Annotated in this window: 41 protein-coding genes, 6 tRNA genes and 1 other RNA gene; 28 read left to right on the top strand and 20 right to left on the bottom strand. The window is 65.1% G+C overall.

What is annotated here, in order from left to right; translation table 11 throughout:
* Window positions 1-36 precede the first annotated feature (36 nt).
* The 4 genes from P2G62_RS16685 (at window position 37) to P2G62_RS16670 (ending at window position 3,058) form a co-directional block, all read left to right on the top strand.
* The gene (locus P2G62_RS16685) at window positions 37-513 is read left to right on the top strand and encodes a DUF2924 domain-containing protein (RefSeq protein ID WP_275736017.1); all 477 of its coding nucleotides are present in this window, start codon (window positions 37-39) and stop codon (window positions 511-513) included.
* 2 nt (window positions 514-515) lie between these two features.
* Window positions 516-1,847: a recombinase family protein gene (locus P2G62_RS16680; RefSeq protein ID WP_275736015.1), complete on the top strand. Its 1,332-nt coding sequence runs from the start codon at window positions 516-518 to the stop codon at window positions 1,845-1,847.
* Window positions 1,844-2,224: a hypothetical protein gene (locus P2G62_RS16675; RefSeq protein ID WP_275736014.1), complete on the top strand. Its 381-nt coding sequence runs from the start codon at window positions 1,844-1,846 to the stop codon at window positions 2,222-2,224. Before P2G62_RS16680 ends, P2G62_RS16675 begins: the two co-directional genes overlap by 4 nt.
* Before the next feature lie 171 nt (window positions 2,225-2,395).
* Window positions 2,396-3,058 carry a hypothetical protein gene (locus P2G62_RS16670; protein WP_275736013.1) on the top strand — a complete coding sequence of 221 codons (663 nt, stop codon included), beginning with the start codon at window positions 2,396-2,398 and terminating at the stop codon, window positions 3,056-3,058.
* A 54-nt stretch (window positions 3,059-3,112) separates the two neighbouring features.
* Here P2G62_RS16670 and P2G62_RS16665 read toward each other — a convergent pair whose 3' ends face one another.
* Complete coding sequence (locus P2G62_RS16665) at window positions 3,113-3,949, bottom strand: DUF3883 domain-containing protein (protein WP_275736012.1); 837 nt, start codon at window positions 3,947-3,949, stop codon at window positions 3,113-3,115.
* 509 nt (window positions 3,950-4,458) lie between these two features.
* Here P2G62_RS16665 and P2G62_RS16660 point away from each other — a divergent pair.
* The 7 genes from P2G62_RS16660 to P2G62_RS16630 all read left to right on the top strand — a co-directional run bounded on the left by P2G62_RS16660 (window position 4,459) and on the right by P2G62_RS16630 (window position 10,172).
* Window positions 4,459-5,790, top strand: coding sequence for a site-specific integrase (locus tag P2G62_RS16660; protein WP_275736011.1), 1,332 nt, complete (start codon window positions 4,459-4,461; stop codon window positions 5,788-5,790).
* Window positions 5,791-6,118: 328 nt separating this feature from the next.
* The gene (locus P2G62_RS16655; RefSeq protein ID WP_275736010.1) at window positions 6,119-6,310 is read left to right on the top strand and encodes an AlpA family transcriptional regulator; all 192 of its coding nucleotides are present in this window, start codon (window positions 6,119-6,121) and stop codon (window positions 6,308-6,310) included.
* A 30-nt stretch (window positions 6,311-6,340) separates the two neighbouring features.
* Complete coding sequence (locus tag P2G62_RS16650; protein WP_275736009.1) at window positions 6,341-6,721, top strand: hypothetical protein; 381 nt, start codon at window positions 6,341-6,343, stop codon at window positions 6,719-6,721.
* A 91-nt stretch (window positions 6,722-6,812) separates the two neighbouring features.
* Entirely contained in the window at window positions 6,813-7,691 is an 879-nt protein-coding gene (locus tag P2G62_RS16645; protein WP_275736008.1) for a toprim domain-containing protein, read from the top strand.
* Window positions 7,688-9,187, top strand: coding sequence for a YfjI family protein (locus P2G62_RS16640; RefSeq protein WP_275736007.1), 1,500 nt, complete (start codon window positions 7,688-7,690; stop codon window positions 9,185-9,187). Before P2G62_RS16645 ends, P2G62_RS16640 begins: the two co-directional genes overlap by 4 nt.
* Entirely contained in the window at window positions 9,177-9,548 is a 372-nt protein-coding gene (locus P2G62_RS16635) for a hypothetical protein (RefSeq protein ID WP_275736006.1), read from the top strand. The genes P2G62_RS16640 and P2G62_RS16635 overlap by 11 nt, the downstream gene beginning before the upstream one ends.
* Before the next feature lie 318 nt (window positions 9,549-9,866).
* A complete protein-coding gene (locus tag P2G62_RS16630) occupies window positions 9,867-10,172 on the top strand; it encodes a hypothetical protein (protein ID WP_275736005.1) in 306 nt (101 codons plus the stop codon).
* Between the two features lie 824 nt (window positions 10,173-10,996).
* Here the strand turns inward: P2G62_RS16630 and P2G62_RS16625 are convergent.
* Window positions 10,997-11,086: transfer RNA gene (locus P2G62_RS16625), tRNA-Ser, on the bottom strand.
* A gap of 181 nt (window positions 11,087-11,267) precedes the next feature.
* Between P2G62_RS16625 and P2G62_RS16620 the strand changes: the two genes are divergently transcribed.
* Window positions 11,268-12,368: an AI-2E family transporter gene (locus P2G62_RS16620; protein ID WP_275736004.1), complete on the top strand. Its 1,101-nt coding sequence runs from the start codon at window positions 11,268-11,270 to the stop codon at window positions 12,366-12,368.
* A 159-nt stretch (window positions 12,369-12,527) separates the two neighbouring features.
* Here P2G62_RS16620 and P2G62_RS16615 read toward each other — a convergent pair whose 3' ends face one another.
* The 6 genes from P2G62_RS16615 to P2G62_RS16590 all read right to left on the bottom strand — a co-directional run bounded on the left by P2G62_RS16615 (window position 12,528) and on the right by P2G62_RS16590 (window position 20,089).
* On the bottom strand, window positions 12,528-13,247 hold the full coding sequence (locus tag P2G62_RS16615; RefSeq protein ID WP_275736003.1) for an alanyl-tRNA editing protein: 720 nt from the start codon (window positions 13,245-13,247) through the stop codon (window positions 12,528-12,530).
* Window positions 13,244-15,748: a DUF3772 domain-containing protein gene (locus P2G62_RS16610; protein ID WP_275736002.1), complete on the bottom strand. Its 2,505-nt coding sequence runs from the start codon at window positions 15,746-15,748 to the stop codon at window positions 13,244-13,246. The genes P2G62_RS16615 and P2G62_RS16610 overlap by 4 nt, the downstream gene beginning before the upstream one ends.
* Window positions 15,745-16,776, bottom strand: a complete 1,032-nt coding sequence (locus tag P2G62_RS16605) for a cysteine synthase A (protein ID WP_275736000.1) — start codon at window positions 16,774-16,776, stop codon at window positions 15,745-15,747. The genes P2G62_RS16610 and P2G62_RS16605 overlap by 4 nt, the downstream gene beginning before the upstream one ends.
* Before the next feature lie 93 nt (window positions 16,777-16,869).
* Window positions 16,870-18,027: an NUDIX domain-containing protein gene (locus P2G62_RS16600; protein WP_275735999.1), complete on the bottom strand. Its 1,158-nt coding sequence runs from the start codon at window positions 18,025-18,027 to the stop codon at window positions 16,870-16,872.
* Window positions 18,028-18,107: 80 nt separating this feature from the next.
* Window positions 18,108-18,593, bottom strand: a complete 486-nt coding sequence (locus tag P2G62_RS16595) for a TrgA family protein (RefSeq protein WP_275735998.1) — start codon at window positions 18,591-18,593, stop codon at window positions 18,108-18,110.
* A gap of 77 nt (window positions 18,594-18,670) precedes the next feature.
* Window positions 18,671-20,089: a deoxyribodipyrimidine photo-lyase gene (locus P2G62_RS16590; RefSeq protein WP_275735997.1), complete on the bottom strand. Its 1,419-nt coding sequence runs from the start codon at window positions 20,087-20,089 to the stop codon at window positions 18,671-18,673.
* 185 nt (window positions 20,090-20,274) lie between these two features.
* Here P2G62_RS16590 and P2G62_RS16585 point away from each other — a divergent pair, with 185 nt between their 5' ends.
* The 11 genes from P2G62_RS16585 to P2G62_RS16535 all read left to right on the top strand — a co-directional run bounded on the left by P2G62_RS16585 (window position 20,275) and on the right by P2G62_RS16535 (window position 29,936).
* Window positions 20,275-21,324 (top strand): extracellular solute-binding protein, encoded by a 1,050-nt coding sequence (locus tag P2G62_RS16585; protein ID WP_275735996.1) that lies wholly within the window; start codon window positions 20,275-20,277, stop codon window positions 21,322-21,324.
* Window positions 21,325-21,676: 352 nt separating this feature from the next.
* A complete protein-coding gene (locus P2G62_RS16580) occupies window positions 21,677-23,614 on the top strand; it encodes a M10 family metallopeptidase C-terminal domain-containing protein (RefSeq protein WP_275735995.1) in 1,938 nt (645 codons plus the stop codon).
* A gap of 48 nt (window positions 23,615-23,662) precedes the next feature.
* Window positions 23,663-24,019: a transfer-messenger RNA gene (ssrA, locus tag P2G62_RS16575) on the top strand.
* A 75-nt stretch (window positions 24,020-24,094) separates the two neighbouring features.
* Window positions 24,095-24,862 (top strand): phytochelatin synthase family protein, encoded by a 768-nt coding sequence (locus P2G62_RS16570; protein ID WP_275735994.1) that lies wholly within the window; start codon window positions 24,095-24,097, stop codon window positions 24,860-24,862.
* Between the two features lie 102 nt (window positions 24,863-24,964).
* Window positions 24,965-25,390, top strand: a complete 426-nt coding sequence (locus tag P2G62_RS16565) for a nuclear transport factor 2 family protein (RefSeq protein ID WP_275735993.1) — start codon at window positions 24,965-24,967, stop codon at window positions 25,388-25,390.
* A gap of 61 nt (window positions 25,391-25,451) precedes the next feature.
* Window positions 25,452-26,738, top strand: coding sequence for a chromate efflux transporter (chrA, locus tag P2G62_RS16560; RefSeq protein WP_275735992.1), 1,287 nt, complete (start codon window positions 25,452-25,454; stop codon window positions 26,736-26,738).
* Window positions 26,739-26,806: 68 nt separating this feature from the next.
* On the top strand, window positions 26,807-27,265 hold the full coding sequence (locus tag P2G62_RS16555) for a ClpXP protease specificity-enhancing factor SspB (RefSeq protein WP_275735991.1): 459 nt from the start codon (window positions 26,807-26,809) through the stop codon (window positions 27,263-27,265).
* Between the two features lie 55 nt (window positions 27,266-27,320).
* Window positions 27,321-27,872 (top strand): methyltransferase type 12, encoded by a 552-nt coding sequence (locus P2G62_RS16550; RefSeq protein ID WP_275735990.1) that lies wholly within the window; start codon window positions 27,321-27,323, stop codon window positions 27,870-27,872.
* Window positions 27,873-27,960: 88 nt separating this feature from the next.
* Window positions 27,961-29,355, top strand: coding sequence for a class II fumarate hydratase (gene fumC / locus P2G62_RS16545; protein ID WP_275735989.1), 1,395 nt, complete (start codon window positions 27,961-27,963; stop codon window positions 29,353-29,355).
* Window positions 29,356-29,535: 180 nt separating this feature from the next.
* Window positions 29,536-29,724, top strand: coding sequence for a DUF4169 family protein (locus tag P2G62_RS16540; protein WP_275735988.1), 189 nt, complete (start codon window positions 29,536-29,538; stop codon window positions 29,722-29,724).
* Window positions 29,721-29,936 (top strand): ribbon-helix-helix domain-containing protein, encoded by a 216-nt coding sequence (locus P2G62_RS16535; RefSeq protein ID WP_275735987.1) that lies wholly within the window; start codon window positions 29,721-29,723, stop codon window positions 29,934-29,936. Before P2G62_RS16540 ends, P2G62_RS16535 begins: the two co-directional genes overlap by 4 nt.
* On the opposite strand, the gene P2G62_RS16530 is transcribed toward P2G62_RS16535, so the two are convergent.
* From P2G62_RS16530 to P2G62_RS16520, 3 genes are all read right to left on the bottom strand, one after another.
* Complete coding sequence (locus P2G62_RS16530; RefSeq protein WP_275736016.1) at window positions 29,921-30,703, bottom strand: lysophospholipid acyltransferase family protein; 783 nt, start codon at window positions 30,701-30,703, stop codon at window positions 29,921-29,923. The genes P2G62_RS16535 and P2G62_RS16530 overlap by 16 nt on opposite strands.
* A gap of 47 nt (window positions 30,704-30,750) precedes the next feature.
* The gene (locus P2G62_RS16525) at window positions 30,751-31,536 is read right to left on the bottom strand and encodes a GNAT family N-acyltransferase (RefSeq protein ID WP_275735986.1); all 786 of its coding nucleotides are present in this window, start codon (window positions 31,534-31,536) and stop codon (window positions 30,751-30,753) included.
* 128 nt (window positions 31,537-31,664) lie between these two features.
* Window positions 31,665-31,838 (bottom strand): DUF3553 domain-containing protein, encoded by a 174-nt coding sequence (locus tag P2G62_RS16520; RefSeq protein ID WP_275735985.1) that lies wholly within the window; start codon window positions 31,836-31,838, stop codon window positions 31,665-31,667.
* Between the two features lie 26 nt (window positions 31,839-31,864).
* On the opposite strand from P2G62_RS16520, the gene P2G62_RS16515 reads away from it, so the two are divergent.
* The gene (locus tag P2G62_RS16515; protein ID WP_275735984.1) at window positions 31,865-32,470 is read left to right on the top strand and encodes a histidine phosphotransferase family protein; all 606 of its coding nucleotides are present in this window, start codon (window positions 31,865-31,867) and stop codon (window positions 32,468-32,470) included.
* 50 nt (window positions 32,471-32,520) lie between these two features.
* Here P2G62_RS16515 and P2G62_RS16510 read toward each other — a convergent pair whose 3' ends face one another.
* The 4 genes from P2G62_RS16510 to P2G62_RS16495 form a co-directional block, all read right to left on the bottom strand.
* Window positions 32,521-33,786, bottom strand: coding sequence for a glutamate-5-semialdehyde dehydrogenase (locus P2G62_RS16510; protein ID WP_275735983.1), 1,266 nt, complete (start codon window positions 33,784-33,786; stop codon window positions 32,521-32,523).
* Between the two features lie 82 nt (window positions 33,787-33,868).
* On the bottom strand, window positions 33,869-34,096 hold the full coding sequence (locus P2G62_RS16505) for an RND transporter (RefSeq protein WP_275735982.1): 228 nt from the start codon (window positions 34,094-34,096) through the stop codon (window positions 33,869-33,871).
* A gap of 30 nt (window positions 34,097-34,126) precedes the next feature.
* Window positions 34,127-34,203 (bottom strand) — tRNA-Asp (locus tag P2G62_RS16500).
* Between the two features lie 29 nt (window positions 34,204-34,232).
* A tRNA-Asp gene (locus P2G62_RS16495) sits at window positions 34,233-34,309 on the bottom strand.
* A gap of 302 nt (window positions 34,310-34,611) precedes the next feature.
* Between P2G62_RS16495 and P2G62_RS16490 the strand changes: the two genes are divergently transcribed.
* Window positions 34,612-35,853, top strand: a complete 1,242-nt coding sequence (locus P2G62_RS16490; RefSeq protein WP_275735981.1) for an Hsp70 family protein — start codon at window positions 34,612-34,614, stop codon at window positions 35,851-35,853.
* A gap of 146 nt (window positions 35,854-35,999) precedes the next feature.
* Here P2G62_RS16490 and P2G62_RS16485 read toward each other — a convergent pair.
* The 4 genes from P2G62_RS16485 to lon all read right to left on the bottom strand — a co-directional run bounded on the left by P2G62_RS16485 (window position 36,000) and on the right by lon (window position 39,353).
* A tRNA-Val gene (locus P2G62_RS16485) sits at window positions 36,000-36,075 on the bottom strand.
* A gap of 168 nt (window positions 36,076-36,243) precedes the next feature.
* Window positions 36,244-36,318: transfer RNA gene (locus tag P2G62_RS16480), tRNA-Val, on the bottom strand.
* A 19-nt stretch (window positions 36,319-36,337) separates the two neighbouring features.
* Window positions 36,338-36,799 (bottom strand): HU family DNA-binding protein, encoded by a 462-nt coding sequence (locus P2G62_RS16475; protein ID WP_275735980.1) that lies wholly within the window; start codon window positions 36,797-36,799, stop codon window positions 36,338-36,340.
* A gap of 139 nt (window positions 36,800-36,938) precedes the next feature.
* The gene (lon, locus tag P2G62_RS16470; RefSeq protein WP_275735979.1) at window positions 36,939-39,353 is read right to left on the bottom strand and encodes an endopeptidase La; all 2,415 of its coding nucleotides are present in this window, start codon (window positions 39,351-39,353) and stop codon (window positions 36,939-36,941) included.
* A gap of 271 nt (window positions 39,354-39,624) precedes the next feature.
* Here lon and P2G62_RS16465 point away from each other — a divergent pair, with 271 nt between their 5' ends.
* Window positions 39,625-39,822, top strand: coding sequence for a hypothetical protein (locus P2G62_RS16465; RefSeq protein WP_275735978.1), 198 nt, complete (start codon window positions 39,625-39,627; stop codon window positions 39,820-39,822).
* 10 nt (window positions 39,823-39,832) lie between these two features.
* Here the strand turns inward: P2G62_RS16465 and P2G62_RS16460 are convergent, their stop codons facing one another.
* Window positions 39,833-41,182, bottom strand: a complete 1,350-nt coding sequence (locus P2G62_RS16460) for an ATP-binding protein (protein WP_275735977.1) — start codon at window positions 41,180-41,182, stop codon at window positions 39,833-39,835.
* 42 nt (window positions 41,183-41,224) lie between these two features.
* Between P2G62_RS16460 and P2G62_RS16455 the strand changes: the two genes are divergently transcribed.
* Together P2G62_RS16455 and P2G62_RS16450 are read left to right on the top strand one after the other, a co-directional pair.
* On the top strand, window positions 41,225-42,103 hold the full coding sequence (locus P2G62_RS16455; RefSeq protein WP_275735976.1) for an MBL fold metallo-hydrolase: 879 nt from the start codon (window positions 41,225-41,227) through the stop codon (window positions 42,101-42,103).
* 71 nt (window positions 42,104-42,174) lie between these two features.
* A tRNA-Asn gene (locus P2G62_RS16450) sits at window positions 42,175-42,249 on the top strand.
* Window positions 42,250-42,323: the final 74 nt, after the last annotated feature.

The raw sequence follows: 42,323 nt of genomic DNA, 5'->3' as shown, positions 1-42,323 counted from the left end.
CCTGACGGCCAATGCGCCTTGGAACGTGCTTGCTATATGAGGGCCGCACGCTCCAAGGCGCACGCGCTTAAATGGCCTACTTTTGCTCCGCCACAGTGGCCGAGTTTTACTCCGCCGTTGACACTGAAGGCCGAATGGGAACGGCTCCTCGGCAGCGCCGCACCGAACAACAGCCGCGCCTTTCTCGAGGCCCGCATCGCCTATCGCCTGCAGGAACTGACCTATGGCGGGCCCGACCACGAGACCCGTCGCATGCTGGACCTGCTTGCCGACGAGGTCGAGGGCGTCTCCCGCCGCAAGAACCAGATCGCGGATCCCCGCAATCCGGTGGCAGGCACGCGGCTGATCCGGGAATGGAACGGGGTCGAGCACACCATCACAGTGCTGAAGGACGGTTTTGAGTGGCAGGGCCGCAAATACAAATCACTCTCCGGCATCGCGCGGGAAATCACCGGCGTGCGCTGGAACGGCTATCGCTTCTTCGGGCTGCAAGTCCGTCCGCGGGAGGTTTGACCATGGACATGAATACACGCCCCGGCCGCCGCCTGCGCTGCGCCATCTACACCCGCAAGTCGAGCGAAGAAGGGCTCGACATGGAATTCAACAGCCTCGACGCCCAGCGGGAGGCCTGCGAGGCCTATATCGCCAGCCAGAAATCCGAGGGCTGGGTTGCCACCCGCGACCGCTATGACGACGGCGGCTTTTCGGGCGGCAATCTGGACCGGCCCGGCTTGAAGCAGCTGCTGGCCGACATCGACGACGGGCTGATCGACGTGGTCGTGGTCTACAAGATCGACCGGCTCAGCCGCGCCCTGATGGATTTCTCGAAGCTGGTCGAGGTCTTCGACCGCAACGGCGTCACCTTCGTCTCGGTCACGCAGTCGTTCAACACGACCACCTCGATGGGGCGGCTGACGCTGAACATCCTGCTGAGCTTTGCCCAGTTCGAACGCGAGGTCATCGGTGAACGCATCCGCGACAAGGTCGCCGCCTCGCGCAAGCGAGGGATCTGGATGGGGGGCTATGTGCCGCTTGGCTACGATGTGCAGGACCGCAAGCTGGTGATCAATGAGGTCGAGGCCGCCTCGGTGCGCCGGATCTTCGAGCGGTTCGTCGAGCTCGGCTCGGCCACGATACTGGCGAAGGAACTGCGACGGGAGGGGTTTCGCAGCAAGCAGGGCACGCTGATCGACAAGGGCTACCTCTATCGGGTGCTCCGCAATCGCGTCTATCGCGGCGAGGCCGTCCACAAGGGCAAGGCCTATCCGGGCGAGCACGAGGCCATCGTCACGGACAAGGTCTGGGATCAGGTCGACGCCATCCTGCAGGGCAACCGCCACGCCCGGTCCAGCAACAGCCGCATGCAGACGCCCGCGCCGCTGAAGGGCCTGATCTTCACCGACACCGGCGCGGCCATGACGCCGACCGCAACCAAGAAGCGCGGCAAGCTCTACCGCTATTACGTCTCGATGGACGTGATCAAGAACCGCACGACGGAGGACGAGAGCGGCGGCGATCAAGCACCGGTCCGCCTGCCTGCGGGCATGGTCGAGGACGCCATCGTCACCGAGGTGCGGCGCATTCTGCAGACGCCAGAGGTGGTCACGCAGGTTCTGGCGGCGCTGAAGCGCGATCAGGTGTCCGAGGCCGAGGCCATCGCGGCGCTGCATGATTTTAACACCCTCTGGGCGCAGCTGTTTCCGCTCGAACAGACGCGGATCATCCAGCTTCTGGTCCGGCGCGTTACCGTCACCGCCGCCGGGCTCGAAGTCGACATCCGCCGCGAAGGTGTCGCGGGTGTGATCCGCGAGATGATCGCCCCACGCAACATGGAGGCCGCCGAATGACCCGAGGCAATGACACGATCCGCGTGCTGATCCCCCTGAAGGTGCGCAAGAAGAACGGGCGACCCAAGATCATGCCGCCTGCCGATTACAGCCCCAGCGAGGATCAGACACAGGAGCCGCACATCCTGCGCGCCATCGGCCGGGCATGGGGCTGGCGGCGGCGGATGGAAGCAGGTGAGTTCGCCACGATCCAGGAACTTGCCGAGGCCGTCGGTCTGGCCGAGCGCCATGTCAGCCGCCAGCTGCGCCTCGCCTATCTGGCACCCGAGGTGCTCAAACGCCTGACCTGCGGCCGCGAGGCATCTGCGGTCAGTCTTTACGACCTGTGCTTTCTGGCGGGGGAGACATGGCAGGAGCAGGCTGCGCGGGTTCTCTAGAAAAAGAAAGTCAAGCGTTCCGTGAACTTACTCCATCCGTGAAGTGCCGAATGCTGTGACCCACGCCAGTTCTCGGAACTGCCAAAGAGCTGGTCGATAGGCCATACTCAGTAGTGTCGGCCAATTCTCACGACTTGACGAAGCGCATCAAGCCAGATCATTTCATGTCTCATGAGCAGATACTATCAGACATTCGCACGGATCGGCGCGGGCCTAGCAGCCATTGCAATGCTTGTTTGGTTCTTGTGGCCCGGCGGGGCATGGCAGTTCGAACCTGAGCCGTTTTTCGCTTTTGGTGTTGCGGTGGTCGTCTGGGCATTTACCGAGTTTAAGTTGAGCGAGGAGGTGATCTATCGAGCATCTACGCCCAATGATATCCGGTTTGGCCGAGAAATCTTTGCGTATGGAACCTGGAACTTCCGAGAACTTTTGAAAGATCACGACTACCATCGCGGCATACACCCTAGATTTCTGACTGAAGCGTCGCTGTTGGTCAGCGAAACAGAGCTCGGAATTGCACATTTCCAGGATGGGCGGGTCCAGAAAAAATACTTAGACTTCTTCGAGCGCCTGAAGGCCTTTGTCGACTATTTTGGAATGCATTCATCACCCGAGCGGTTTGGATCTGTGATGCTGCAGTCCGTCATTCCAGCCAACCAGTTTGATGAAATGAATGTAGCCCCACATCATCAAGTTGAGATTAATGAAGTAAATCGGCTAGCTACTGAAGCTTGGAAAGCCATGCGGCCTCTCATAACGGAGATTAAAGAACGAATTCCCGAAGTGTTCGACGAACAGATCAGGGGCGGTTGGATCAGGAGTCCCGAAGAGTAAAGAGCGTCGACGCGCGACATGCCGCAATTGACACGTCTGACACCCGCGTCGCTGTCAGTGAAAACTCGCCTGAAAGGACGTCGCGGTCAGCGAAACATGCGCGTTCAGCGGCGGGTGCAGCTCGAACGCTTTCGGCTCGCGGGCGAAGTTCCATAGGCGGAACAGAGACCATTCCGAGCGCCGTTCCTCGGCCACGGCCAGCTCGTTGCGGCTGATATGGAAGGGTGTGCGTTCCCAGCCATTCGTCGTCTTCACCTCGATCAGGCGCGGACGACCATCCGGCGCGAAACTGGCGATATCGTAGCCGGCACCATCGCCATCTTCATCCGACACCCACCGGACCTTGCGCGCAAGATCGTCGCGGCCCGCTGATTTCAGGGCTGCACGTTCGTGCGCCAGGACGCGTTCCTCACCGGCACGGCCGAGGGCGCGGTTTCGCTCGTCTCTCGCCGCGACATCGAATTTGCGGGCGATGTGCAGCATCTGCTCCAGCTCCTGCGGCGGCGGCTGGTTCGACAACGTGGGCGGCGGCCCGATCCAGATCGGCCGCGCCTCCGCGAGGCCAGTCGGTGCTCCTGCACCCGAATGGCGACCTAGCCAAGCCGGGTTCAGCGCTAGCCAACGCGCCACGGCATCCACCAGCGTCATCTGGAAATTGAAGGCGGGCTTGTATCCCGGGATCCAGTCCTCACCCAGCCCCTTCAGCACGGCGCTTATGTTCTGGTGCTTGAACTCGACCGATCCCTCGGAGCGACCGTTCAACAGCGGCAGAAGCCCGCGCCGGTGCTCGGCCTTATTGTAGGGGCGCCCAGAGACGTCGTCGCCCAGCATCGCGAAGTAATCCGCGACGATCAGGTCGTTCTCTTGATCGGTCCAGGCCCCATTTGACATTGCGCCAGGCTAGGGCCGGAAACTGTGTTTGTCATCAGAGACTTCGCGCAAAACTCCCAAGACATACCAACGACCACGCCGCCCGTGTCGTGTCTCCGTCTGCTTTGAGACAAGCCGGAACCACCGAAACACAGGCGCAACGCGATCCCATCAGTTCATTGAAATCTATGGGGGTTTTGAATCCGTCTCGCCGAGCGAGAGGGGCGGGTGGAAAGAGACGGTGGGCGTTCGGAGACCGATCTCGCGCAGTCGGCCAGTCTCCGAAGCGCGGATGTTCCCTGCAAACCCCTTTGGCACATAAAGAAAAAGGCCCCGCGAGGGACCTGTTTTCGGGTTTGCGATGTGCAAGTGGCGGAGCGAGAGGCCGCCATGATGTGTTCTAGCATGTTCCAGACAATTCCAAACAGACCAATGTTTGTTAATGCTTTTACGCTTCCATTGTCCTAGTTGTTCCGGCACAATCTAGCTTGTTCTAACCATTTCTGGGGGAATAAAAGGGGGAAGGACAAATGGCGGATCAACCGAAGCGGCGGAAGGCTAACACGCTCACGGCGGCGAAGCTGGGCGCTGACCTGACCCCCGGCAAATATCACGACGGCGGCGGCATCGGGCTTTACCTTCGCGTTGAACCGAACGGTTCCCGCTTTTGGGTGCAGCGTATCAGCGTGAACGGCAAGCGCCGGGAAATCGGCTTGGGCAGTCCCCCGCTAGTGTCCTTGGCGACCGCACGGCGCAAGGCAACCGCGAACAAGCAAATCGCGCTGGATGGGGGCGACCCTCTGGCCGAAAAGCGCAAGGGCCGGGGTGGGCTGATCTTCGGGGATGCAATGGAAACCTTCCTGGCGAAGAAATCGGCGGAGTTTCGGAACGACAAGCACCGGAAGCAATGGCGCGCGACATTGGACACCTACGCCGCCCCGGTGCTGGGCCAGATGCAGGTGCAGGCAATAGAGGTGCGCGACGTGCTGCGCGTGCTGGAACCGATATGGTTGACCAAGAACGAAACCGCGTCCCGGCTGCGCGGGCGGATCGAGGCCGTTCTAAGCTGGGCGACCGTGGCAGGGCATCGCACGGGCGACAATCCGGCGCGGTGGGCGGGCAATCTGAAAGAACTGTTGCCGACCCCTTCCAAGGTGGCGAAGGCCGACAATCACCCCGCCTTGGCGCTCTCTGACGTGCCGCGCTGGTGGCGGGAACTTTCCCGGCGTGAAGGCATGGCCGCGCGGGCGCTTCAATTCCTGACGCTGACCTGCGCACGCTCTGGCGAAGTGCGCGGCATGACATGGGGCGAAGTCGAATTTGAACCGGCCCCCGGTGCTACGCGTGCTACACGTGCTACACGGCAAGCCGTCTGGACCATCCCAGCTTCACGGATGAAAGCGGGCCGGGAACATCGCGTCCCCCTGACCCCCGAGGCGGTAGCAATCCTGCGCGAAGTTGCAGGCGCGGGCGATGCGGACGATTGGCAAAGACCCGAGGCCGGGGCGCTGGTCTTTCCTGCCCCACGCGGCGGGATGCTGTCCGATATGACGCTATCGGCTGTTATGCGGAGGATTCAGGAAGCCGAGGTGAAGGCGGGCCGCGACGGCTTCATAGATCTGCGCAACAAGCGCCCTGCCGTGCCGCACGGGCTACGCTCTACCTTCCGCGACTGGGCAGCAGAACGGGGCCATGACCGCGACATGGCCGAAATCGCGCTGGCACATACCGTCGGCAGCGAAGTTGAACGAGCCTATCGACGCTCTGACATGATCGAACGGCGGCGCGGCATGGCTGAGGCTTGGGGGCGATTCATTCGCGGCGAGGATGGCCGGACGGTCGTGGCGCTCACGCGAGGGTGAACGCAGGCAACTGGAACATCCTGTGGGTAACCTTGTGGATGGATGTGCAATCCACAGAAAAAGTTGCTCCAAAAGTTCTAGAAAAGTTCCGAGGCTTGACGCGTTCCCCGTCTGTCTCGATAAGAATTACCACTACAGTCCCGGTGGCTCCGGTTCGGTTTTGGGCCGTCGGAACATGATCGGTAAAAAGAAGGCCCCTCCAAGCGCGCCAACGCTGAAAAGGGGCCGGGTGTGAAGATATCTATCCCCTCACGCCCCCTTTCTTACCGATGAGTGCGCAATTCGCAACTGCGAATCGCGGCGTTATTAGGTCTAGAAAGGAACGCGAATGAAAGAAATCATTCTTCGACGCCCCGAGGTGCAGTCCCGCACCGGGCTTGGACGATCCACGATTTACGCGATGATGACGGCGGGCACCTTCCCCAAGCCGATCAAGCTGGGGGCTAAGGCCGTCGGCTGGCCCGAAAGCGAAATTGCGGCTTGGCTGGAAGGCCGCAAGGCCGAACGCGACGCCGCCTAACCTGACATGCCGAAAAAATGGGAAACCCCGGTGCGCGGGCAAGCGCAACCCGGGCTGGGAAACCGCTATGCGACTGCGGCGGGCACCCTTTCTATATCATCGCGCAAGGCCAAAGGCTACGGGGCAGGCACGGCTTACACCGTAACGCCCAGCGCTGGCGAAGCCTTCCGCATTGTTGTTTCAGGCCGTGACCGCTGGGCGCTGGATGAACTGCGCAAGGCCGGGGCGAAGGGCTGCACGCCCATAGACAACCCCGCCCCGCGCTGGGCCGCCTATGTCCACAATCTGCGCGCGCTGGGCGTTGTCATCGACACGCTGCATGAACCGCACGCGGGCAACTTTCCAGGCACGCATGGGCGCTATGTGCTGCGCGTGACTGTGACGCCCGAGGCGCAAGGGGGTGGGGCATGAATCGGCTGCAAATCCTCTACCTGCGACGCCTGCACGGGCTGACCGAAACCCAGGCACAAGCCTTGGCCGTCCTGATCTGGTGGGCGCGGACATGATAGACGCGCGCGACCTGACCCTGACCCTTGGTGGGCGCTGGTATCAGCGTTTCGGCGCGGCACCGTGCCCCATATGCCAACCCGAGCGGCGTAAAGGGCAAAACGCCCTGACGTTGGCCGATGGGCAAAGGGGCCTTGTGCTGCATTGCAAGAAATCCGGCTGCGGCTTCACGGATCTGCTGGCCGCGCTTGGCATCGCCCCCGGCACCTATCAGGCCCCGGACCAGGCCGAACAAAACGCCCGCGCGCGAAAGCAACAGGCCGAGGCCGAGAAACGCGCGCGCCAAGCACACCGGCTCTGGCAAGAGGCGCAGCCGATCACCGGCACCTTGGCCGAAACCTACCTGCGCGGGCGCGGCATTACCTGCGCTTTGCCTGACGTGCTGCGCTTCTATCCGGCGTGCTGGCATGTGACCGCCCAACGCTTCCCGGCGCTGGTGGCGCGGATCGACGGGGCCGAGGGCTTCGCGGTGCATCGCACCTACCTGCGGGCCGACGGCGGCGGCAAGGCGGATGCGGAACCCGCAAAGGCCATGCTGGGGGCCGTGCAGGGCGGCACGGTGCGGCTTACTGACGGGCCGGGGCCGCTGGTGGTGGCAGAGGGCATAGAAACTGCCCTAAGCCTTGCCTGCGGCTTGCTGCGCGCGCCTGCGATGATCTGGGCGGCGCTGTCAACGTCGGGCATGCGGGGGCTGCGGCTTCCCGATCTGCCGGGGCGGCTGACCATTGCCCCCGATGGCGATGCAGCGGGCCGCGAAGCCGCGCACGCCCTGGCCGAACGCGCGCACGCGCTGGGCTGGGCCGTTTCCCTTCTTCCCGCGCCGAACGGGTGCGACTGGAACGACATTCTTCGGAAGAAAGGCGGTGCCGCATGAACGCGCTTCCGCAAGAAATCCCCTATCGCCCCGAAGGCCCGCAACCGCTGGTGCGAAGCATCGCGGCGGGTGACGATTACCCCGTGCAGGCTCTGGGGCCGCTGCGCGCGGCGGTGGAAGCCGTGCAGGGCATGACCCTTGCCCCGGTGGCAATTCCCGCTGCATCGGCGCTGGCGGTGGCGTCCTTGGCGGTGCAGGGCTTTGCCGATGTGGAGACGCTGGGCGGGCCGCGCCCCGTGTCGCTTTACGTCCTGACCATCGCGCAATCTGGCGAACGGAAAAGCAGTTGCGACTCCCCCCTGATGGCAGCGCTTCGGGCCTATGAACGGGAACAGGCATTGGCCCAGCGCGAAGAAATCGCAGCATGGGAAAACGCTTTTGCGCTCTGGAAAGGGGAACGCGACCGCATCCTGAACGATGCGAAAAAGGGTAAGGGCGAAAAGCGGGTGGCGGCGCGTGCCGATCTGGAAGCGCTGGGCAAGGCACCTTCTGCGCCCCCTGGCCCAGAACGCACGTTGCCTGCGCCGTCCATGCAGGGGCTAATCCGTCAGTATCGGGAAAACCAACCGTCATCCGGGCTTTTCAGCGATGAAGGCGGAAAATTCTTCGGCGGGTTTGCGATGGCTAGCGAAAACCGGCTGGCGACGCTGGCCGCTCTGAATGACCTTTGGGGCGGCGCGCCGGTGCGCATCGGCCTTGGCGGCGAAGGGGTTTACACGCTTTACGGGCGGCGGCTGGCCGTTCACCTGATGGTGCAACCTGGCGTGGCGCGGGCGTTCATGGCTGATCCGATGGCGGGCGATACAGGCTTTCTGCCCCGTTTCCTGATCTGCGAACCGCCCAGCAACATCGGCAACCGCCCGCAATCACAGGTGCGGCGCGATGACCTAGCCCTAGAAGCCTTCGGGGCACGGCTGCGCGCGGTGCTGGAAACGTCCCTGCCGATGGCCCCCGAAACCCGCGAACTGATGCCCCGTCTGTTGCCGCTATCGGCTGACGCGCGGGCCATGCTGTCAGCCTTTGCCGATCACGTGGAAGCCGGGCAGGCACCGGGGGCCGAATTTTCGCACGTCACGGGCCAAGCATCCAAGGCGGCGGAACAGGCGGCGCGCATTGCGGGCGTTCTGACCCTCTGGCGTAATCTGGACGCCCCCGAGGTGAAACCGGCAACAATGGCCGACGCTATCACACTGGCGGGCTTCTATCTGTCCGAAGCCACACGCCTTGCCGATGCTGCGACCGTATCGGCGGAAATCGACAAGGCCGAACGACTGCGCAAATGGCTTCTGGAAAGCTGGGCGCATCCCGAAATCACCCCGCGCGAAGTGGTGCAATCCGCCCCTATCCGCGCGCTTCGGGAAAGCCCTTCAGCACGGGCTGCGCTCGCATCACTGGAAAAACACGGCTGGTTGATCCGGCTTCCCGAGGGGGCCGAGGTGCGCGGCGCTTCACGAAAAGAGGCATACCAGATTGTGAGGGCGGCCCATGAAGTTTGACGCCTACGCCTTCCTTGCCAAACTGGAAGCGGAAGGGGGAAGCGGCGAAGCCGCACCCCCGCCTCCGAAGATGGAACCCGCGCCCCGTGTAGCACATGTAGCACGTGTAGCACGCCCCCTACCCCAAAATCCGAAAATTGAACCCGAGGCGGCGAAGCTTGCAGATCTGCCCCAGCCCGCCCCCGAAGCCTTCCCCTATGGGGTGGGCATCACCGGCACCCCGCGCACCTGGACGGGCCGTGTCGTGTCCTTGGATGATTGGCGGCGGCTCTCGAAATGGGACCGGCACGGCAGCACCGGCAAGATGTGGAACGGGCAAACCCAGCAATGGGAACCGATCGAGGTGGGCCGTGAATTATAACGCTTCCCGAGGTTCTGGCGACCTTCGCGCAATCGGATCTGGCATCGGGCGCGCTTTCCCCAGGCTGTTTCCAATAGGGCGCGGTGCAAGGCACCCATGCGCTTTTCGGGCTGGTGGCGGCGCTGGGGCCGATGCGCTGGGCGGTGGCAGGCTTCGCGCTCTGGACCGTAAAAGAATTGGCCATTGACATTCCCGGCGCGGGCTTGTGCGGCTTTGCCTTCGCGCAGTGGCGATTGCGCGGGATTAAATCGAAAGGTTGAACCGCAGGCGAAAAAGCCGAAGCATGGGCAAAGGCTGCGATGCAAGAGAGGTTCCAAGATGTTTTGGGAGACTGTGGCGGCGGTGATTTTAATCGTGGGAACCCTGCCTCTATGGCTCCTTGTGGCTCTTGCCTGGGGCTTTCTAAGCGGCGCTTGGTTTTTTCTAGTAGCCGGATTGTCGATTGTTACCGAGGGGACTATTTCCGAAATCTGGGGTGTCCCGGTGGTTGCCGTGGTGGAGGCTTTTTCTTCAGCGTGGAGTGTCCCCGTTGAAATTTGGGCATGGGGGAAATTCGAACATCCTTGGTGGGCGGCGATTATCGGCCTGTTCTGCATCGGCGCGGCAAATAGTAACGACAGGTAGGTTAAAATCCCCACAGGCTTTCCCGCCAATGACTTAACCCGGCTATGGCCCTTGAAAAACAATCAGAGAAATCAAGTCATGCCTGCCCCTGCCCCCATGGGAATTAGCTATGACGAAACCCCCCGACGGCAGGCCGATTGTGCTGGCCGAGGTTTGGCCGTCTCACGGCTTCCTTGCCCAGGGCAACAGACGGCACCGGCTGGCCCGCGACGGCTGGACCTGTCCCGAGTGTGGCGGGCATGTGCCGCTGACCCGGCGCGCGGATGCAATTTATTGCCGCGAAGCCTGCCGGAAGCGAGCGAAACGAAAGCGGCAAGCGCTGGGCGTGAACCTTAGTCCCTCTAAGGCGCTCTGGCCCTAGAAGCACATCGGGCTTTGCCGACCCTCATAAGTTGGCCCCTCGGAAGAACCTACGGGGGGGGGGGCGGCGCGAAATCTGGCCGCGCGGTGTCGGAACCGGCGCGCATCCTTCACGGCAAACGCTAACACAGATTTTCACGCGGGGGCGAGTTTGATGACCAATACGCGCACGCGCGCGAGGCGGCGCGCCACTGGAGCGAGATTTAGGGGATATAAATGAAGAGATACGCGCGCGCGAGGCGGGGGGTATCGTAACTTCCTAAACCTTCGCGCCTTGCCCCCCCGAGGCGACTAAAATAGGCCGACCTAGACGGCGGCATGATCCGCCAACGGTTCCGACGCTGGGCTGGCATGTTCCGGTCTATTCCAGGGGCATCCAAGCGATTTAAGGGGGAATTTTTGGGGGAAGGAAAAATTTGCAAGGCGGATTTATCAAAGGAAATCAAAGCGATGCAGGTAAGTAATGGCGGAGCGAGAGGGATTCGAACCCTCGAGACGGTTCCCCGCCTACACACTTTCCAGGCGTGCGCCTTCGACCACTCGGCCACCGCTCCGTCCGGCGGATTTACGCGAAAAGCGTCGGGGGATGCAAGGGGGCAATATCGCTGTCGATATCGCCCCAAAGAAAGCGTGTAATTCCAGCCAGTCGCTTGTCACCGCCCGCAGGCGCGCTTAGGCTCTGGGATCGGGCATCGCCGTGCCCGGTTTGACGCTATCCCGAAGGACCGCCCCGCAATGATCGACGACGAGCTGCAGACGACCCCGCCCCTGCCCGCCGAGCGCAGGCGCGAGCCGCGGCAGCTGACCAACGTGCTGCTCGGGATCATCGCCTTTGCGCTGGTGCTGTTCCTGTTGGTGCAGGCGCGATTCATCCTGATTTCGCTGGCGATCGCGATCATCCTGTTCTCGCTGACCTCCGAGGCGATCAACGCGATCGGACGACTGCATATCGGCCCGGTGCGGGTGCCCAGCTGGCTGGCCTCGATCGTGGCGCTGATGCTGATCGCCTCGGGGCTGCTGACGGCGACCGCTGTTCTGCTGGCACAGGCCAACGAGGTGGTGACGATGATCCTGGCCTATGCCGGTCCCGCGCAACGCGCCATCGCCGAGCTGTTCGGCTGGATGGGCGCGGATGTCGAGGCGGCGGTGCTGGCCTCGATGCAGAAGATCGAGGTAGCCGGATACCTCAGCACCCTGGCCGGGCAGGCCTCGAGCCTGCTGTCGGCGGCGGTGCTGATCATCCTGTTCGTGGGGTTCCTGTTTGCCGAACGGATCTGGTTCCAGGCCAAGCTGATCAACCTGCTGGGCGACGACACCCGCGCGCGCCATGTGGCGGGGACGGTCGGACAGATCATGCGCCGGGTGAACCATTACCTGATGGTGAAGGCGATGGTGTCGGTGGTGACCAGCGCGGCGGTCTATGGCGTGTTCAAGGTCGGCGGATACGAATTGGCGATGCCGGTCGCGGTGCTGACCTTCGCGCTGAATTTCATCCCCTCGATCGGGTCGATCATTGCCACCGTGATCGCGGGGCTGGCGGTCTATATCCTGACCCAGGACCCGGCCAGCACGGCGGGCGTCTTCCTGGTCTGCGGGCTGCTGCAATTCGTGATCGGCAATGTGATCGACCCGATGCTGATGGGCCATGCGCTGCGGCTGTCGTCCTTTGGCATCATCATCAGCCTGGCCTTCTGGGGCGCGGTCTGGGGGCTGCCGGGGATGTTCCTGGCGGTGCCGATCATGGTGGCGCTGATGATCTCCTGCGCGCAAAGCCCGACGCTGCGACCGCTTGCGGTGATGCTGTCGCGCGAGGGGCTGCCCGAAGACCCGATCTGAGCGGGCATGGGGGCGCTGCCCCCGCGCGTGCCGCGCTCCCCCGGGATATTTGTGCCAGAGGGAAAAACCAGGTTCTTTCTGGCCGAAATATCCTCAGGGGGTGAAGGGTCGCAGGCCCGAGGGGGCGCGAGCGCCCCCTGCCCGGCCCGCTGCACGCGATCAGACCAGATACAGGCTCACACGGCGGTTCTGGCGGCCCTTCTTTTCGACCTTGCCCAGGCGCACCGGGCCGATTTCGCCGGTCGTGGCGACATGGGTTCCGCCGCAGGGTTGCAGATCGACCTGGTCTTCCCCTGCCCCGATGCGGATCAGACGCACCCGGCCCTGCCCCACGGGGGGCGCCACGCGCAGGGTCTTGACCAGCCCCGGGTTGGCGCCGAGCTCGGCGTCGGTGATCCAGTCCTCGGTGACGGGCAGATCGCGTGCGATCAGCGCGTTCAGCTCTGCCTCGAGCGCCGCCATATCCGCGGGCGGATCGGGCATGTCGAAATCGAGCCGCCCCTTGTCGGCGCCGATCTGCCCCCCTGTCACCGGCAGGGGGATGACGACCGACAGAAGATGCAGCGCGGTATGCACGCGCATGTGGCGATGCCGACGTTCCCAGGCGAGTTCCTGCTGCACCCGCATGCCCGGCGATGGCAGCGCGGCAGGCTCGGCAGGCACCAGGATGATCGTGCCGCCCTCGCCCTTGACGGCGGTCGCGATTTCCAGCGCCCCGTCCGACCAGCGCAGCCAGCCCGCATCGCCCGGCTGCCCGCCGCCCGTGGGATAGAACACCGAGCCTGCGCAGATCACCCCGCCTTCGGGGGTCAGCGCCTCGACCCGGGTGTCCAGATCCCGCAAGTAGGGCTGGGCGCGAAAGACCGGTTCGGTGCTCATCGGCTGTCGCCCTCTTCGGTGCCGTCATTGTCCGACAGCGTGCTGACGCGATAGGCGCCGGGGTCATCCTCGGGCAGCGTATACGCCACCTCTTGCGCTTTCGGTGCTGGCGCGACAGGTGGTGCGGCAGCGCCGCCCGCCCCCTGCGGCAGCAGCGCCTCGGGGTTGCGCAGCCAGATGTCGCGCTGCGCATAGGGAATTTCGAGCCCTTCATCGGCGAAGCGCGTGGCGATCTGATGATTCATCTCGGAATGCACGCGCAGCTTGAAATTCACATCGGACAGCATGGCGCGGATTTCGAAATCCAGACTGTCCGCACCGAACCCCCTGAACAGAACGAAAGGCTCGGGCGACATCATCACCAGCGGGTGGGCCTGCGCGATTTCCAAAAGGATTTCGGCCACGCGCCGGGTATCGCTGCCATAGGCCACGCCCACCGGCACGATCAGCCGCCCGGTCTTGTTGCCGCGCGTCCAGTTCGTCACCTGCCCCGAGACCAGATCGGCATTGGGAACGATCACATCGGTGCGGTCGAAGGTCTCGATGATGGTCGAGCGCACCGAAATCGCCTTGACCACGCCCTGCTGGCCGCCGACCTCGATCCAGTCGCCTTCCGACACCGGACGTTCGATCAGCAGGATGATCCCCGACACGAAGTTCGACACGATGTTTTGCAGGCCAAAACCGATACCGACCGACAGCGCACCGGCGACGATCGCCAGCGAGCTGAGGTCAATGCCCGCCGCCGAAATCGCCAGCAAGGCCGCCAGGAAGATCCCGACATAGCCCAGCCCCGAGACGATCGCGTTCTGTCCGCCCTTGTCGATCGTGGTCTTCGGCAGGATCGAGCTTTTCAGCGCGCCCTGCAACAGGCGGGTCAGACCGTAACCGACCGAAAACACCACTGCCAGGGTCAGGAATACCGTGGGCGAGATCCGCACCCCGCCCAGCGAGAACCCGGTGCGGAACGACGTCCAGATCTCGGCCAGATCCTCGATCCGTGCGCCCCAGATCAGCGCCAGCAGCGGCAGCGCGGCCAGCGCCAGCACAAACCCCGCCAGCACCGGGATCAGCCCGTCGCGCCGGCCTTCCTCGGCCCGGACAAGCACGGCGTAGAACTCGGCGACGAAGCCCTGCAGGATCGCCACCAGCGCCACCACGCCCAGCGTCAGCACCGCGGGCCAGATCAGCGCATTGGCGGCGCTGATATAGCCGATCACGCCCAGCGAGGGGGCCACCACCGCGATCACGATCACCGCATTGCCCAGCCAGCGCAGCAGATTGTAGCGGAACGCCGCCTCGTCATCGGTGGCGCGGCGCAGGCCTTGCTGGCGGCGCAGCAGTTGCCCCATGCGGAACAGAACCAATGCGGCAAAGATCTGCAGCGGCACTTCCAGCACCGAGATCGCCGCATCGGCACGGGCGGCCACCTCTTGCGCCTTGTCGGCCGCGATATTGCCCGAGCCGCCCAGATAGTCCTGCGCGCGCGGCATGATCCAGTCCGTCAGCAACTGCTGCATCCCGACCGCCAGCCCCAGCATCAGCGCATGGAACCGGCCCTCGGCGCGGCCCTCTTCGGCCAGATTGAGCGCGCTTTCCTGCCCCGGACGAGTCGGGAAAATCCGTCTGCCCAGCCACCAGGCCATCAGAATTGTGGTCAGAACCGCAGGCAGCAGGTCAAACAGCTGCAACAGGATCGGGCCGAAAAACGCGGTCTTGGACAGCGCCGTGGTCAGCATCACCGCGCCCAGCACCGGCAGGATCACCTGCCCAAGCGAGACCACGCCTGAAATCAGTTCCCGCCCGCGCATCGCGGTCTTGTCCAGCAGCCATTGCGTCAGCCGCCCCATCCAGCGCCCGCCGCGCAGCAGCAAGATCCCGGCGACCAGCACCAGCCCCGCGATCAGCGGGGCATTGTTGCGCAGCGTGTCCCAGTTGATCGGCCGGGCAAAACGCCAGACGGTCTCGTCATAGATCCAGGCCCCCATCCAGCGAAACAGCGACAAAGCCGCGGGCCAGTTGACCGGATTGGCCGCCGACGGAGACAGCCGCAGCAGCTTGTCGGCCTGCCGTTCCCGGTTCAGCCGGTCGATGTTGCGGATGATGCCATCGGCGCGGCTGGCGGCCTCGGTCGCGGCCAGAACCGGGGCCTGCAACTTGGCCAGCGTCTCGGTCAGTTCGGCGCGACGGCTGGCGATGGTGGGATCTTCGGTCTCGCCCTCGGCAGGCGCGGCCCCCAAAGCCGCGATCTGGTTCTTCACCGTGGTGATCTGATCGGCGTTGATCCCTTGCGCGGCGATGAAGTCGCTGCGCCACTTGACGATTTCGGCGCGCATCTCGGACAGTCGCTCGTCCGCGATACTGGCTTCGGTCACGGCCTGTTCGACCTGGGCCGCAGCCTTGTCCCAGGTCTTGTAATTCGGCCCCTCGGTGTCCTGCGCGGCTGCGGGCAGCGCAAGGCACAGCGCCAGAAGCAGAACGCGCAGGCCCCGCAGCATCATCCTGCAAACACCTCGGGCACGGCGCGACCGGGGCCTTCCAGCCAGCCGGGAACCGGCAGGCCCTTGCCATGCAGGAACTCGGGGTTGAACAGTTTCGACTGATAGCGCGTGCCGTAATCGCACAGCACCGTGACGATGGTGTGGCCCGGGCCCATTTCGCGCGCCATGCGGATTGCGCCGGCTACGTTGATGCCCGACGAGCCGCCCAGGCACAGCCCTTCTTCGGCCAGCAGATCGAAGACGATCGGCAGCGCCTCGGAATCGGGGATGCAATAGCTCATGTCCGGGGTGAACCCGTCGAGGTTGGCGGTGATCCGGCCCTGGCCGATCCCTTCGGTGATCGACGAGCCTTCGGATTTCAGAACGCCGGTGGTGTAGAAGCTGTGCAGCGCGGCGCCTTCGGGATCGGCCAGGCCGATCTTGACGCCCTTGGGCTGCAACGCCATGCCGACGCCCGCGAACGTCCCGCCCGAGCCCACGGCGCAGATGAAGCCGTCAACCTTGCCCTGCGTCTGCGCCCAGATTTCCGGGCCGGTGGTTTCGATATGCGCCTGACGGTTGGCCACATTGTCGAACTGATTGGCCCAGATCACGCCGTTCGGGTCGGTCTTGGCCAGTTCCTCGGCCAGCCGCCCGGAATAGCGGACATAGTTGTTGGGGTTGGAATAGGGCGCCGCGGGCACCTGCACCAGTTCGGCACCGGCCAGCCGCAGCATGTCCTTCTTTTCCTGACTTTGGGTTTCGGGGATCACGATCACGGTGCGGAACCCCATCGAGGCGCCGACCAGCGCCAGGCCGATGCCGGTATTGCCCGCCGTGCCCTCGACAATGGTGCCGCCGGGTTTCAGCTGCCCCTTTGCGATCGCATCGCGGATGATGAACAGCGCGGCGCGGTCCTTGACCGACTGGCCGGGGTTCATGAACTCGGCCTTGCCGAGGATCTCGCAGCCGGTCATCTCCGACGCTTTTTTCAGCCGGATCAGCGGTGTGTTGCCCACGGCCGCGGCCAGATCCTTGCACAGCTGCATGATGGTCTCCCTCGCACTTGATTATGCCCAGACTTAGGCTGCATCGGCGCCCGCCTCAAGCCCCGGCTGCAGGCGCGGGGCCTCACGGCGTGCTCAAAGCGCCGTGTCCGGCCCGGCCCCCGCCGCCGCGCGCAGCCCCGGGCGCATCCGCTCCAGCCACAGCGCCAGCACCAGAAGCGGGGCGTTTTCCACCTCTCCGCTCTCGATCAGGGCCATCAGTTCCGAAAAAGCGATCAGATGCGGACGAATATCCTCGCCCTCTTCTTCCAGACCGCCGGGCTGCGCCACGCCATCGGGCAGATCGGCCAGCGCCAGATAGCAATACAGAAATTCGGTCTTCGCGCCGGGCGAAGGGTAGAAATTCGGCGCGGGAATCAGCGCGTCCAGGGTCACGCCCGCCTCTTCGCCGGCTTCGCGGCGCGCGGCCTCCTCGGGGGTTTCGCCCACATCGACGCGCCCGGCGATCGCTTCGAGCGACCAGGGGTTCATATCGCCGCGTGCCAGCGGCCCGGTGCGGAACTGTTCGACCAGCAGCACCCGGTCGCGTCGCGCATCATAGGGCAACACCACCGTCGCATCGCCCGAAACGAAGGCTGCACGCTCCAGTTCGCGGGTCATGCCGCCCGCGAAGGTGCGGTGGCGCAGGTGGTATTCCTCGACCGCGAAGAACCGGGCATAGGCCGGCACCATGCGCGAAATCTCTACATCCTCGGGCGCCGGGGTGTGCCGGCGGGCGGCGGGACGCGCGGTGCCGCGCGCGCGCAGCCGCGATGCCGCCCGCACCAGCATCATCGGATACCGCGCCAGCGCACGTTCGGCGGGCAGATGGTCGCGCCCGGCCATGAATTCGACCGCCGCCTCGGTGACCACATCGCCCCAGCGGGCGGCCCAGTCCGCAAGGCTCCATGCCGCACCGGGCTGCCAGCGCCCCGGTTCGGCCAGATAGACCCGCGCGCTTATTTCCGCACCATCCGGCATGCGCACCGCACAGGCGGTGGCGGCATGGCCCGCCTCGTAATAATCAAGCCGCGCGGCCTCGGCCGGGGTCACATCGACCAGCAGCCCCTCGACCTGCCCTGTGCCCGGCACCAGCATCGGAAAGGCCAGATCCGCGGCCCCTGTCCCATCCTGCGCACAAGCCTCGCGCAATTCGTGCCCGTCCAGCGCCGCGCGCTGCGGCACGACCGCCCGCCCCAGAACCCGTTCCAGCAGCGGCAGATGGCACAACGTGCCGTAAAAGAAATAACGCACGATCAAGTTCCTGCTCGTTCAGGCACAGCGACGGGCCGGTTGCCGCGCCGCTCCGGCCTGAACCTAGCGCAGCGCTTGCCCTAGCGCCAGCGCCGCCCCGCCCATTCCGACAGAACCGAGGAGAGGACACCGCCCAGAGCCAGCACTGCAAGCACATCGGGCTGCAACGCCGGCATGCCCAGTTTCAGCGCCTCGGACAGCATGCCGGTCAGCGCCTCGAACGGGCCGTCATAAAGCATCCGCGTGGCCTTGGCCAACATCTGCATGAAGCCCAGAAAACCCAGCCCCCAGATGGACAGATAGACCGCCGCGCGCAGCCCGGTCATCACCGCAGAGACATAAGAGGGCGTGCGTGGCGGCATGCGCATACCGATCACTCGCCAGCCCAGCACGATGCCCGAACAGGCCGCCACCGGCGCCAGCCCGCCAGCCCTTGTGCCCGCGGGCAGATAAGGCGCGACCACCACCGCCGCCAGAAAACCGGTCACGGCCAGACCCGCCGCGCCGATCAGCTTGGCCATCGTCGGCATTTCCATCGCGCTGTTGCGCACTACAACTCGTTGCATTCGTCGCTTCCCGAACCTGAGGCACATCGGTTAACGCCGGTTTCGCACATAAATGTGGCGCAAATTGGGAGGCGCGATCAGCTGCCGCCGCGCGCCTGCGCATAGGCAGCCAACGCCCGCGCCCGGCCCTGTGCCAGATCGACGATCGGTCGCGGATAGGGCGCCGCGGGGTCCAGCGCCCAACTGCGCGGGGCGGCCTCGAAGAACTCCTGCGCGGTTTGCGGTGGCCGGGCTTGCCCCTCGGCGATGAAGGCGCGCCGATACGCCCCTTGCGGATCGAATTTCGCGGCCTGCGTTTCGGGGTTGAACACGCGGAAATAGGGGGAGGCGTCCGGCCCCGATCCGGCCACCCATTGCCAGCCCATCGCATTGGCGGCGGGGTCCCAGTCGGTCAGGCAGTCGGCAAACCACGCCAGCCCCAGCCGCCAGTCGCTCAGCAGATGCTTGGTCAGGAACGAGGCCGCGATCATGCGTGCGCGGTTGTGCATCCGGCCGGTCACATACATCTGGCGCAGGCCCGCATCGACAAAGGGCACCCCAGTCTGACCACGTCGCCAGGCCTCGACCGCGGGGCTGTCGCCGGCCCAGGGAAAGCTGTCCCATTCCGGGCGCCAGTTGGCCTGCGGAAGCTGCGGGAAATGATGCAACAGGTGCCAAGCGAATTCGCGCCACACCAGTTGCCGCAGAAAGGCATCGGCCCCCGCCGCGCCCGCCGCCGCCCGCGCCTGCACCGCCTGCCAGATCCGGCGCGGGCTGATCTCGCCATAGGTCAGCGGCTCGGACAGATCCGAGGCGGCATCCTGCGCCGGCAGGTCGCGCCCGGCCGCATAGCCCGCCAGCCCGCCGTTCAGGAACGCATCCAGACGGTCGAGCGCCGCGCCCGCCCCGACGCGCGCATGGCGGGCCAGCACCGGCGCACCGCGGCGCATCGCGGCGCCCATCTTCCAGTCGTCGAGCGTTTCGCTTGCCGGCCAGTGTGCAGGCGCGCGCAGGGTGGTGACCGGGGCCAGCGCCGCGCCGGGATCGCGGTGCTGAACCGCGCGCCAATAGGGGGTGAACACGCGGTAAGGCCCGCCGCTTTGCGTCATCACGTCCCAAGGTTCGAACAAGAGCGCCCCGGGAAAAGAGCGCGCGTCGATCTCTGCCGTGCGCAGCGCCGCCTTGACCGCTTCGTCACGCGGCCGCGTCGCCGGATCATAGCTGCGCGACCACCAGACCGCGCTGGCCCCGGTCTGGGCGATCAGATCGCGCAAGACCTCCAGCGCCGGACCGCGCCGCAGCACCAGACCGGAGCCGATTGCGCGCAGCGTGGCGGCGAAATGCGCCACCCCCTGCCCCAGCCGCCATTTTGCCGCCGCGCCCAAGGTCTCGGTTTCCGGGTCCAGAATGAAGACCGGCACAACCACCCGTCCGCTCGCCGCCGCCGCACTGAGCGCGGCGTGATCGTCCAGCCGCAGATCGCGCCGCAGCCACAGCAAGATCGCCCCGTTCTCCATGTCGCCTCCGTGTTGTGCCGCCCACAGATAAGTCGGCCGTCCCTGCCCGGCCAGTCCCGGCACAGGAGTGCCCAAACTTTAGGCAGCCCCCCTGCGCCGGGCGTGATTAAGGCTTGTCGTGCCAGAATCCCCGGTCTAGCCTCGTGTCCAGAGCCACCACTCAGCACAGGATCACAAGACCTATCATGAAAAAATCCTCTCTGCTTCTGGCCGGCGTTGCCGCCTCTGTCCTTGCCATCCCCGCGCTTGCGGGCGATCCCGACCTGCTGGTTTTCGACTGGGCCGGGTTCGAGGAAGAGGGCCTCTTTGCGACCTATAAAGAGAAATACGGCGACGGCCCGAGCTACACCTTCTACGGCGACGACGACGAGGCCTATCAGAAACTCGCCTCGGGGTTCAAAGCCGATGTCGCCCATCCCTGTTCGCAAATGGTGTCGAAATACCGCGATGCCGGCCTGATCGAGCCCTGGGACACCAGCAAGATCCCGGAATTCGCCAATATCGACCCGAAATACCTGAATTCGCCGATCTTCAAGGATGACGCGGGCGTCTGGTATATCCCGACCGACTGGGGCGCCACCGCGATTGCCTACAACCCCGAGGAAGTGCCCGCCGAAGACGTGGCCTCGCTCGATGTGTTCATCAACCCGAAATACGAGGGCCGCACCTCGATCCCGGACAGCTCGGACGATGTCTGGGCGCTGGCCTATCTGGCGACCGGCGTGACCGACTGGACCACGATCTCGGACGAGCAATTCGCCGCTGCCGCCGACTGGCTGCGCAAGGCCCACAAGAACGTGCGCAGCTACTGGGCCGACCCGGCCGAGCAGGCACAGCTGATGGCCTCGGGTGAGGTTCTGGTGGCCTGGTCGTGGAACGACGGCGTGGCCTATCTGCAGGACGACAACTATCCCGTCGCCTTCCAGCGCGAAGCCAAGGAAGGCTCGTCGACCTGGTTCTGCGGCTTCGTGAACCTGAAGGACGGCCCCGGTTCGGAAGACAAGGCCTATGATTTCATCAACGCCTGGCTGCGTCCCGATGCCGGCCCCGCGCTGCTGGATGCGATCGGCTACGGTCACACCAACACCGCCGCGATGGCCCTGATCAGCGACGAAGACCGTCAGACCGCCGGCCTGACCGACATCAGCGCGCCGATCCTGGCGCAGACCCCGAACGACCCGGTGCTGCGCGAACGCCAGCTGGCCGAGTTCGAAAAGATCAAGGCTGGCTTCTGATCCCGCCTTGCAGACCGTTGCAAAGGGCGCCTTCGGGCGCCCTTTCGCATGTGCCGCGCACCAATATTTATCGAATCGTGCCGATTTCTGGGGCACGCATCTGAAGGGCGCTCGGCGGGTGCGCGCTTTAAAAACCGCCGCTATCTGCCTGCCATTCCCAAATATTTTCCGCGCAGCATGATCGCTGCAAGGTTTGGCAGGCCCGCCCCCTGTGCCACGCGCCTTAACACCCGATTCACCGCGCCTTCGGAAACGGGTTTGGCCAGCGGCTGGCTGCTGTTACCCCAAATCTGTTGAGACCCCGCCAGTTCCCGCGCCAGCGCGCGCCGACCGACCGGAGAGCCCGCCGCCGATGTGCCTGATCTGCGCCAGCCAGCCCACGCCCCCCGATGCCGCCACCGCGGCCGCCCTGCATGCCGTGCCGCCTGCGCAACAGATCACGCCGGTCTATATCTCGGGGGAAATGAGTTTCGGCACCGATCTGCCCGCCGCCGATCTGGCCGCGCTGGCCTCGCAATTGACCGATGGCTACTGGCAGGGCACCGGGCGCAGCGCGCGCAGCTTCGACGTGGATCCGGGCGACACGCTGGTGGTCGATCTGTCGGGGCTGACGGCGGCGGGCGCGACGCTGGCGCGGCAGGCCCTTGATGCCTGGAGCGAGGTGAGCGGCATCACCTTCGACGACACCCCCGCCACCGGCACCCCGGCGCAGATCACCTTCGACGACAGCCAAAGCGGCGCCTATGCCAGCTCGGATGTCCGGGACGGCACGATCCTTGCCAGTTTCGTCAATATCTCGACCGACTGGATCGCGGCTTATGGCACCGGCCCGGACAGCTATTCGCTGCAGACCTATATCCATGAAATCGGCCATGCGCTCGGGCTTGGGCATGCGGGAAATTACAACGGCTCGGCCAGCCTGTCGGATATGGTGAACCCCTATGACAGCTGGCAGGCGACGGTGATGAGCTATTTCAGCCAAAGCCAGAACCCGACGGTCAGCGCCTCTTACGCCTATACGCTGGGGGTGATGGCGGCGGACATCGCCGCGATCCAGGTGCTTTATGGCCCCTGGACGATCGCGGCGGGCGATACCGTCTATGGCTTGGGCGCCACCGCGGGCGGGATGCAGCCTGCGCTGGCCGCGCTGATCGCGGATGGCACGCTTGGCCGTCCCGTCGCCTTCACCATCGCCGATGGCGGCGGGATCGACACGCTCGATCTGTCAAGCGACACCCGGGATCAGTCGATCACCCTGATCCCCAGCACGGTATCGAGCGCCTATGGCTTGAGCGGCAATATCATCCTGACCGCCGACACGATGATAGAGCGGGTGATCGCCGGTGCGGGAAGCGACCGGGTGCTGGGCAATGATGCGGCCAATTTCCTGGATCTGGGCGCGGGCCACGACAATGCCGACGGCGGGCGCGGGCGCGATACCATTCTGGGCGGCGCGGGTGCGGATACGATCCTTGGCGGCCATGGCAATGACCAATTGCGAGGGGAGGAGGACAACGACTGGCTTGATGGCGATCGTGGCGCCGACCGGATCTGGGGCAACACGGGGGCCGACACGATCCTGGGCGGCGCCGATGCCGACACGCTGCGCGGTGGCGCGCAGGCCGACCGGATCGACGGGGGCAGCGGCGATGACCTGATCCATGGCGATGCGGGCAATGACGAAATGCTGGGGGGCAGCGGCAGGGATGCGCTGGTGGGCGGCACCGGGCGCGACTGGATCGCGGGCGAGGATGGCGACGATCTGCTGCTGGGGCAGGACGATGCCGACACGCTGGCGGGGGGCATGGGCCGGGATACGCTGGACGGGGGCGCGGGCGACGATCTGCTGTCGGGCGGCAATGGCGATGACATCCTGCGTGGGCGTGCCGGTGACGATATGCTGCGCGGCGGCGCGGGGAATGACCGGCTGACCGGGGGCGACGGGGCCGACACACTGGACGGTGGCGCGGGCTTCGACATCTATCTGGGCGAGGATGGCGCGGATGTCTTCCTGTTCGCCGATGCGGGCGATTCCGGCGGCGCTCGGATCGACGAAATCCACGACTTCACCCAAGGCGAAGACCTGATCGACCTGCGCGCGATTGCCGCCGGTGCCGGAGGGCTGAGCTTCGTCGGCACCTCGGCCTTCGCTTGGGCAGGCGATCTGCGCTATGGCGCGTCTGAGGCCGGGCTGGTGGTGGAAATCGACCTCGACGGCGACTGCACTGCCGATTTTCAATGTGAAGTCAGGGGTGTTTCCAGCCTGAGCGTGGATGACTTCCTGCTGTGACCCGGTTTACGGCAGGCGCGGGCGGCCCTTGAATTCCGCTGCCCGGCAGACCTTGCAGCCCGCCCCCTGCCCCCCTATATTGGCCGTGTTCGGGTTCGCCCGGACTATGGACATAAACGCGCACGTAATAACCGGATCGGACCCGGGGGCGGTACCCGGCGGCTCCACCATCCATCCCTCATTGGGGGCGAATGGGGCCGAAACAGGATCGACGAACGTCTAAAGGTGTTTGCTTTGTCTCGGTGAGCTACCACCGTCATCGGTGCAAATCGTACAGTTGCCAATGACAACCGTGCTCCGGCAATGGCTCTTGCTGCGTAAGCAGTTCGGGTCGCCGAAACTAAGCCCTTGCGCCTAGCCGCGTAAGGCGGGGCCCGCAGGAGCCTGGCAACAGAATCCTGCACCTTCCCCCCTTGCTTTTCCCTTGTCAGACCATGCGTCCCGGCGCAGACTTCGGCGATCAACACGCCCGGAGGTTACATGCGTTCTGCCCTGCTTGCCGCCCTGATCTGCCCCCCGCTATTTTGCGCGGCCCTGCCGCTGGCGGGCCATGCCGAAGATGCGCCCGCCCCCAAACTCGGCCCGAATGCCGTGTTGCTGAGCACCGACAACGCCTATCTGCGCGGCTCCCCCGCGCCCGACTATTGGGCGCTGAGCAGCTTCGTGAAACCGCAATTCACCACCTCGGCCTGCGGGGTTGCCTCGGTCACGGCGGCGGTCAACGGGCTGGCCGGGCTGCCCGCCAATGCCGAAGACACGGTGATGAGCCAGCCCGAACTGCTGGATCTGGTGGGCGACGACACCTGGAAGGCGATTTCGGCCGAGGGCGGCGACGGGGTGAAGTTCGAACAATTGGTGGAATATGCCAGCAAGGCGATGGCCGCGCGTGGCCTGAACGACAGCGTCACCGTCTTCCACCCCGCCGACAGCAGCCCGACGCCCACGCCCGACCAAGGCGCCACGCTGCGCGAATGGCTGGCTGCGAACGAGGCCTCGGCCAGCGATGCGCTGCTGGTCTATTTCAATCAGGGCGTGGTGACCGGCGATTGGGACGGCCCGCATGTCTCGGTGATCGGTGCCTATGACGCGGCCGCCGATCGCGTGCTGATCCTGGAAGTCGATCAGGAGTGGTATACCCCCTACTGGACCCCGGTCGATGTCTTGCTTGACGCGATGCTGAAACCGACCTCGGCCGAGCATGGCGTGCTGGAAGGACAGACCGGCGGCCTGGTGCGTCTGGCACTGTAAGCGGCCTTACGCCGGGTTATCGGGCCAATTGGAGGCCCGTTAACCCCACCTTCACCTCGTTGGCGCAGTCTGAACAGCGGCAGCACTGACGAGGACAGGCGCATGAGCAAACTGACATTGTTGAACGACTGGTTCGAACGGGTCTGGGTCGGCGGCGATCTGGCGGCGATCCCGCAATTTTTCACCGAGGATTCGCGCGCCGCCGGGGTAATGCGCGGGCTCGATCTGGGGCCACAGGAATTTGCGGAACTGATCCCGGCCTTGTTGAGCCTGATCGAGGACCCCTCCGCGACCGTGCTGCGCCATATCGAAAACCGCGACTGGCTCTGGGCGCTGTTGCTGGTGCGGGCAAAATCGGCCGAAACGCTGGAACCGATCGAATTCACCGCGCAGGTGGCGATGCGCTACGAGGGCGAGCGCATCGCCGAGGCCTATAACCACTTCGACATGATCAGTTTTTTCGAACAACTGGGCGCATTCCCGCCGGAAACCATGGCGCTGTGCATGTCGGGCGAGCGGCTGCATTAGGCTTGCCTCCGGCGCGCGCACCCCGCAGATTGGCCGGGCCACCCCAGCCGAAAGCCTGCCCATGCCCGCCTCTTCCGACGGTCCCGCCGCCCCGCCGCCCCAGGTCGCGCTGCGCGATCTGCATCGCGACTTCGCGCGCATCGGCGTGATGTCCTTTGGCGGGCCGGCGGCACAAATCGCCTTGATGCACCGCCTGCTGGTCGACGACCGCCGCTGGCTGACCGAGGCCGACTATCTGCGCGCGCTGTCGTTTTGCATGATCCTGCCGGGCCCCGAGGCGATGCAGCTGGCGACCTATGCGGGCTGGCGATTGCGGGGCGTTGCGGGCGGGCTGATTGCCGGACTGTGGTTCACCCTGCCCGGGGCGCTGGCGATTCTGGGGCTGGCGGCGGCCTATGTCCACTGGGGCAGCGCGCCGGTCGCGCAGGGGATGCTGCTGGGGCTCAAGGCCTGTGTCGCGGCGGTGGTCGTGCAGGCGCTGATCCGTCTGGCGCAGCGCAGCCTGAAAACGACCGCTGCCCGCATGATCGCCGGGCTGTCCTTTGCGGCGCTGACGCTGGCCGGGCTGCCCTTTCCGCTAGTGATTCTGATCGCGGCACTTTGGGGCGCCCGGCAGGCAGGGGCACCCGCCGCCCTGCCCGCGCCAGTCACCGCCCCTTCCCGCCCGGGCCTGCTGCGCCGCGCCGCGCCCTGGGCCCTGGCCTGGCTGCTGCCGCTGGCGGCCCTGTTTCTGCTGACCGACCCGTTCTGGGCGCAGATGGGGCTGTTCTTTTCGAAACTCGCCACGCTCAGCTTCGGCGGTGCCTATGCGTTGCTGGCCTGGATGGCGCAGGTGCTGGTCAACGATTTCGGCTGGCTGAACCCGGCCGAGATGATTGACGCCCTGGGTCTGGCCGAGACCACGCCGGGGCCGCTGATTCTGGTTACCGCCTTTGCTGGCTTCGTGGCCGGGTTCCACCACGGCGGGCCGGGTGCCGCACTGGCGGGCTGGGCGCTGACGCTGTGGATGGTGTTCACGCCCTGCTTCCTGTGGGTCTTCGCCGGTGCGCCGCTGATCGAGGCCCTGACCCGCCGCCCCCGTCTGGCCGCGGCGCTGTCGGCTGTCAGCGCAGCGGTGGTCGGCGTGATCGCCTCGCTCGCCTTGTGGTTCGCGCTGCATGTCCTGTTCGCGCAGCTCTTGCCCGGCCCGCTGGGGCTGACCCTGCCCGATCTTGCCAGTTTCCGCCCCGTCGCCGCCCTGCTGATGGCGCTGGCCGCCGGGCTGCTGATCTGGCGTGGCTGGCCTCTTCTGGCGGTTCTCGGGCTGTGCGCGGCTCTGGGGGCGGCGCTCGGGTTGGGGGCGGGCTAAAACCCGTGCAGCCCCCTTCCCTTGCGCGCCAAATCCCCTATGCTGGCCGAAAAGAAGGAAGGCCCCGAATGACGCGCAGCATTGATTATGGCAACCTCATGCATCGGGCCATGCGCGGCCTGATCCAGAGCGTTCTGACCGAAGTGTCCGAACACGGACTGCCGGGCGGGCATCATTTCTTCATCACCTTCGACACCCGTCACCCCGATGCCGAGCTGGCCGACTGGCTGCGCGAACGCTACCCCGAGGAAATGACCGTGGTGATCCAGCACTGGTACGAGAACCTGATCGTCACCGACGACGGCTTCTCGATCACGCTGAACTTCGGCGATTCCCCCGAGCCGATGTATATTCCCTTCGATGCGATCACGACCTTCGTTGACCCCTCGGTGGAATTCGGCCTGCGGTTCGAAACCCAGGATTACGACGACGAAGACGAGGAAGATGACGAAGACGAGGTCGCCGAAGACGCGCCCGCACAACGTGGTGAAGCCGAGGTCGTCAGCCTCGACAAATGGCGGAAATGACGCCACTCTGCCCCTAGGTGACCATAGGTAATCCGAACGTCGGCAAGGGGTGGTAATGAACGATCTGGCGGTGTTTCTGGGACAGGTCATTCGCCGCCCCGGGCAGATTTCGGCGCTGGTGCCCTCGTCCCGGCATCTGGCGCGGGCAATGGCCGCCAGCCTGGGCCCCGATACGGGCACCATCGCCGAACTTGGCCCCGGCACCGGCAAGATCACCCGCGCGATTCTGGACCGCGGGGTCGCCCCCGAAAATCTGACCCTGTTCGAATTGAACCCGGTGTTTTGCCGCCGTCTGGCGGGTGAATTCCCCGGCGTGCGAATCGAGAACAGCCCTGCGCAGAACATGCCCGCCCTGGGCCTTGCGGGGCTGGGCGCGGTGGTCTCGGGGCTGCCGCTCCTGTCCATGCCCCCGGCGCTGCAACAGCAAATCCTGCATGCCGCCTTCTGCGCGCTGGCGCCCGAGGGGCGTTTCATTCAGTTCACCTATGGCCCGCGTCCACCGCTTGACGCGCAGGTGCAGCGCGATCTGGGGCTGCGGGTCACGCGTGGCGCGCATGTTCTGGCCAATATGCCGCCTGCCCGGGTCTATCATTACACGCGACACTAGGCGGTATACCGCCGCATACAGATTGCCAAACGCCCCCGCGCGCCGTATGAAAACGCCAATTCCTTTTGGATTGCGCATGGAGGCCCTGATGACCGCGACCCGCACCGAGACCGACAGCTTCGGCCCGCTTGAAGTTCCCGCCGACAAATACTGGGGCGCGCAGACGCAGCGCTCGATCATGAACTTCCCGATCGGCTGGGAACGTCAGCCCAAGCCGATCATCCGCGCGCTCGGCGTGATCAAGAAGGCCTGCGCACTGGTCAACAAGGCCCAGGGCGACATGGAGGCCCAGATCGCCGATGCGATCGCCGCCGCCGCGACCGAGGTGATCGAGGGCAAGTTCGACGACAACTTCCCGCTGGTCGTGTGGCAGACCGGCTCGGGCACGCAGTCGAACATGAACGCCAACGAAGTGATCTCGAACCGCGCGATCGAGATGCTGGGCGGCGTGATGGGCAGCAAGAAGCCCGTCCACCCGAACGATCACTGCAACATGGGCCAGTCGTCGAACGACACCTTCCCGACCGCGATGCATGTGGCGATTGCCATGCAGGCGCGCGACGTGCTGATCCCGGGGCTGGAGAAACTGCAAGCGGCGCTGGCCGCGAAATCCGAGGAATTCAAGGACATCATCAAGATCGGCCGCACCCATACGCAGGATGCAACGCCGCTGACGCTGGGCCAGGAATTCTCGGGCTATGCCAAGCAGGTCGAGCGCGGGATCGAACGGGTGAAAATGTGCCTGCCCCATATCTATGAACTGGCCCAAGGCGGCACCGCCGTCGGCACCGGGCTGAACACCCGCGTGGGTTGGGATACCCGCGTCGCCGCCCAGATCGCCGAGATCACCGGCCTGCCCTTCGTTACCGCGCCGAACAAGTTCGAAGCACTCGCTGCCCATGACGCGATGGTGATGTTCTCGGGCGCGCTGAAGACGGTCGCCGCCTCGCTCTTCAAGATCGCCAACGACCTGCGTCTGCTCGGCTCGGGCCCGCGTTCGGGTCTGGGCGAGCTGATCCTGCCGGAAAACGAGCCGGGCTCGTCGATCATGCCGGGCAAGGTCAACCCGACCCAGGCCGAAGCGCTGACCATGGTCTGCGCGCATGTGATGGGCAATGACGCGGCGGTGGGCTTTGCCGGCAGCCAGGGACATTTCGAGCTGAACGTCTATAACCCGATGATGAGCTACAACGTGCTGCAGTCGATGCAGCTGCTGGGCGACTCGGCCAGCGCCTTCACCGACAACATGGTCGTGGGCACGCAGGCGAACACCGCGCGCATCGACAAGCTGATGAAAGAGTCGCTGATGCTGGTCACCGCGCTTGCGCCGACCATCGGCTACGACGCGGCGACCAAGGTCGCCAAGACCGCGCACAAGAACGGCACCACCCTGAAGGAAGAGGCGATCGCGCTTGGCTATGTCGATGCCGAAACCTTCGACCGGATCGTGCGCCCCGAGGATATGATCGGCCCGAAAGGCTGATCGCACGCGGGCATCACCCGTTTTGAAAGGCGCCCCTCGGGGCGCCTTTTTGCCTCCGGCGGGGATATTTGGACCAAGCTGAAATATCTGCTCAGGCCGCCCCAGATGCTGGGGGATAAGGTCACGAGCCAAGGGGCGCGCCCCCTTTCCCGGGCCGTCAAAGCGTGGCACAGTCACCCCATGTCGAATGTCACCAACCTCAACCAGTTTCGCAAAGCGAAAGCCCGCAGCGAGAAACGCGCGGCGGGCGATGCCAATGCCGCGAAATTCGGGCGCAGCAAGGCGCAGCGTCAGCTGGAAGAAGCCAAGGCCGAAAAGGCCCGCGCCGCGCTTGATGCCCATCGCCGCGAGGATGACACGGCGCCATGAGCCGGCCAGAGAAGCATTCGCTGACCTTGGGCGGGCACCGGACCTCGGTCTCTCTTGAACCCGAATTCTGGGCGGCATTCCGCGAGATCGCCGCGGAAAAAAACATGGGTATCAATGCATTGGCGGGCGAAATTGATGCGGCGCGCGGGGTGGAGACCGGGCTTGCCACCGCAATCCGGCTGTTTGTGCTACGCCACTATCGCGGGCGCTGATCGTCGAACGGCAGTCCGGCCCGCACCTGCGCCTCACAGGCGGCGGCCAGCGCCTTGCGCGAGGCGAAAGCGCCAACATCCTGCGGATCATGAAACACGATCTCGACCGAGCCCTGCCGAGGTGCGGCCAGCACCTTCAGCAGATGCTGACCGAAGCCCATGTCGCCCCACCAGCCATAGAACCGCTCATCCTCGCCCTCAGGGGCGCGGTAGACCACGGTCACCGGCTGGATCTGCATCACCTTGTCGAGCCCGTGACTGTAGAAGGCCGCAAAAAGGGTGGTCTTGAAGGGCAGCACACGGCGCGCATCGGTCGAGGTGCCCTCGGGGAAGAACAGCAAATGATGGCCTGCACGAATGCGGTCCTCGAACACCTGCTGCTGCGCCTTGGCCTCGCGCGGGTCGCGCCGGATGAAAACCGTGCCCGTCGCCCGCGCCAGCCAGCCGATACCCGGCCAGCGCGCGACTTCGGATTTTGACACAAAATAGACCTGCTGACAGGCATTGAGCGCAAAAATATCCAGCCAAGAGCCATGGTTGGCCACAACCGCACCGATATGCTGCATCGGTTTTCCGGTCACGCGATAGCGGATACCCAGAACCGGAAAGGCCGCGCGACAGACGGCGCGGGTGATCCGCGGGGTCCAGGGCCGCGCCTGCCCATGGATCGGCGCCTCGATCAGGCGCAGCGCCAGCAGCGCCAGCAGCCCGCCATAGGTCACCCCGCCCAGCATCAGCCCGCGCGGCAGCGCCCGCGCCCAGCCCATCGCCCCGATCCGCTTGGGTTCGGGCGGTGGCGGCCCCTGCCAGGTGCTCACGCGCGGGGCTCCTGTCGGCGGGTATAGAATTCGCGGTGCTTTTCGCTCATCTGCCGGGTGTCCATCAGCAGCAGAACATCGGTGGTGTTGAACGGCGCGTCGATGAACGCCCCCTCGCCCACGAAACCGCCCAGCCGCAGATAGGCCTTGATCAGATTGGGCATCTGGGCCATCGCCGCGCGGCGGTCCAGATCGGCCTCGGGGACCAGATCCATCGGCTGGAAATGACTGGGCAGGGCGCGCGGGCGCAGGTTTTCGGGCGCCAGATGGTGATGGTGCAGCCAGCTGAGCGGCATCTTGAGCGCCTGCGGATCGGTGCCATGAAACGAGGCGACACCGAACAGAATCTCGATTTCGCGTTCCAGCACATAATCCGCCAGCGCATTCCACAGCAGCAGCATCGCCGCCCCGCCGCGGTGTTCGGGATGCACGCAGGATCGCCCCAGTTCCAGCAGCTTGCGGCCCGAGGCGCGCAGCTTGCTCAGGTCGTATTCCGCGTCACAGTAAAACCGGCCCAGCTCTGCCGCCCGGTCCGAGGTCAGCAGCCGGTAGGCCCCCACCACATGTTCCAGACTGTCGGGGTCGCGGCTGGAATCGACCAGGATCAGGTGGTCATAGGCGGCGTCGAACTCATCCGCCTCCAGCCGGTTGACATGATCGACCAGCGGTCCGGTGCCGCCCAGTTCCTCGACAAAAACCGCATAGCGCAACCGCTGCGAGGCCCGCAGATCGCGCGGCTCGGTCGCAAGACGAATCTCGTAAGTCGCCGGTTCTGAGGCCATTTGTTCCCGCCCAATGGTCTGGAGCGTTTCTAGGCCATGCGCGTGCGGCATTGCAAGCCGAAGCCGCAGCGGGCAGTCGCATGGCCTTGCGCCGTTCGAAGTCCTTGCGCGTTAACCCTTCATAAACCTTAATCGGGAATAACCAGAGTCAGTTGCACCCGGCGCCCGTCCATTACCTGTTTACCGGCATGTTCGAAATTCACCGTGATCCTGTCCCCGATGCGCGACTGCACCTGCCCAACACCCCATTCGGGTGCCTGCGGGTTGCGCACCAGCATCCCGGGTTCGAGAAATTCGTTCATCTTGCCCTCATTTTCGGATCGACCCCATGACCACAGACACCCTTGAAACCCAGGCCGATCTGGTGGCGCTTGTGGGATCGCGACTCTGCCATGACCTTATCAGCCCTTTGGGCGCGATCGGCAACGGGGTCGAATTGCTGGCGATGTCGGGAACCGGGATGAGCCCGGAGTTGCAGCTGATCGCGGAATCGGTCGCTGCCGCCAATGCGCGGGTGAAATTCTTTCGCGTGGCTTTTGGCCAGACCGCAAGCGATCAACGCCTGGGTCGCCCCGAAGTGGCCGCGCTGCTGGCAGACATCTCGCAGGCCGGAAGGCTCAAGGTCACCTGGACGGCCGAAGGCGATCAGGCTCGGCAGATGGTCAAGATGAGCTTTCTGGCACTGCTGTGCCTGGAGGCTGCGCTGCCCTGGGGGGGCGAGGTCACGATTTCGGAAAGCGCAGGCGCCTGGCAGATCACGGCGACAGCCAGACGCACCAAGCCCGACCCCGATCTGTGGGCCGCGCTGGATGGGGTGGGCGGGCAGATCAGCCCGGCGCAGGTGCAGTTTGCGCTGCTGCCCCGGGCCGCTGCGGCCGCAGGGCGCCGGGTGCAGTGGCAGATTGCGGAAGAGAGCGCCGTGATCCGGTTCTGACCGCAGCGACAGGTTGGGTCTGCGCGAAGAACGCCGCGCAGGCCTTTGATTTACTTGCGACAAGTTCCGTCGCCGGTGACCAGATACTTGAACGAGGTCAGCTGTTCGGCGCCCACCGGGCCACGGGCGTGCAGCTTGCCGGTGGCAATACCGATTTCCGCCCCCATGCCAAATTCGCCACCATCCGCGAACTGGGTCGAGGCGTTGCGCATCAGGATCGCGCTGTCCAGCCGCTGGAAGAACCGCGCCGCCGCCGCGTCATCCTCGGTCAGGATCGATTCCGTATGCTGGCTGCCGTAGGTGCGGATATGCGCGATCGCGCCATCCACCCCGTCGACGATCTTCGCCGCGCAGATCATGTCCAGGAACTCGCGCCCGAAATCGTCCGGCTGGGCCTGCACCGTGCCCGGCACAGCGAGCAGATCGCCTTCGGTGCGGACCTCGACGCCAGCCTTGACCAGATCTTCCACCAGCACCGCACCGTGACGGTCGTAAAACGCCCGGTCGATCAGCAGGCATTCCATCGCGCCGCAAATCCCCGTGCGCCGGGTTTTCGCGTTCAGCACGACGGCGCGCGCCTTGTCCAGATCGGCGGCACCATCCGCATAGACGTGGCAGATGCCTTCCAGATGGGCAAAGACCGGCACGCGGGCCTCGGCCTGCACCAATCCGACCAGCCCCTTGCCGCCGCGCGGCACGATCACGTCGATGAAGGCCACCGCGCGCAGCATTTCGGCCACGGCGGCCCGGTCGCGCGTCGGCACCAGCTGGATCGCCGCCTCGGGCAGACCAGCGGCGCGCAGGCCATCGACCATGCAGGCATGAATCGCGCGCGAGGAATGGAAGCTTTCCGAGCCGCCGCGCAGGATCACCGCATTGCCCGCCTTCAGGCACAGCGCGCCGGCGTCCGCCGTCACGTTCGGACGCGATTCATAGATCACCCCGATCACGCCAAGCGGCGTGCGCACGCGCTGGATGTGCAGGCCGGTGGGGCGGTCCCATTCGGCGATGATCTGGCCGACCGGATCGGCCTGCGCGGCAACCGCCCGCAGCCCGTCGCAGATCGCCTTGATCCGGCCTTCGTCCAGCGCCAGCCGATCCAGCATCGCGGGGCTCAGGCCCTTATTGGTGCCATAGGCCATGTCTTCGCCATTGGCAGCCATGATCTCGACGCGCCGCGCCCAGACCGCATCGGCGGCAGCCATCAGCGCGGCCTCTTTCGCCGCCGCTGGTGCAAAAGCCAGTTCCGCTGCGGCAGCACGCGCCGCGGCACCCATCGTCTCGATCAGGGTTTTCGCGTCGATCTGGTCTTTCATCATCAGGCTCCTTTACTCGGAGCCTTGATATAGCTGCCCCGCGCGAAGCGGTCCAGCGCTCAACAGTGGAAAGGCCCGCGCCTCAGCCCGGTGTGCGGGTCCGCTCGACGATCTTGTAGATCAGCAGCGCCCAGGGCAGCGCGTGAAACACCAGATCGAAGATGTCGATCGGCCGCGTCAGCGTGCCCGCAGCCAGCATCTTCAGCTTTTCCCAGATATGCGGCTCGGGCACGAAGGGGGCCAGCCCCAGCGTCAGTGCCACAAGCGCCGCCTGTCCCAGCGTGATGGAGTCAAGCAAGGAGCGGAGCATCAAAACCTCTGGTTCGGGAGGGGAAGAAAATGGCGCGGTTGACGGGGCTCGAACCCGCGACCCCCGGCGTGACAGGCCGGTACTCTAACCAACTGAGCTACAACCGCGCATTATCTGCGCTCGGGCGATCTGGTGATGGCGCGGTTGACGGGGCTCGAACCCGCGACCCCCGGCGTGACAGGCCGGTACTCTAACCAACTGAGCTACAACCGCAGCACCATCCGCCCAGATCGCATCTCCGAGCGTGGGGAGGGTATTACGCAGAGCCGCAGGCGGCGTCAAGCGGCCTCGTCAGAAAAGTTTCGCTTTTGTCGAAAATCGCCGGGGCGGATGGGGATGCGTGGTCGCGCAAACAGTGTGTTTTCACATATTTTAAAATGACTTAGGCCAGAAAACTCGCCCCATCAACACCCCCGGACACCGCATGCATTTCCCGATCACCCGGCCCCGTGTCCCCCTTGCAGCACAAGAAAAATCCCGATAGCCAGCGCGCTTCGCCGCCGCAGGAGGACCCGATGCCCGCCGCCACGCTTGCCATTGATTTCGGCACCTCGAATTCCGCCGCCGCCGTGTTGCAGAACGGCGAGGTCCGGCGCCTGAGGATCGAGGCTGGGGACGAGACCCTGCCCACGGCGGTGTTCTTTCCGGCCAATGGCGGGGCGATGCGGATCGGCACCGCGGCGGCCGAAGCGCTGATCAGGGGCGAAGACGGGCGGTACATGCGCGCGCTGAAAAGCGTGCTGGGCACCGCGCTGTTTCACGAACCGCGCCGGATCGGGGGCGCGCGGCGCACCCTGGCCGAGATCGTCACCGCCTTTCTGGCCGAGGTGAAGGCCCGCGCCGAAGCACAAACGGGGCTACGGTTCACCCGCGCCCTGTCGGGCCGCCCCGTGCATTTTCACAGCGATGACCCCGCGCGCGATGCCCGCGCCGAGGCCGATCTGCGCGCCTGTTATGCCGCCGCCGGCTTTGATGAGCTGGCGTTCCGTTTCGAACCAGAGGCCGCCGCGCTGGCCGCCCATGCCCTGGGCGAGCCGGGCCAGATCGGGCTGATCGTCGACATTGGCGGCGGCACCTCGGATTTCTCGGTCTATCGCAGCGATGGCACCCGGGTGCAGATTCTGGCCAGTCACGGGATTCGCCTTGGCGGCACCGATTTCGATCAGGCGATTTCACTAGACCATGCGATGCCCCTGCTTGGCCATAGCGGCAAGCTGCGGCGCGAGATGGGCGAGGGCCTGCTGCCGATGCCCAATGCGATCTTTGTCGATCTGGCCAACTGGGCGAAGATCCCGTTCCTCTATACCCCCGAAACGCTGCGGTCGGTGCGCCAGATGCGCAAGCTGGCCGTCAAGCCGCAACTGCTGGCGCGGCTGGAAACCGTGTTGGAGCATGAGCTGGGCCATGAACTGGCCTTTGCGGTCGAGCGCGGCAAGATCGCGGCCAATGCCGATGCGGGCCTGGCGCAGATCGACATGGCCGAGATCGAGCCGGGGCTGGCCGCCCCGATCAGTTTCACCACGATGGAAATGGCGCTGGAAGGCTACCGCACCGATCTGCGCAACGCGGCGGCGCTGACCCTGGCGCAGGCGGGCATCGCCCCCGAGGCGATCGGCGCGGTGATTCTGGTCGGCGGGTCGAGCCTGATGAGCCTGGTGGGCCAGGAGGCGCAGGCGCTGTGTCCCGCCGCCACCCTGCACCGCGCGCAGGCCTTTACCGCAGTGGTCGACGGGCTGGCGCTGGCCAGCGCCGCGTGACGCGCCCCCTGCCCGATCAGACAGTCGGCGTACGGTGCAGCGTGCCCTGCACATAGGCACAGGCGCCATGACGGCCCCCTTTGGAACACCAGAACGGTCACAACCCCTTCAACGCAAGGGTTTTCTTTGATTTCAAAGGGGTAAGGTGGTGGGTGATGAGAGACTCGAACTCCCGACATCCTCGGTGTAAACGAGGCGCTCTACCAACTGAGCTAATCACCCGGTGTCTGACGACGGCCCCTGATAGCCAAGCCGCCCGGCGCTGACAAGCCCCCGGCGCAGTCCGGTCGCAACAATCCGCAGACCCGCCCGCGGCCCGATCACGGCAACCTTCGAACCGCCTGAGCCATAACGAAAAACGCGCCCCCGAAGGGACGCGTTTTGGAATGATGGTGGGCGATGAGGGATTTGAACCCCCGACATCATCGATGTGAACGATGCGCTCTACCGCTGAGCTAATCGCCCGGTAGCGGGGCTTTTAGACTCAGTCGTCGACCTCTGCAAGGGGGTCTTCGGCGGTTTCTGCATCCTTTTTTGCACCCGCTGCCGGATCAGGGCGGCGCAGCTTGATCTGCAGGATCTCGGCGCCCTGCCGGTCGATCTGACGCGCGACGCGCAGCTTGCCCAGCGGCGGCAACATCACGCTTTCGCCGTTCGAGAGCGCCTCGCCCAGAACCTTCAGAACCGCATCCGAGATATCGCGCGCAACGCTGCGTTTCGCACCGCTGGCCTGCACCACCCGTTCCAGGAAATCCTTCTTCTTCAGCACCAGCGTCGCTTCGGGGGCCTCGACCGGATCGGGCGTGCTTTGCGCCGGGAGCAGAATCGCGGCTTCCGGGGGCATCGCAGGGGGCGCGACCGCCACGGCGGGTTTGGGCGCCGGGGCCGGCTTGGTGGTCTTTGCGGTCGTCTTGCGCCGTGTCGTCTTGCGCGTGGTCTTGGCCATAATCCGCCTCGTTGTTTCTGATTCCGCAACAACCTACGGCGCGACGGGTTAACAAGCCACAGCGATTACCAAAAAACCCGCGCCACAATGCAAAACGCGCCCCCGAAGGGGCGCGTTTGTCGGCTTGAGAAGCGGTGGGTCAATGCGCCGTGGCGCCCGGCCCTTCGGCGCGTGCCGCAGCGGCGGCCAGGGCTGCGGCCTCTTCGGCCTCTTCGTCCCATTCGACGGCTTCGGGCATCCGCACCAGCGCGCGCGGCAGCACCTCGCGCACATGGCTGACCGGGATGATCTGCAGCCCCTGCTTCACGTTTTCCGGGATCTCGGCCAGATCCTTTTCGTTCTCGGCCGGGATCAGAACGGTCTTGATCCCGCCGCGCAGCGCGGCCAGCAGTTTTTCCTTCAGCCCGCCGATCGGCAGCACATTGCCGCGCAGCGTGACCTCGCCGGTCATTGCCACGTCCTTGCGCACCGCGATGCCGGTCAGGACCGAGACGATCGAGGTCACCATCGCGATCCCCGCACTCGGCCCGTCTTTCGGCGTTGCGCCCTCGGGGACGTGAACGTGGATGTCGACCTTCTCGAACTTGGGCGGCTTGACCCCGATTTCCGGCGCGACCGAGCGGACATAGCTCGACGCCGCCTCGATCGATTCCTTCATCACGTCGCCCAGCTTGCCGGTCGTCTTCATCCGCCCCTTGCCGGGCAGTTTCAGCGCTTCGATCTGCAGCAGGTCACCGCCGACGCTGGTCCAGGCCAGGCCCGTCACCACGCCCACCTGATCCTCGGCCTCGGCCAGACCATAGTGATAGCGGCGCACGCCCAGATACTCGCCCAGCTTCGCCTCGTCGACCACGATCGACTTGACCGCACCCTTGCCCTTGATGATCTCGGTCACGGCCTTGCGGGCCAGTTTCGCGATCTCGCGTTCAAGGTTCCGCACCCCCGCCTCGCGGGTGTAATAGCGGATGATGTCGGTCAGCGCGCCGTCGGTCAGGGTGAATTCGCCCTTCTTGAGCCCGTGCGCCTTGACCTGCTTGGCCACCAGATGCTGTTTCGCGATTTCGCGTTTCTCATCCTCGGTGTAGCCGGCCAGAGAAATGATCTCCATCCGGTCGAGCAGCGGCCCCGGCATGTTGTAGCTGTTGGCCGTGGTCAGGAACATCACGTTCGAGAGGTCATATTCCACCTCAAGATAGTGATCGACGAAGGTCGCGTTCTGTTCGGGGTCCAGCACCTCGAGCATCGCGCTGGCCGGGTCGCCGCGGAAATCCTGCCCCATCTTGTCGATTTCATCGAGCAGGATCAGTGGGTTGGTGGTTTTCGCCTTTTTCAGCGCCTGGATGATCTTGCCGGGCATCGAGCCGATATAGGTGCGCCGGTGGCCGCGGATCTCGGATTCGTCGCGCACGCCGCCCAGGCTGATGCGGATGAATTCGCGCCCCGTGGCCTTGGCAACCGAGCGGCCGAGCGAGGTTTTCCCCACGCCGGGCGGACCGACGAGGCACAGGATCGGGCCCTTCATCTTGGTCGAGCGCGCCTGCACCGCCAGATATTCGACGATCCGTTCCTTGACCTTTTCCAGCCCGTAGTGATCGGTATCCAGCACCTTCTCGGCACCGATCAGATCCTTCTTGACGCGCGAGCGCACGCCCCACGGCAGGCTGAGGATCCAGTCCAGGTAATTGCGCACGACGGTGGCCTCGGCCGACATCGGGCTCATGGATTTCAGCTTCTTGATCTCGCCATCGACCTTTTCGCGGGCCTCTTTGGACAGCTTGGTCTTCGCGATCCGCTCTTCCAGTTCGGCGATCTCGTTCGCGCCCTCTTCGCCGTCGCCCAACTCCTTCTGAATGGCCTTCATCTGCTCATTCAGATAGTATTCCCGCTGGGTGCGCTCCATCTGGTTCTTGACGCGGGACTTTATCTTCTTCTCGACCTGCAGGACCGAAACTTCGCCCTGCATCAGGCCATAGACCTTTTCCAGACGCGCCGAGACATCCAGCGTTTCCAGCAATTCCTGCTTCTGCGCGACCTCCAGCCCCAAGTGACCCGACACCAGATCGGCCAGCTTGTCGGCCTCGCGGGTTTCGGCAACGGCGGCCAGCGCCTCTTCGGGGATGTTCTTCTTGATCTTGGCGTAGCGTTCGAATTCCTCGGCGACCGAACGCAGCAGCGCCTTGATCGTCTCGATATCGCCCTCGACCTCGATCAACTCGCGCGCATGGGCTTCGAAGAACTGGTCGTTGGGCAGGAATTCGGTGATCTGCACACGCGTCTTGCCCTCGACCAGCACCTTCACGGTGCCGTCGGGCAGTTTCAGCAGTTGCAGGACATTGGCCAGCACGCCGGTGCGGAAGATACCGTCGCTGTCGGGGTCGTCGACCCCGGGGTCGATCTGGCTTGCCAGCAGGATCTGGCGGTCGTCCGCCATCACCTCTTCCAGCGCGCGCACGGATTTCTCGCGGCCCACGAACAGCGGCACGATCATGTGGGGGAAAACCACGATATCGCGCAGCGGCAGGACCGGAAAGCTCGTCGAAAGGATTTCGGTCATCATCATTCCTCTTTGGCGAAAGGGCACCGGCCCCGCTTTGCGGCAGCCCCGGCCCTTCCCGATTAGCCCATATCTAGGGGGCACGACCGGGCAGTTCAACCAGCCAAGGCCCGTCACATCCTCTTTACAATGCGCGCAGCCCCTTGCGAGAGCAAGGCACGCTTTTATTGAATCGAAATGATTAACGTGTGACCATCGCATCAGGCTACCAAAGAGCCCGCCCGGGTATGGCTCAGGGTGGGGCCGCTTCCGGAGACCTCATGTGAAACGCATGCGCTCATCTCATCGTCAGATCCCGGTGTCGCCAGACACCGAGACAGAGATGCAGCCTGCTTGTGCGCCAGAGCCAGAGACACCCACGCCAACCACCCCCTGGGTGTCGGGCTGGTGGATACTGCCCGCCATCCTGATCGGGGCGGTGATCTGGGGGCTCGGGATCTATGCGCTGATCCGCCTCCTGTTCTTCTGACGCAGGGCGCCTAGCGCGGCAGGATCAGTTCGGCGCGCAATCCCCCCAGCCGGGCGCTGCTGTCCAGCCGCAGGCTGCCACCGTGGCCGCGCAGGATGTCAGCGGCAATCGACAGGCCCAACCCGACCCCCTGCCCCCGATCCTGATTGCGCGCAGGGTCGAGCCGGGCGAAGGGGCGCAGCGCCTCTTCACGCTGCTCGGGCGGAATGCCGGGGCCATCATCCTCGATCACGATACGCACCGTCTTGGGTGAGACCAGCACCGAGACCTCGGCCCGGTTGCCATAGCGCACCGCATTGCCGATCAGGTTTTCCAGCGCGCGCCGGATCGCATCGGGCCGCACCGAAACCTGCGCGCCCCCCGGCCCCGGACATTCGTGCAGATGCACAGGCTGGCCCGCGCGGGTCGCATCCTCGACCACCCGCGCGACCAGCACGCAAGGGTCGATCCACTCGGCCTCGCCTGCAGTGGCGCCTTCGCGCGCGAACTCCAGAAACGCATCCACCAGCCGTCCCATCTCGGCCACGTCGCGTTCCATCGCGGCGATCTCGTCGCGGGTTTCCGGGTCTTCGGGCAGCATCGACAACCCCAGCCGGAGCCGCGTCAGCGGCGTGCGCAGGTCGTGGCTGATGCCCGACAGCATCATCGTGCGCTGTTCGATCTGCCGTTCGATCCGTGCGCGCATGTCCAGAAACGCCGCCCCGGCCGAGCGCACCTCGATCGCGCCGCTGGGCTTGTAAGGCTCGGCCCGCCCCCGGCCGAACGCCTCGGCCGCGCGCGCCAGACGCCGGATCGGGCGCAGCTGATTGCGCAGGAACAGATAGGCGATCACCGTCATCAGCAGGCTGACCGCCAGCATCAGCACCAGCAACTGATGCGGGTTCGACGCCGAGACCCGCCACCGTGGAAAACTCAGATCCAGAACCCCATGCACCGTGTCGATCGTCAACCGCACGACCGAACCGCCGCTCAGGTCGATCGCGCGCAGATCGGGCACCCCTGTGCGCAGCGAATCGATCACCACAAGCCCCGTCAAATCGGTGAACGGGCGCTGATCCGTCGCGATGGCGGCCACCGCGTCCGAGGCGGGCAGAGCAAAGCGCAACCCCAGCGGCGCAGCCACATCCGCCGCCGCCATCCGTGCCGAGGCCAGATCCGGCGCCGCCTCGACCCGGTCGATCACAAGCACGATCTCGCGCAGCATCGTCTCGGTCATCTGCCGGGTGACGCGTTCGAAATGGCGCTGGATGAAGACCACCGAAACGACCAGCTGGATCGTCACGATCGGCACAATCAGGATCAGCGCGGCCCGCCCGTAAAGCCCGCGCGGCATGATCTGTTTGAGCCAGCCGAAATTCATGGCACAACCCTAGCCCGAGGCGGAAGCATAAGGAAGCGCAAGATGACGGTCGAACTCCTGGAACCCGGGCTGCGGCGGCTGGTGGCCCCCAACCCCTCGGCGATGACGCTGAGCGGCACCTGCAGCTATATCGTGGGCACCGGCGAGGTTGCGCTGATCGACCCGGGGCCTGCGGATGGCGCGCATCTGGCGGCGATTCTCGACGCCCTGGCGCCGGGCGAGAGGATCAGCCACATCTTCGTCACCCACGCCCATCTGGACCATTCCCCCGGCGCCCGCCCGCTGGCCGAGGCGACCGGCGCGCGCGTGCATGCCTTCGGCCCGCCCGACGCCGGCCGTTCATCCGTGATGGCCGAACTCGCCGCGCGCGGCATGGCGGGCGGTGGCGAAGGGGTGGATCGCGGCTTTCTGCCCGATGTCACGCTGACCGACGACACCGAAATCGCGCATGGCGACTGGGCCCTGCGTGCGCTGCACACGCCGGGGCATTTCTGCAATCACCTGAGTTTCGCCTGGAACGATGCGGTCTTTACCGGCGATCATGTGATGGGGTGGGCCTCGACCCTGATTTCGCCGCCGGACGGGGACCTGGGGGATTATTTCCGCTCGCTCGACCGGCTGGCAGCGCGGCCCGCACGGGTGTTCTACCCCGGCCACGGCGCCCCCGTGACCGAGACCGCCGCACGCCTGGCCGAACTGGCCGCACACCGCCGCGACCGGCATGCGCAAATCTCGGCGGTCCTGCAGCGTGCGCCGGCCGATATTTCAACGCTTACAGCGGCGATCTACACCGACACCCCCCCTGCCCTGTTGCATGCCGCCGCCCGCAACGTTTTCGCCCATCTTGTTGAGATGACACAGGAAAAAACCGCCCAAGCCAGTCCCCAACTCCACCCGGATGCGGTGTTTTCCGCCCTGTGACAGAAAGACGAAAAAATCCGCGAAAACCCCCTTGCACCCCCAAAACACCACCGCTATACACCCCCTCGTGTTCCGGCGTAGCTCAGCGGTAGAGCAGTTGACTGTTAATCAATTGGTCGTAGGTTCGATCCCTACCGCCGGAGCCAAAAATCCTTAAAATACAAGGGCTTTTGGATTTCACGAAAAGTGACCGTCCGCAGTCCGCAAGCGTCCGAGTGCG

The sequence above is a fragment of the Paenirhodobacter sp. CAU 1674 genome (genome assembly GCF_029222945.1).
GTDB lineage: Bacteria > Pseudomonadota > Alphaproteobacteria > Rhodobacterales > Rhodobacteraceae > Rhodobacter.
Note: the sequence above shows the minus strand (reverse complement) of the source record. Positions and strands in the feature narration are given on the sequence as shown.

Excerpts from the sequence above, each read along its gene's own strand:
- P2G62_RS16615 (WP_275736003.1), bottom strand. The coding sequence starts at position 13,247 with ATGAGCACCGAACCGGTCTTTCGCGCCCAGCCCTACTTGCGGGATCTG.
- P2G62_RS16670 (WP_275736013.1), top strand. The coding sequence starts at position 2,396 with ATGAGCAGATACTATCAGACATTCGCACGGATCGGCGCGGGCCTAGCA.
- P2G62_RS16475 (WP_275735980.1), bottom strand. The coding sequence starts at position 36,799 with ATGGCCAAGACCACGCGCAAGACGACACGGCGCAAGACGACCGCAAAG.
- P2G62_RS16640 (WP_275736007.1), top strand. The coding sequence starts at position 7,688 with ATGAACGCGCTTCCGCAAGAAATCCCCTATCGCCCCGAAGGCCCGCAA.
- P2G62_RS16685 (WP_275736017.1), top strand. The coding sequence starts at position 37 with ATGAGGGCCGCACGCTCCAAGGCGCACGCGCTTAAATGGCCTACTTTT.
- P2G62_RS16630 (WP_275736005.1), top strand. The coding sequence starts at position 9,867 with ATGTTTTGGGAGACTGTGGCGGCGGTGATTTTAATCGTGGGAACCCTG.
- P2G62_RS16465 (WP_275735978.1), top strand. The coding sequence starts at position 39,625 with ATGCGCTCATCTCATCGTCAGATCCCGGTGTCGCCAGACACCGAGACA.
- P2G62_RS16610 (WP_275736002.1), bottom strand. The coding sequence starts at position 15,748 with ATGATGCTGCGGGGCCTGCGCGTTCTGCTTCTGGCGCTGTGCCTTGCG.
- P2G62_RS16510 (WP_275735983.1), bottom strand. The coding sequence starts at position 33,786 with ATGAAAGACCAGATCGACGCGAAAACCCTGATCGAGACGATGGGTGCC.
- P2G62_RS16455 (WP_275735976.1), top strand. The coding sequence starts at position 41,225 with ATGACGGTCGAACTCCTGGAACCCGGGCTGCGGCGGCTGGTGGCCCCC.
- P2G62_RS16550 (WP_275735990.1), top strand. The coding sequence starts at position 27,321 with ATGAACGATCTGGCGGTGTTTCTGGGACAGGTCATTCGCCGCCCCGGG.
- P2G62_RS16635 (WP_275736006.1), top strand. The coding sequence starts at position 9,177 with ATGAAGTTTGACGCCTACGCCTTCCTTGCCAAACTGGAAGCGGAAGGG.
- fumC (WP_275735989.1), top strand. The coding sequence starts at position 27,961 with ATGACCGCGACCCGCACCGAGACCGACAGCTTCGGCCCGCTTGAAGTT.
- P2G62_RS16605 (WP_275736000.1), bottom strand. The coding sequence starts at position 16,776 with ATGCAGCTGTGCAAGGATCTGGCCGCGGCCGTGGGCAACACACCGCTG.
- P2G62_RS16540 (WP_275735988.1), top strand. The coding sequence starts at position 29,536 with ATGTCGAATGTCACCAACCTCAACCAGTTTCGCAAAGCGAAAGCCCGC.
- P2G62_RS16595 (WP_275735998.1), bottom strand. The coding sequence starts at position 18,593 with ATGCAACGAGTTGTAGTGCGCAACAGCGCGATGGAAATGCCGACGATG.
- lon (WP_275735979.1), bottom strand. The coding sequence starts at position 39,353 with ATGACCGAAATCCTTTCGACGAGCTTTCCGGTCCTGCCGCTGCGCGAT.
- P2G62_RS16655 (WP_275736010.1), top strand. The coding sequence starts at position 6,119 with ATGAAAGAAATCATTCTTCGACGCCCCGAGGTGCAGTCCCGCACCGGG.
- P2G62_RS16520 (WP_275735985.1), bottom strand. The coding sequence starts at position 31,838 with ATGAACGAATTTCTCGAACCCGGGATGCTGGTGCGCAACCCGCAGGCA.
- P2G62_RS16680 (WP_275736015.1), top strand. The coding sequence starts at position 516 with ATGGACATGAATACACGCCCCGGCCGCCGCCTGCGCTGCGCCATCTAC.
- P2G62_RS16505 (WP_275735982.1), bottom strand. The coding sequence starts at position 34,096 with ATGCTCCGCTCCTTGCTTGACTCCATCACGCTGGGACAGGCGGCGCTT.
- P2G62_RS16535 (WP_275735987.1), top strand. The coding sequence starts at position 29,721 with ATGAGCCGGCCAGAGAAGCATTCGCTGACCTTGGGCGGGCACCGGACC.
- P2G62_RS16675 (WP_275736014.1), top strand. The coding sequence starts at position 1,844 with ATGACCCGAGGCAATGACACGATCCGCGTGCTGATCCCCCTGAAGGTG.
- P2G62_RS16525 (WP_275735986.1), bottom strand. The coding sequence starts at position 31,536 with ATGGCCTCAGAACCGGCGACTTACGAGATTCGTCTTGCGACCGAGCCG.
- P2G62_RS16645 (WP_275736008.1), top strand. The coding sequence starts at position 6,813 with ATGATAGACGCGCGCGACCTGACCCTGACCCTTGGTGGGCGCTGGTAT.
- P2G62_RS16590 (WP_275735997.1), bottom strand. The coding sequence starts at position 20,089 with ATGGAGAACGGGGCGATCTTGCTGTGGCTGCGGCGCGATCTGCGGCTG.
- P2G62_RS16515 (WP_275735984.1), top strand. The coding sequence starts at position 31,865 with ATGACCACAGACACCCTTGAAACCCAGGCCGATCTGGTGGCGCTTGTG.
- P2G62_RS16565 (WP_275735993.1), top strand. The coding sequence starts at position 24,965 with ATGAGCAAACTGACATTGTTGAACGACTGGTTCGAACGGGTCTGGGTC.
- P2G62_RS16530 (WP_275736016.1), bottom strand. The coding sequence starts at position 30,703 with ATGGGCTGGGCGCGGGCGCTGCCGCGCGGGCTGATGCTGGGCGGGGTG.
- P2G62_RS16665 (WP_275736012.1), bottom strand. The coding sequence starts at position 3,949 with ATGTCAAATGGGGCCTGGACCGATCAAGAGAACGACCTGATCGTCGCG.
- P2G62_RS16620 (WP_275736004.1), top strand. The coding sequence starts at position 11,268 with ATGATCGACGACGAGCTGCAGACGACCCCGCCCCTGCCCGCCGAGCGC.
- P2G62_RS16460 (WP_275735977.1), bottom strand. The coding sequence starts at position 41,182 with ATGAATTTCGGCTGGCTCAAACAGATCATGCCGCGCGGGCTTTACGGG.
- P2G62_RS16570 (WP_275735994.1), top strand. The coding sequence starts at position 24,095 with ATGCGTTCTGCCCTGCTTGCCGCCCTGATCTGCCCCCCGCTATTTTGC.
- P2G62_RS16580 (WP_275735995.1), top strand. The coding sequence starts at position 21,677 with ATGTGCCTGATCTGCGCCAGCCAGCCCACGCCCCCCGATGCCGCCACC.
- P2G62_RS16585 (WP_275735996.1), top strand. The coding sequence starts at position 20,275 with ATGAAAAAATCCTCTCTGCTTCTGGCCGGCGTTGCCGCCTCTGTCCTT.
- chrA (WP_275735992.1), top strand. The coding sequence starts at position 25,452 with ATGCCCGCCTCTTCCGACGGTCCCGCCGCCCCGCCGCCCCAGGTCGCG.
- P2G62_RS16555 (WP_275735991.1), top strand. The coding sequence starts at position 26,807 with ATGACGCGCAGCATTGATTATGGCAACCTCATGCATCGGGCCATGCGC.
- P2G62_RS16490 (WP_275735981.1), top strand. The coding sequence starts at position 34,612 with ATGCCCGCCGCCACGCTTGCCATTGATTTCGGCACCTCGAATTCCGCC.
- P2G62_RS16660 (WP_275736011.1), top strand. The coding sequence starts at position 4,459 with ATGGCGGATCAACCGAAGCGGCGGAAGGCTAACACGCTCACGGCGGCG.